Genomic DNA, 57671 nt, shown 5'->3' with positions numbered 1-57671 from the left:
CCATCTTCTTCATATAGACGCGATGTCCGAATCCCATAATCCGTTCTTTGTTTTTTAGCTTTTCAAAGAGTAACGTTTCCAAGCCATCAACGGTTTTACCTTCTAAAAGCAAATACATAACTGCTTCATTCGCACCGCCGTGCAAGCTTCCTTTAAGTGAAGCGACTGCACCCGTATACGCACCATAAATGTCGGCTTGTGTAGACGCAATGACACGTGCGGTAAATGTCGAGTTCGGCATTTCATGCTCGCTATACACCATTAATGATTGATCAAAGATTTCTGCTTCAAGTGCGGTTGGAACCTTACCTGTAATCATGTACAAGAAGTTGCTACTAAACGGCAAATCTTCTCGTGGCTCAACAGGCGTTGCCCCCGTCAGCTTATGATAACTATTCGCAACAATATTTGGTATTTTAGCTAAAAGGCGAAGAGACTTCTCTCGATTTGCGCTCGTCGAGCGGTCTTCTAAGAGTGGATCAAAACTTCCAAGTGCCGAGATTCCTGTTCGCAAAGCGTCCATTGCGTTCATGTCTTTTGGCAAGTTGTTGTAAATGGATAGAAATTCATCTGGTAATGCGTACTCTTTCTTTAAAGCGCTTTCAAACTTTGCCTCTTCTTCTTTATTCGGTAACGTTCCTTCAAAGAGTAAATGGGCGAGTTCGATGTACGTAATCTTTTCAGAAAGCTCAATTAAATCATACCCTTTAATGACAATTTCTTCTTGTTCTACGTCTAAATAAGACACGTCAGTTTCTGTCGCAATGACTCCATCTAAACCAGGGATTACTGTTTGATCTTTCATACTTACACCTCTTTTACGTTGAATATGAAGATGAGTGTTCAATCGTTTCTTCAATCGTCTTCAAGCTTCTTCGAATATGTGCACGCATGAGCTCTTCCACTTCTCCACTACTTTTCTCTTTTAGGTAGCGTAAAATTTTTACGTGTTCGTTTAGTGGGGTTTCTAAAGCATAATCAGGATTACTGTACCCACTAATTCTTCGGTACCGTTCTACTTTGTTCTCCAATTGTTGTAAGAAACGCTTGGCTGTTTGATTGGTACTCTTTGATTGGATAATTTCATGAAAGTCGCCACTATGTTTCATGAAATCTTGTGAACGGTTTAGCTCAGCTGCACGCTTCATTAAAGCAATCGTGTCTTCAAGTGCATAAACATCATCTTGAGTAAGTTCTGTCGCCGCTTCTTTTGCAATGAGACTTTCCATTAATTCTCGTACGACAAAAACCTCTCTTGCTTCTTCTAATGTTACAGGCGCAACATACATTCTTCCGTTTGATTGTTTGTTCACAAGGCCTTCAAGTTCTAATCGGTACAACGCTTGTCTAAGCGGTGTACGACTAATCTCTAAATCCTTTGACAACTGATCTTCTAGAAGATGTTCTGCCGGCTCATACTGTAACTCAATGATGCGTTCTTTTAACGTCTCATACGCGACGTCAGCTGCTGATAAACGCTTCGATAAATTGTTCACAACCATTCTCCTTTTAGTGCAAAATCACCTCAGTTCAGTTGGTGACGTATTATAATATAATTGTATACAAATTTAATTTTCTGTCAATACGCCTTTTCTTCAGTAAAGTACTACAAAAAGTGACACTTTTCAGCTAAAATAAAAGAACATTCGTGTTATAAGTGCCATTATTCGCGAAATTATAATTAGGTTTTACAGGAGAAGGGATTGTTTGGAAATGGAAAATAACAAAGATTTGCGCATCCGTTCTCACGTGATTAGTGAGAGCCCTAACCGCGCACCAAACCGTGCGATGCTTCGAGCTGTAGGGTTTGAAGACGAAGATTTCAAAAAACCAATGATCGGTGTCGCAAGCGCTTGGGCTGAAGTAACGCCTTGTAACATGCATTTGGACAAGCTTGCGATTGCCGCTAAAGAAGGCGCTTCTAAAGAAGGCGCGCCGTTAATTTTCAACACGATTACAGTCTCTGATGGAATCGGTATGGGACATGAAGGCATGTTCTTCTCCCTCCCTAGTCGTGAAATTATCGCTGACTCGATTGAAACCGTGATGAATGCTGAACGTTTAGATGCGCTCGTCGCAGTGGGTAGTTGTGATAAAAACACGCCTGCTTGTTTAATTGCAATGGGTCGCTTGAATGTTCCTTCTGTGTACGTGTACGGTGGAACGATTCAACCTGGAAAGTTAAACGGCAAAGACCTTGATATCGTCTCAGCATTTGAAGCGGTCGGTCAACACCAAGTCGGTCAAATTACAGATAAAGAATTGCATGAAGTTGAATGTCATGCATGTCCGGGCGCTGGTGCTTGTGGAGGAATGTACACAGCAAACACGATGGCATCAGCCGTTGAAGCGATGGGCATGTCACTTCCTGGTTCATCTTCAACTCCTGCCATTGCTGGAGCGAAAGAAGAAGAATGTACACGCGCAGGTGAAGCCGTCATAGAACTTCTCAAGAAGGATATCTATCCAAGTGACATTATGACGAAAGAAGCGTTCGAAAACGCGATCACAGTTGTCATGGCACTCGGTGGTTCAACAAACGCGTTCTTACACTTAACAGCGATGGCGCATGCGGTTGGTGTTGATTTATCCATTGATGACTTTGAAGTTGTTCGACGCCGTGTTCCTCACCTTGCAGACTTGAAGCCAAGCGGACGTTACGTTATGCAAGACTTGAACAACGTTGGTGGTGTACCTGCAGTGATGAAGATGCTTCTTAAAGAAGGACTTCTCCACGGTGACTGCCTAACCGTCACAGGTAAAACACTTGCTGAAAACCTTGAAGAAGCAGAAGATTTACACGAAGGTCAAGACGTCATCTTACCGATGGGTAATCCGAAGAAAAAAGACGGACCGCTCGTCGTTCTTCGTGGTAACCTCGCTCCAGAAGGTGCCGTTGCCAAAATGTCTGGTCTACAAGTAACGAAATTCCAAGGACCAGCGAAAGTGTTTGATAGTGAAGACGCTGCAACGAAAGCCATTATGAACAATGAAATTGAAGAAGGAGACGTTCTTGTCATCCGTTATGTCGGTCCTAAAGGTGGACCAGGAATGCCTGAAATGCTCTCAGTTACGGCCATGCTCGTCGGTAAAGGACTTGGCGGTAAAGTTGCCCTTCTCACAGACGGACGTTTCTCTGGAGGTTCCCACGGTTTTGTTATTGGACATACTGCTCCTGAAGCACAAGTCGGTGGACCGATTGGCCTCTTGCAACACGGAGACATCATTACGATTGATAGTGATGAGCAACTTCTTCAAATGGAAGTCGAAGAGTCAGAACTTAAGGCTCGACTTAACAACTGGACAGCACCTGAACTTCGCTACAAAAAAGGTGTCCTAGCAAAATACTCTGCCCTTGTATCATCTGCTGCCAAAGGTGCGATTACTGACGATTTCAACAACTAAACAAACCACATTACAAAAGTTGCCTTTTAAAGGCAGCTTTTTTTGTTTTTCATAGTTTGTACGGCTCGTCATATACATAAGCATCGATGTATGAAGGAGGAATCAAGATGAAAAAAACAATCATCTTAGGAAGTGTTTTGACTAGTTTTGCACTAGTGGCGGGTGCCTGTAGTGATTCTAGCGATGGGGAAGAAAGCAGCGAGGATTTATTTGTAACCATTGCAGCAGGAGGAACATCAGGTGTTTATTATCCCATTGCAGGGGCGATGGCGAATGTGTATGGTGATGCTGGTCATGACGTTTCCGTCCAAGCCACAGGAGCTTCCGTTGAAAATGTGAACCTCTTGCAGAGTGACCAGGCTGAACTTGCGATTGTTATGGCCGATACTGTAGAACAAGCGTACGAGGGATTTGGTGCATTTGAAGGGGAAGATCCACAAGACAACTTAGTTGCCATTGCTGGGTTATATCCAAACGTCGTTCAAGTCATTACAACGACTGATTCTGGAATTGAATCGTTTGAGGACTTAGAAGGCAAACGTGTCGCTGTCGGGGATGCAAATTCGGGTGTAGAGCTGAATGCCAGAATGATTTTTGAAGCACATGATATGACCTACGATGATATCTCTGCTGATTATTTACCTTACGGAGAAGCTATTGATCAGATGAGAAATGGCATGCTAGATGCGGCATTTGTTACGAGCGGTGTGCCTAACTCCGCGGCGATGGATCTTGCAAGTACCCATGATGTAACAGTCGTGCCAATCGATGATGACGCGATGAATTATTTAAACGATACGTACCCGTTCTTTATTGAAGACGAGGTTCCAGCTGGGACATACGACAATGAAGAAGACATTTCAACTCCATCCATTACGAATTTACTCGTCCCTAATCCTTCACTATCAGATGACGAAGTTTATGAATTAACGAGCCTTTTCTACGAGAATTTAGAAACCATCCAAAGTTCACATGAAGCAGCTACAGACATTGAGATTGAGCATTTTCAAGAAGGTGTGAACATCCCCCTTCATCCTGGAGCTGAGCGTTACTTTCAAGAGCAAGGACTTCTAGATGAGTAACTCATATGAAGCCGTTCTTGCTACTACTCTGCTGCATTCTCCTTGCCGGTTCTGCACAAACCACATTATTCATTGAGATCCGGCATGCGATAACAAAAGAAACGTTCACAATTCAACAACTAAGCGAAGACGATGAGTTAAAACTTTCTTGGATTCACTCAGTAGAAAAAACCCCTTGGGAAGAATACTTTACGATCAACAAACGAGGGAAACTGACACTAAACAAAACTCGATTTCAATCATTCGGTGCAGGCGTCTCTCCATATGGCCGCGGTACGACGAGTATTGAAGACGGTTACATCGTCTTATCCGAGCTGAATGAGTCGTTTGATTCGTACCGGTGGTTTCATTCCCACGATGCTTCTTTTACTTGGTACGTAAACGAAAACTTGTGGATTCATACACAACAGTTACCTCATCATGAATCGATTGAACTGCTCGTACACCATCGTTTATGAAAGGGGGCTATTATGAGCCAATCTAAAAACACAGAAGCACTTGATCAAGAACAACAAGAGCTTCTAGAAAAGTATGATAGTGAATCTCGATTTCGGGTCTTCTTAAACAATCGTATCACTTTACTCGTTACGATCATCGCGGTGACTTTTTCACTATATCATCTCATTACTGCATTTACAGGACCACCCGTTTACGTACTTGTGCACCGCGCTCTACACGTTTCATTCGTTCTCGTACTCGTCTTTCTATTGTTCCCAGCTACAAAAGGCGCAGCTCGCAATCGATTACCTTGGTATGACATGCTACTTGCCCTTTTATCTGTGCCCTCAACGATCTATCTATTTCTAAACTACACTGAAATTGTGACGCGTGGAGGGTTACCAAGTACTCTTGATGTCCTCTTTGGCACTTTGCTCATCATTCTTGTATTTGAGGCCGGCAGAAGGGTAACAGGTTGGGCTTTACCAATCCTTGCATTACTCTTTGTTGTGTATGCTCTATTTGGTCGAGATCTTCCTGGCATCTTTCGTCACCGTGGGTACGACTGGGATGCAATTTCTAATCAACTTTTCACAACAACTGAAGGGATTCTCGGTACAGCCATCGGAGTATCAGCGACGTATATTATTCTTTTCATCTTGTTCGGGGCTTTTCTAGCGAAATCTGGAATGGGTCAACTGTTCAATGATTTAGCGCTCGCTCTCACCGGTCATGCAAAAGGTGGACCTGCAAAAGTTTCCGTCGTCGCGAGTGGGTTTTTGGGAAGCATCAATGGTTCGGCTATAGCAAACGTCGTCACAACAGGCGCGTTTACAATCCCTCTCATGAAAAAGATTGGTTACAATCGTAATTTTGCAGGTGCTGTTGAATCTTCTGCTTCAGTCGGAGGACAAATCTTACCTCCAGTTATGGGAGCCGCCGCTTTTATTATGGCCGAAACGCTCGGTGTGCCTTATACCGACATTATCTTGATTGCGATTTTACCAGCATTGCTCTTTTATTTAGGAATTCTTGCTCAAGTTCATTTGCGAGCAACGAAGCTAGACTTGTCTGGCATTCCTAAAAGTGAATTGCCGAGTATAAAAGACGTATTAAAAGAACGAGGTCATTTGCTACTTCCAATTGTCTTTTTGATTTACATGCTCTTTTTCACCGGTACGACCGTAATCTTCTCTGCAGCATGGACCATTATCGTTACAATCCTGATTAGCTTTTTAAGAAAATCAACACGAATGAGTTTCAAAGACTTTATTGATGCGCTAGAAAACGGTGCGCGTACGACCGTTAGCGTCGCCATTGCCTGTGCGACTGTTGGAATTATCGTTGGGATCGCGAACATTACAGGCTTTGGCTTGAACTTAGCCAATGCAATCGTCTCCATCGGCGGAGAGAGCTTGTTCTTAACTCTATTGTTTACGATGGTCGCCTGTATCGTCCTCGGAATGGGAATGCCTAGTATTCCAGCGTACATTATTACAGCAACGATGGCCGCACCTGCGCTCGTCCAACTTGGCATTGAACCGATTGTTGCACATATGTTTGTGTTCTACTTCGGGATCTTTGCAAACATCACGCCACCGGTCGCTCTAGCCGCCTTCGCTGCTGCCGGCTTATCAGGTGGCAGTCCGATGCGAACAGGTTTTATGGCGATGAAACTCGCAATCGCAGGCTTTATCGTGCCATTTATGTTCGTCTACAACAATGAGTTGTTGTTAATGGATACAACATTTACAGAGTCCATCGGCGTCATCATAACCGCTGCGATTGGTGTCTTAATGCTCGGCATCGCCGCTGAAGGCTATTTGTTACATTCGATGAATGTCATCTCCCGCTTGTTTATGGCTGGAGGCGCTTTACTCTTCTTACACCCTGCACTATTAACTGATGCAGTAGGAGTCATCATTCTCGTAACGATCTTCCTAATCCAATGGATCCGAAAACGAAAACAACCAGCAACCCCAGCAGAAGCATAGTTGTAGGTACGGTACGGGTGAGCCCGCTCCAAAGTGAATGCTTTGGAGCGGGTTTTTTGGCTACGTTACCTTTGTCTTGCAACGCGCGCTACCGTGCTCTCACACCGCACTGTACTGCTCTTGCACCACGCTTCCTTGCTCTTGCACCACGCTGCCTCGCTCTTGCTACACGCTACCTTGCTCTTGCTACACACTACCGTCCTCTTGCTACACACTACCGCTCTCTTGCTACACACTACCTTGCTCTTGCTACACGCTACCGTCCTCTTGCTACACACTACCGTCCTCTTGCTACACGCTACCGCTCTCTTGCTACACACCACCGCTCTCTTGCACCACACTACCGTCCTCTTGCTACACGCTACCTTGCTCTTGCTACACACTACCGTCCTCTTGCTACACACTACCGCTCTCTTACACCATGTCGAATGCTACAATCTCGCCAAAAAAGGCATAACTCATCATGAGTTATGCCTTCATCGTACGTACTTCGAATCAAGGGGGGCGGTCTTACTTCTAATTATGCTGCGTCTTCTGCTGCTTCAATGTCTTCTTGAGAAATAAGATCTGTTACAGCGACATCAATGAGATCTCCTACCCATTGCAAGCGCTCCGGGCTGATTCGGTCAATTGTATCTTCTGGTGTGTGATACCAAGGCTCAGGTCTTGCGGCTCCTGGAGGTGTGCCTGGTTCCATCCAGATGTAAAGTGCAGCATCAATTCCAGCGTCATGGAACGGTACATGATCTGAGCGTCCAAGTTGATGAAGTGTATAATCATTGTGATTATAGCCTAAAACTTCAGCTGCATGAACAGAAGAATCCCAAACTGCATTCTCTTCACCGTCTACGGTCGTAATGTGCATTTGTGACGTTGTTTCATAGTTTGTCGCAATCATATCAAGATTATAGTTTGCAGCACTGCGATCAATCTCTTCTTCAGATAATTGTGCGACGTACTCACGGGCTCCTACTAATCCAATTTCTTCTGCTCCAAAGGCAATAAAGCGTACTTCTTTTTCACTTGGCACATCCTCTAAAATACGTGCCAATTCAATAATAGCTGCTGTTCCTGAAGCGTTGTCGTTTGCTCCCGGGGAGACGCTTACGCTGTCATAGTGCGCCGTTACGTAAACAATTTCAGGGTTTTCAACACCGTCTGCTTCTTTCACTGCTATAACGTTTTGAGACTCAGCTTGTCCATTACGAATATCAAAGAGATGTTGTTCTGTCTCATAACCTAGACGTTCAAACTCTCTTTCGATGTATGCCGCTGCTTCACGCTCTGAATCTGCGCCTGCTACTCTCGGCCCAATTGTTTCACTTAAGTGCGAAATGTGACCCATCGCACGGTCCACATCAAATACGAGTTCATAATAGTCCATCAAATCATATGCAAACGTATAAAGCATGGAGTACGCTTCGTCAGTCATTTGATCTTGATAACGGTTTAACAACGCTTGGAATCCTCGCGTATGTTCTAAAAGACGATCTTCTTGTCCACGATTTTCAAAGTGTGCGAGAGTTGTTGTATGAAGATCAAGCGCACGATGAATTGCCGTCGTTGAGAAGGCTCCTTCTTCATCTAAAATGTCTACAAAATCATTTAAATGACTTGCCGTTACTCGCGGTTGCTCACAAGATGAAAGAGGCAATGCGTTCACTTCGTTATACAACGCATCCGAGTCCATAAGCTTTGGAATGACCGTCATCATCGGTTGTCCCATTGAAACGAACGTGCCGTACGTACTTACCTTTTCAGTCTCAAGAGAAAAGGCGTCCACGATATGTCCAAGTTCATCTACTTGTTGTTCATGCAATAGGTATCCACAGTAGTGAGGGTCTTGCACAATGGTTGGATCCCAGTTGTCCGCTCCGTCGAAGTAAAAAGGAGTGGCACCTGTCGCTCCATCTTGTGCTCGTTTTTCTGGCGCAGCTTGAACAGCTTCACCAATCTCTTCAAACTGTTCTGTGTAAAAATCAAACGTTGCTTCAATGGTTGCCATTTGTGCATCGACTCGTTTTACTGGTTCTTGCATTCCTGCCGTTTCCGTTAACAAGCCTAATCCATGACGTAAGCCGAGCATGTTTCTAGAAATTCGCTCGTCACCATTTCCAGCTCCACCAGGCGTTCCATAAATTCCAGTTGTGAAGCCTTGTTCTGCAATATCATCAATAAGTACGTCTTCAACGAGCGATTCACTTAAAGCCCGAATGTCTTCATCAATGTTCAAGTTTCTTGGCCATAAAAATTCAATGTCTGGGTTACCGTATGCTCTTGGTCGCTCATGGGCATCGACCGTCAAGTCTGGTTGATACGTATCTAGCACTTCTGCAAGTGCTCTCGTTTCAGGTTGTTGAAGCACGAGATGGTCTCGGTTCATATCGACATTGTTGGCGTTTGCCCGTTGGTCACGAATAAATCCGTCTGGATTTGCTGTTGGCACGAAGAGTACAGTGGATTCTTCCAGTTGCTCAAGAATTCCCTCATCGTCAGTAAACGCGAGATCTCTCATAAATTGCAATGCCATCTCACGTCCTGCTGGTTCGTTTCCGTGCTGTGTAGCAACAACGAGCATATTGCGACCTTCTGCTACTTCTTCATCCGTTAACGTTTGATCGCCAATTCGTACGAGATGAATAGGTCTTCCTTCAACCGTTTGTCCAACTTCTGAATAAGAAGCAAGATCTGATTCAGACAACTCATTTAGAAAATTAATTTCTTCATCAAACGTAGACCAATGCTCTTGGTTACGATCTTCAAAGCCCGTCGTTGGGGGTGCCAAAGTAGCAGAGCCTTCATCAGCTGAGGCGACTTGAATAGAGCTCGTTGCAAACAGCAGAGCGCCTAATGCAAGCCAGGAACGTTTTTGAATATATTTGCTTCGACTCATAAAAACCTCCCGATAGATTGTTTTATTTAAAAAATTAAAAAGAATAAGATTAAATCAAAATTTTAGCTATTCGATATCTTGTGTTGCAATGAACGTCCAATCCAGTTGCAGAGAATCACCTTGGAATTGGTTCAAATCAGCATCCACATCACCTTTAAAGTTAAACTGTACAACGAGGTCGTGACTTTCACCTACAGGTAATCCACGATCACCAAGCTCTGGATAAAAGATGTTCTGGTTGACAGCTTCTGGAGACATATCTTGAAGCTCACTTAACGTCGTCTCATAGATGACTTCATCAAAATTATTGACGTTATAGAGAAATTCAACTTCAATGAAATCTCCGAAATCATCGGTGTTATCACCTTTTACATCAATGACACGGTAATTTGTATCAATCGTCACAGAACCGATGTCTAAACTACCATCATTCACAAGCTCAAAATCTTCAATAAAGGAGTCGCCAGGCTTGATGTTGTCTACTTCAATAATCTGGTTTGGACTAGCACTTAAATCCAACGTACCAGCTGCAAACGTATTATTCGTCGTCACGCTGTCGCTAAAGTAGGCATACGTTCCCCCTCCAATTAGCGTAAGTCCTAGTGCCGCAGTTGCAACACCTAACCCGAGTTGCTTTTTTACATTGTTGTTACTCATGACCATTCCTCCTAAAGTGAGTTATATTATGCAACGCCCAACAACTATTCTTGGTGGGACGATGACACCGTTTGTTGTTGTTCTTTACTCAATCGATCAACTTCACGTAACGCTCGTACGATCGTATACAGCGAGTAAAGAACGAGTAGAAAGCCAGGAATTATGAACAAGAAAATTACACCAACATCGGATGACACAAATGAAAACACATGCCCTAAGTATGGAATCGTCATGCCAGTATATTCACCAACAACCATCGACGGCTCGAGTACTTGTGTATCCGGAAGAGGGTTGTTATCCCCTTTTGTTATGTAACTTTGACCACCGTCAGTGACTTCGTGAATACGGTGAGTGACGAGCGGACCTTCATACGTTTGAAACGTTACAACATCGCCAACTTGGTATACTCCTGATTCATCGACCGCCCGAACGAGAATGACGGAACCTGTATCAATACCTGGCTCCATTGAGCCTGACAATACCGTTTTTATTTGATATCCGAATAGACTCGGCTCACCATCAGAGACTTGGGTCGTTACGACCGCCGCAACAGTGACGAGTAAGATGATGGTGAGCAATGTGGTTAACGCTCCACTAAGAATCGAGGTTACTTTTTTCATCGCTTTCACTCCAATTTTCGACTGTGACCGTTCCATTTACTTGCTCAACGTCGACAAACATCGCTTCTGTAGGTGTAGAATGTAGTGCGATGAATATCAATAGGAAGTAGCTGAAACCTATGTAGACGAGAAGCTTCACTCTTTTCATCTGCTCACTCCTGAAATACAAAAAATAATCATATTAATACAAAATGTTCTTTCTTTTTACAAAAATCTTAACATTGTGTTGTTAATCCGAATAGTCAATGACTACCGCTCTTATACAACACGTCTTCGAAATTAGTGTAAAAACGAGTATAAGAACCTAGATTTATGAATGATGATCAAATGTCATATACCGACTATCGAAGTTATTAAAACCCAAATATATCCATTTATACTGAGGCTATACTTTCGATATTAACGATGAAACCATTTTCATTTTTACAACCATTGATACATTAACGTTTATGCACCGTAATGACTAACTCTCGAGAAGTTCATCCATAAGTCCTGTAGTCACAAACAGCAAAAAAACTACGAAATTGGTCGATTAAGCACAACCGATTTCGTAGTTTTATTCTTGAATATACACATTGATTGTCTATGACATCCCTCAACCCGACTTCCACTGAATTGGTCTATGTAAGTCGAGTCGTTAAGGTGCATTTACTAACGTCCAACGGACAGATCCTTCAAATGATCCAACTCTTTGATGAGGGGCTGTTTGTAGAAGTACGCCTTCATCGATCTGCCATTGAATTGGATGCTCCACCCCATTATGCGTTGGTTTGTAAACGAGTATGGAGCTATTTGATAAGACCGTTTTTTCCTTGTTCTTATTAACGAACACAATCGCTTCTGGTAGCACCACTTCTGAATGAAGCATCGAGGTAAGAGGCTTTTCGAGTGCCGCATGAACGCGCCAACTAGGTGAATGTTCACCGGTTTCATCTACAACGTTTAAATGACCATGTCCTTGTTGACGAGTGTGAATGGCCGATTGATCGTTTACAGGAACGTCCCCAAAGTTGAATGCCATTGGTACATTCTCAAAATAGACATTGCCTGGTTTTACACGTATGATTGCTTCTTTTACACGTAAAGATGTCCCACTTTGATCCTTACCACCTACTTTTAAACCATAATCGCCTGGCCTTTGCAGGTGATCTTGCTCTACAACTTCATTATGCGTTGCGACAAATTGAGCATTGTTACTTAACTCACCTGTAAACACATTCCTCACCGAAACATAATCAAGAAATTGAAAAGGTTCACCGTCATTATTAAACGGTAGTTCAATTACTGGTAGCCCATTTTCTAATGGCAATAAACTGCCATCATGATCATGAAACTCAATTTCAGAGTTCCACGTTTGCAATGTTCGGTGGGAAACACCAGGAGCTCCCCCACGGTCTAATGTAAACGTACTCGAGAATGGCAATGCTTTATTTGGATGGGGCGGCAATAAATCATCTTCAAAGTTCATCGCTTTAAGGTCTGCATCGATCCTTAATGTTACTTCTCGATCCCTTCCAATTAGTCCAATAATGTTCAAAAGCCATTCAAAAATGTTTGAGCTATACTGCGTATTGAGTGTGATTTTATTTTGACCTTGTACGACAATAAAATCATTTTTGTTAATCTGACGAGACCTTGACCCCATTTGGATGCTAGCACTCGTTATCGATTGGGCAAATTGTTCAACTGGAATCTCAGCTGGCAATTGGATGTCGATTTTAAATTCATTGCTAGCTACTAAGTTGAGGAGCCCATAAAAATAAGCCGTGTTCCTCGTTTCTAAACGCAAGGTTCCTGCTGAAAAAGTATGATCTCCCATCGGTGTATGCGCCAATGAAAGTGATGAGTTTCTCACATTCATCGTTTCATACATGACTTCTTGCTCTATGACTTCTCGTTCTATTGATGGTTCATCGTCCTCTTCCGGTGCATTCTCTTCTTGTTCGACCTCATCTTCAGCTGGTGCTTCATCTTCTTTTTCAATGGTTTCTTCTGGATTCTCCGTGTGATCAATTGACTCTTCACCTTCATCATGCTCACGATTCTCAGGAAGTAACGACTCATCAATCTGATCGACTATGTCTTCTTGTTCTTCGTTTTCTTCGTATTCTTCAATGTCTTCGAGAATCTCTTCTTCATCAAGTTCCTCACAAACGTAGTCTTCGTCGTCCACTTCACAATCTTCGAGTTCAGTTCCCTCTACGTAAGGTTGAATGGACAACAATAGAATAAGACTTAAACTTTGAATGAATACTTTCATGAACGACCACGTCGTCCTGAAATGAATGCAATTGGCACGAAAAGAATCGCGACGACCATCATGATCATCATCCAATAAGGGAAAGGTCCTGTCGATTCTTCTTCAATCATTTCCGCTTCAGCAAAATCTTCCTCTTCAATTGTTAATTCCTCTTCCCATACCCACTCGTCGACGTCGTTTGTCGCCGTAACGTTTGCAGTATAGGTGCCTGGCTTTAAAACTTCAGACAGTTCTACCCCATACGTGACCGCTGAACTCGGTGCCATTCGACCATCTACTTTTTCATGTGATGCAATCCGTTCACCTTCATCTGTAAATATTTCAGTTACAACCGTTAAGTCATCTATAATAATCGCAGTATCATTTTGAAATGATACGTTAATACGTGGTCTATTCTCATACGTAATCGGTTCAACATTGATAAAACTTAATTCTGGTTCAATTGCTCCATGTTGTTCATGATCATTCGTCAGTTGTAAACCAATGAGATACGCGTATTCATTTGAAATGCCACCATTTGTTATGTTTTCATCGTAGGCTTCTTCAAAATACAAACCTCCGAGTAAAAACCCGTCAAAAGCCTGATCGGGAACTTGTACGGCGACATCGATTGTCTTCACTTCGTGAGGACCAAGGGTGACACTCGGCTCTACATCGATGAGATCTGCAATTTCACTCTCCGCCTCAATATAATCAATCACAAAGTGCTCATTTGTCACAGCAGGAAACAGCGAAGCGTTTACTGTAACTTCTTTTGAACTCAGATTGTGTAGAACAACTTCAAACTCCGTTGACTCAGTAGGATCTAGTTGCAGTTCATAATAAGACTCGTTTCCATCGATTTGTTCTTCTGGAAATAGTGGTGTAACCGTAAATGATGGCTCATTTGCATACGTCGTGTCAGAATAAACCACAAACATGAATACGCTAACAATCACAGCATAACAATACTTCACTTCATACACCTCACACTGTTCATCATTCTATTCATCGTGACAATAAGGGCTGCTCATGCAGCCCCATCGTTAAGGTGTACTTAAAAGCATCCACGTAATTGTCGTCGAATAGTCATCCACTCGAGCCGTTCCTGGTGGTACAACAAGCTCCAGGTTTGTAGGTAAGAAGTTTGTTTCCCAAGTTCCTAACCCTTCATTTACTTCTGCACTTATAATTGATTGTGCAGCATCCGTCACCCGAATTGTTCCAGAAAGTGAAGGAGGGTTAGAGACGTTTGATGAATCAGATGAAATTGATGAAGGCGTTAGCAAAAGCTCGGCACCTGTTAATTCAGCATTTTCTGATGCTAATTGTGGAGCACGTACTTGCACGTCCCATCCTGCACCAGTTCCTCGGTTATCTGTCACTTCTACGAAACGTTCTATACCGTCTGTTACCGTATATGTTTGAGAAGATGAAGAGATGGACTGCTCACCGAAGCTAAAATCTTCTATTACTTGTTCAAAGCGAAGCGCCCCATCAGGATCCCCGGGATCCCCATCACGTACAAAGTTTACTTGAACTTCAGTCGTCCCCTCTCTCCCTTCTGCCCCTACATCCGAAACAATAAATCCACTTGAGATCACACCAATACCCACCAAGCTAAGCCACAATTTCTTTGACACTTCAACGCCTCCTCAATGAAAATACTAGACTTTACTCACTGAGTATATTAACGGTCGCAATTAAAAATGCCAGAAACCAAGCTAACTAACAAAACCTTTTTCCTATGGATTACAGTTCAATTAGTATCGTAAAAAGAAAACATCACCCGAATTGAGTGATGCTTTTTTTTTGCGTCTTATTTTTACATTAGGCTGTATTGTTAAACACCTCTTCTAACAACACTCTTTCGGTAAACCCTCCTCTTTCTTCTCCTTTTTTTATGCGAGCCTTCTCAATGTCGGAAAACGTTACCCCGTGCATCTTTGCTAATGAATAGACAACTTCTAACACATCACTTAACTCTTCCACAGCTTGATCTTTACTAGTTGTGTCTAGATATTCCTTAACTTCTTCTTGTAATTTTTCTCGTAATTTATTTTTGAAATCTTCTAATGACAAAATTCGAGTTGAACATGATTTTCCTTGTTCTTTAATAATTTCAGGAATACGATCACGAACTAACTTATTATAAATTGTCACGTAGCACCCTCCAATAAAGAATAGTAACAAAAAAAGCCCGGTACTAAGTACCGAGCTCAACCTCAATCTGTATAATACGTAAAACCAATGGCTCCTTCACCTGTGTGTGTACTGATGACAGGTGTTGTTGATTGAATCGAAACTTTGTGTTCGCTTAACTTCTCACGGAGCTTATGAGCAAGCTCCAAACCGTTTGCGTGAGAAATACTAACACCTTTAACTTCTTTACCTTCGGTGTCTTGCTTGAAGTGATTCATTAATGTTTGAATGACTTGGTTTTGAGTTCGGACTTTCGTGACTGGTGTGTAGACACCGTCTTCTAATGCTGCAATCGGTTTCAGTTTGAGTAGCGAGCCAATAAATGCTTTCCCTCGACCGATGCGTCCACCCTTTAATAAGTTCTCAAGTGTACTCACAACGACGAATAGTTTTGAGTTTTTGCGTATGTGATCTAAACGTTCTAAGATCTCGTCCATACTCTTGCCTTCACTTGCCATCGTTGCTGCCTCAATCACTTGAAACCCTAAGGCATTGGCAATAAACGTAGAGTCTATAACTGTTACGTCTGCATCCGCTTGTTCTGCAGCAATGCTTGCTGCTTTATACGTCCCACTCATTCCTGCAGTCATATGAATAGATAAAATTCGGCTACCGTCTTTGCCTAATTCCTCATACGCTTCAATAAGCTCTCCAAGAGAGGGTTGAGACGTTTTAGGTAATTCTTCTGATTCTCTCATCATTTCTAAAAAACGATCTGGATTCAAGTCAACGCCATCTTTATAACTATTGTTATCTATTAAAATCGTCAAGGGGACGACCGTGACTTGATGATGTTCAAGAACCTCCTCGGGAAGGTCTGTCGTCGAGTCGGTCACAATCTTAATCTTGTCCATCCTACGTTCACCTCTTTATGATGTACCTGCTATCCTTAGTGTACCAGTCCGTCGGTGATTTCGGAACTATAAATAGAAAAAAGCCCGAGAAATCTCGGGCTCTTCCAACATTAGGAAGCCTGGACGACAATTTGATCGTTAATTACCGTCACTTGCATTGAATTTGCGTGTTCATTTTCAAGCATGACGTCGCTAATTCCATCTTCAACGTGCTCTTCAATAATTCTGCGTAGTGGGCGTGCACCAAAGGTAGGGTCATAACCTAATTCTACGATTTTTTCTTTTGCTTTTTGATCAACCGAAAGCATAACTTTCCGCTCGTTAGCCACCTCCGTTAAATCGTTAAGCATAAGATCAACAATCGATAGCAAATGTTCCTTCGTCAACGCATTGAATTGAACAATTGCATCAAAGCGGTTAAGAAATTCCGGTCTAAAATAATCTTGCAAGCCTTGTGTAACTTGCTTTTTATCGTCTTCACTAGCTCCAAATCCGACCGTTGCTTTCTTAACTGAGCTGCCGGCATTTGACGTCATAATAATGACGGTATCTTTAAAGCTTACTGTACGACCTTGAGAATCTGTTAAACGACCGTCTTCCATAATTTGCAAGAACATATGCTGAATGTCTGGGTGTGCTTTTTCAATTTCGTCTAGCAAAATAATACTATATGGTTTTCTTCGTACTTGCTCTGTTAACTGACCTGCATCTTCGTGACCGACGTATCCAGGCGGTGAACCAATCAATTTAGACGCGGAATGTTTCTCCATATACTCACTCATATCAAAGCGAATCATCACGTCTTTGTCACCGAACAATTCTACAGCGAGCTGCTTCGTCAATTCTGTTTTACCGACACCGGTCGGTCCAACGAATAAGAATGAACCAATCGGTCGGTTGCCCCGACGTAATCCCGTACGGTTTCGACGAATCGCTTTCGTAACTTTATTGACTGCTTCCGCTTGCCCGATCACTGATTGATCTAATCGCTCTGGCAAGTTGCGCATTTTTTGTTGTTCATCTTCTTGTAATCGACGTACTGGAATGCCTGTCTTTGCTTCAACAAGCGCCTCGATCGCTGCAACGTGGATGACATTATCTTTATTGTCTTGTTTCGTTGCTTGTTGTTTTTCTCGTAATTGCAGTTCTTCAGTACGAAGTTGTGCTGCTCGTTCGTACTCTTCTTTACTTGCTGCGTCAGCTTTTTCTTGTTGAATGACATCAAGTCGTTCTTGAATTTCGTCGATCGTACTCTCAGAAATATGCAAGTTCATTTTTGCGCCCGCTTCGTCCATTAAGTCAATCGCTTTATCTGGTAAGAAACGATCCTGAATGTAGCGACTCGATAATTGCACCGCAGCTTCTATCGCTTCATCGCTATATTCAACTTCATGATACTTCTCATAGTATGGTTTTAAACCGAGCAAGATCTTTTGCGCATCTTCAGTTGAAGGTTCATCGACCATCACTGGTTGGAAGCGTCGTTCAAGAGCTGCGTCCTTTTCGATTTTGCGGTATTCGTTTAATGTTGTTGCACCAATAAGTTGAAGCTCACCACGTGCGAGCGCTGGTTTCATGATATTGCCTGCATCTGATGACCCTTCGGCAGAGCCAGCACCGACAATTTGATGAATCTCATCGATAAATAAAATGACATCGTCGCGCTGCTTCATTTCCTCGATTAGTTGCTTCATTCTCTCTTCAAACTGACCTCTAACACCCGTTCCAGCTACAAGAGAAGTAACGTCCAACAAGTAAATTTGCTTGTTCTTTAATTTCTTTGGCACTTCTCCTTGGACAATTTTACGTGCAAGTCCTTCAGCAATAGCCGTCTTACCAACACCAGGTTCACCGATTAAGACTGGGTTGTTTTTGTTACGGCGGTTTAATGTCTCAATGACACGTTCAACTTCTGCATCTCGACCGATCACCGGATCAATTGTTCCGTTATTCGCATCCGCGGTTAAGTTCTTCCCTAATTCATCTAGTATTCCACCTGAATTCATTTCATCGGTTGTCATCGTGTGTTGCTGTTTCGAGCTTTGACCATTCATTGCATTGTATGGAGAACTTGCAGCAAAACCTGATGGTTGGTGCATTTGATTTTGGATCTCTTTGTAACACGTCTCACATAAGTGCATCTGGTGTTGATGTCCGTTCATTCGAAAGCGTATTTGAATACGAGCTTGGTTCGTTTGACAATGAGTACAGTTCATCATGGTTTTCCTCCTCGTTCTTTCTTAACGGTTTTTATTGTTGTCATTTTGACTTTGACTATATTTAACCTTTTCTTAACTCCATTATAGTTTGACTATCTTTGACTTTCAAGTGTTTCGTTAAATTTTTTTTGAGGATCGTTTTTCCAGTTTGGGAACACTATGCCATATGGGAGGTGTGACTTTGTTGCTTCACTTGCTTTTTTACGGTCTTTGTTTCATTTGGATTGCGGAGTTTTTTATAAAAAAAGAGCAACAAACCGCCAAGAAGGACAGTAGTTTTTATTTTATCTTGTTTGCCGTCATCGTCATCGTTGCGACCGCAAGCTTTACCGCCAACAGCTTTGGCTTTGACTTTTACTTTATTCAACTACTCGGTGTCGTATTGTTTGGTTTTGGTATTTTTTTACGCTATTGGTCCATAAAAAGTCTAGGAAATGCTTTCACACGAGGGATCGATGCAAAGCAAGATATGGTTCTGTCATCCAAAGGACCGTATCAGTTACTGCGGCACCCTTTATACGTTGGTCTAGCATTAATCGTGTTCGGCTTCGCTCTGTTTATGCAATCACCCATTGCAATGATGATGTCAGTTAGTCTATTTCCATTTGCTTTATGGGTAAGAATTCGAAAAGAAGAATCTGCGCTTCAGCTTACATTAAAAGGAAGGTACGACCAGTGGAAGAAAAAACGCTGGGTAGTGATCCCTTGGATTTATTAAAAATTAGGAGTGATATCGATGACTAGCGTAACGATTGTTGGAGGGGGATTAGGCGGTCTCTCCGCTGCAATTAGCCTCGCTTCTGAAGGCTTTGATGTAACTGTTCTTGAGCAAAACGAGCGCATTGGTGGGAAGTGCAATGTACGCGAAGGAGAAGGGTTTTCGTTTGATACAGGGCCTTCAATTTTGACAATGCCTTGGGTTTTAGAACAACTATTTGAACGGGCTGGCGAAAACTTGCACGATTATGTATCCCTTACGCGTGTAGAACCTCAATGGCGAACGTTTTTCGAAGACGGAGAAACGATTGATTTACATGGTGATTTACCGACGATGTTAAAAGAAATTGAGCGTATTTCAAAAGCAGATGCGCAAGGATTTTTGCAATATATGAATTACAGCTCAAAGATGTACGAGCTATGTATGAAAAGTTTTTATAAGCGAAGCTTGACCGGGTTAACGGAATTACGAAGTTATCATACACTGCCAGAGCTGTTAAAGCTCGACCCATTAAAAAGTATGGCATCTGGAACGAAGCGCTACATTGAAGATCCTCACCTTCAACAATTGTTAAACTTTCTCGTCATGTATGTAGGATCCTCCCCCTATCAAGCACCAGCCGTGATGTCTCAACTTGCTCACGTTCAATTTGGACTTGGCATTTATTACGTTGAGGGGGGATTATACAACATCGTAAAAGCGATGGAAAAAGTATTAATAAAATTAGGGGTTACGATTAAGACGAAGACAAAGGTTACGAAAATCGTAAACGAAAAAGACCTTGTTTCCGGTGTTGAGTTAGCAACTGGTCAAACGATCAAAAGTGATTATGTCGTCTCAAACCGTGAGGTTGTTTCTACTTATGCTGATTTGCTGCCCGAACATACGAACAAACCACTCGTTCATAAATATGAACCGACCGTCTCTGGACTCGTCATGCTGCTCGGCATAAATCGAGATTATGAACAGCTCGCACACCACAATTTCTTTTTCTCAAAAGATCCTGAACTTGAGTTCAAACAGATCTATGAAGAAAAACGCCCAGCAGATGATCCGACAGTGTACATTGGCATCTCTTCAAAAAGTGACCCAACACAAGCACCAGAAGGAAAAGCGAACTTTTTCATTCTCACACATGTACCTCCATTAAACGATAATGAAAATTGGCAAGAACAATACGGATCGTACCGCGATGTCGTGCTTTCCAAATTAGAGCGAAACGGCTTAAACGGACTTCGAGATTGTATTGAATTCGACTACACATTTACACCGAATGACCTCCACGATCTCTACGGTTCGGTCGGTGGTTCCATATACGGGGTAACGGCAAACCGTAAGACGAACGGCGGTTTTAAAATTCCAAGTCAAAGTAGCGCTTATCACAACTTGTATTTTGTTGGCGGTTCCACACACCCTGGCGGTGGCGTACCGATGGTCACATTGTCCGGTCAACTTACCGCTGACCTCATCGTTGAATCACAACAAACAACGAATAAAAGCTCAAAACACATCATCTAAACGTTCGGGGTCAGTCCCCCACCGCTTTAAAGTGGTGGGGGACTGACCCTGAAGTTATTTGAGGATGCGCCCCATGATGATGAGATCCATATACTGTCCGTCATCTAGTTTAATAGCATGCACTTTGCGACCTTCTTGAACGAACCCTTGTTTAATGTAAAGGTGAATGGCGCCAATGTTCTGGGAAAACACTTCTAAACTTACCTTCTCAACCGTTTTATGTCGTTCCACCCAGTCAAACAAAGCACGAAGAAGCAAATCACCGATTCCTTGATTTCGCCAATGCTCACGTACACTCATTCCGAGAGTACCGTCATGTTGATTTCGCCTGCGACCTCCTCCATGAAAATCGAGGAAACCGACAACCTTACCATCAAGCTCTGCAACAATTGCCAATTTGTTTTTGTGATCATACATATCCGACAGAAACTTCTCTTCTTCTTTTAACGTTAAAGTAAACTCTTCACGGGTTGTTAGTAAGTAAGGGGCTTCTGCTAACACCTCTTCATTAAATTCAAGAATTGCTTTTGCATCTTTTACGGTCGCTGTTCGAATGACGATATTGTGGCTATTCTTCGCTTGGGTCGTTTGAGTTAGAATTGCACCCATACCTAATCCCCCTTCGTATGCTCTTCAATAACGAATTCGACAATCACCTACACTTTCCTGCTCGGCTTTTGTGTCGAAAAACAAAAAAAAAAAAACGCTTGCTAGGATAGCAAGCGTTTCTTAACTCATTCTTAACGAGGTTGACGTCGACGATCTTGGCGTCTTCCACCAGACGATTGTGGTCCGCGACTTCCTCCACCGCCACCACCGCTAGAGCGACGACGATTACGGTTTCTACCGTCACGATCTTCGTAGAAACGGCGTCCACCTTTTTTATGCTTAGAACTTGGCGCTTTTGAGCGCTTTTTGTTAACGACAGGACGTTCACCAGTTAATGTCTTCATTGGTTCTTTCGTGTCGTTTTGAATTGATGCAAGCGCTGCAGCTACAACGTCTTTTGCGTCATACGATTGTAGTAATTTCTCAGCAGTTGCTTCGAAATTCGCTTGGCCGTTGCTCTGAATTACTTTTACAAGCTCATCAGCTAAACGAGATTGACGTACATCGCTTGCTTCTTCTTTCGTAGGAAGATCAATCGTTTTGATTTTCCCTTTTGTTTCACGCTCAATCATACTTAAATGATCCATCTCAATCGGTGCTGCAAATGTGTATGCTTTACCAGATTGACCCGCACGTCCTGTTCGTCCAATTCGGTGAACATAGCTTTCGGATTCTTGAGGAATGTCAAAGTTAAAGACGTGACTAACGCCTGATACGTCAATTCCACGAGCTGCAACGTCTGTTGCAACGAGGAATTTCACTGATCCTTGCTTAAAACGACGCAAAACGTTCGTACGCTGTGCTTGCTTTAAGTCACCGTGGATCCCCGCAGCTGCATAGCCTTGATGCTCAAGAGCTTCTGATAATTCATCAACACGACGCTTTGTACGCCCGAAAATGATCGCAAGCTCTGGATCTTCAAGCTCAATAATACGAGTAAGAGCAAGTAATTTGTGCTTTTCTGGTACTTTCACCGCAAATTGCTCGATGTTATCAACCGTTAACGTCTTCGCTTTAACCGAAACCGTTTTAGGATCCTTCATAAAGCGATCAGAGACTTTCTTAAGACGAGTTGGCATTGTCGCTGAGAATAACAACGTTTGACGCTCATCTGGAACCTCTTCAAGAATCGCTTCAATGTCTTCCACGAATCCCATGCTAAGCATTTCATCCGCCTCATCTAGAACAACTGTCTCAATTGAAGCAGGACGAATTGTACGACGACGTGTGTGGTCCATGTAACGTCCAGGCGTCGCAACAACAATTTGTGGGCGTGATTTTAATTCACGGATTTGGCGGCTGATGTCCGCTCCACCGTAAACCGCAACAGTTTTAACCTTTTTGTTACGTCCTAAACGTGTCAATTCATCAGCAACTTGTACTGCTAATTCACGAGTCGGTGCTAAGACAAGTGCTTGGACGTTCGGGTTATCCATGTCAATCTTCTCTAACATTGGAAGACCGAATGCCGTTGTCTTTCCTGTTCCTGTTTGTGCTTGACCAATAACGTCATGACCTTCACGTGCTACTGGTAGTACCTGTTCTTGGATTGGGGTCGCTTCTTCGAAACCCATTTTTTCAATGCTCTCGAGTAACTCAAGAGGTAGATCTAATTCATTAAACTTCATTCAAAAAATGCTCCTTTACATCTCTTTTCTCTATTTCTTCTAAGGAATGCATGATGCAAAAGCGCTCGAAGACTTCCAATCCCAAAAACGGAACGAACCTAATCACGATAATTCCACTAAACCTAAGTCTAGCTCACTTTTGCACAATAGAAAGGAGTATATTCCATATGGAATATACCCCTCTATTCCTGAGTATTCAGCTCTTCTTAAAGACCTACTACGTTAGCAGCTTGTGGTCCGCGGTCGCCTTCAACGATTTCAAATTCAACGTCTTGACCTTCTTCAAGAGTCTTGAAACCTTCTGCTTGGATCGCAGAGAAGTGTACGAATACGTCGTCTCCGTCTTCACGCTCGATAAAACCGAAACCTTTTTCAGCGTTAAACCATTTTACTTTACCAGTCATGCTTGTGGCCTCCTTTGAATAGGCGGTTCAAAAAGGTACGTTCCTTCTTGAACAAAAAAATTAGTGTAAAATAATTGAAAAGATGGTGAACCTTTTTGCGTCCTAAACTGTATAGCAGAGGCCGAAAAAAATAATACACCGTACATTCAATCACTTTCGACAAACTGAGTATAGCACGGTAAAATCTTAATAGCAAGAGGGTGTATAAAAAGATTTTGTGCCAAAAACTAGATAACGACTGGATTTATCGTTTCAATAACATCGTTCTCGCTGTCCATAATCGCTTCTGCACCTATTGGAATTGTCGTCTTATATTGCCCATGTCCTGAGGCGATATTCGCAAGCGTCGGTTTTCCAATTGATGAGAAGAATTCTTCTAATAACTGTTCATAATTCACACCATATGACGTTTGACAGTTCGTACATCGTCCGATTAACACACCAGCACAATCGTCGAACTTTCCAGCTTCCTCTAAGTGAAGCAATTGTCGATATACACGATGGACTGGTTCATTCACTTCTTCAATAAAGAATAGCTTTTCAGCTGTATCAATTTCATAGGGTGTAGCAAGCGTACCAATGAGTGACGTAAGATTCCCTCCAACAATTTCCCCTTCAGCAACACCAGGAACAATTGAATACCGAAGCATACGTCTAGGATTTTCAATTGTGTAAGGAACTTGAGTGTTTGAAATTGCTCGGAACAATTGATTGAAATTAAACGCCGGTGTCGACAATTTAAAATCAATTAACATGAGGGAATGAAGCGTTTCTAAGTCAGCAAACTGATAAAGCGCGTTAAGCAGAACGGTAATGTCGCTATAGCCCGTTACGATTTTAGGGTTCTGACGAATCAAATCCCAATCTAAGTATCGCAAGATCCCCGCTACCCCGACTCCACCTCGAACTGGCAAAATCCACTTTACTTGCTCATTAACAATCATACGCATGAAATCATTCGCACGTTCTTCATCACTGCCAGATAAAAACCCAGTATAACGAAAAACACTTTCTCCAACAAGAACATTGAAGCCAAGACTTTCTAAATAGAGAATACGTTCATTTATAATATTCGGATCGAGTGGACTTCCTAAGCTGACAATACCAACCGTATCATTCGCTTGTAAACTTGCAGGTCTTACAACCATCCCTTCACCTACGTTCCGTTTGGCTTGGGTACACTATATGAAATAGACGTCAGACCTATGCAAATTCTTTTCCATAAAGAGAGAAAGACGCTACACTAAATTAAGAGAAAGGATGAGACGATGATTGAGATAAACAAAGAAGAACTTCAAGAAAACTTATCACAGTACTTTAATCATGAAATCTACGTACATTTTGAAATGACGAACGGCGCTTATGCTGCATATCGTCATGGTAAAGCCGCTTCTGGCTTTGTTCGAAATGCGAAAGCGAAGTTAATTGAAGGGAAAGTAACTGGAGATTCTCCATTTCGCGTCGGCTTAAAAACGAGCGATGGATGGCTTTATGCGGATGGCTTGACGCATAGTGATCATACTTTTACTGAAGCACTTTTAATGTATGGATTTGACGATGATGGCAAAATGCAAATCGCTTTACAACTTAGCACAACACCATTTGAGTAAGGACGTGAAAAAACGATGACCGAAAACGTAATGCTAATTTTTCCGCACCCTGATGATGAAACTTTTTCAGCTGCCGGAACGGTTCAACACTATAAACGTACAAAAGACGCGTATGTTAGCGCAGTCTCTTTAACACTCGGTGAAATGGGCAGAAACTTCGGAATGCCCCCGATTGCAAATCGTGAGACGTTGCCACACATCCGAAAAAAAGAACTGGAAGATGCCTTAAGTATCATGGGTGTTGACCAATTTATTCACCTTGGCTATCGTGACAAAACGTTAGAATTTGAACTAACGAGTACAGTGGCTAACCACTTGCTTAACGTCATTGTAGAACATCAACCAACAACGGTAATCACTTTCTATCCCGGCCATAGTATTCACCCCGACCATGATGCAACCGGCGAAGCTGTCGTCGAAGCAATCAAAATGATGGATCATTCTAAAAGACCAACACTCCTAACAAAAGCCATTACGGCAGATGCTGAGCAACATATCGGTGAACCTGACGTAGTCTTCGACATCTCTCCATATCTAGAGATGAAGAAAGAAGCCATTCGCGCGCACCGATCGCAAGCACTCGAAGTTGACGCCATTACGAAACAAAAACTTAAAGAAGGTGCAACTGACCCTGAAGCATGGATTCGTTACGAAACGTTTTGGACTTACAAGCAGAGCGAGGAAGTATAACTCGCTCTGTTTTTTTATCGCAATGTTGACTGAATGCTATGATAGACGTCCGACCAAATTTGCTCGTCTTCTCGATACATCGTCGTCATTGACTTGATTGCTTTTTTGAATTCTTCATCATAGTTTGGAGCTGTTTTTTCTGGTAAGTTGCTCATAAGAGCACTGACGCGCTCTTGTACTTCTGGTGCTCTTGGTCCCCACTTGGCAACTTCATGTCCTTCATCATCGATAAAGATAAAGATCGGAATCGAGCGAGCTGTACCGTTCGTTAAGTATTGATCCATTAACTCCAAATTCTTATCACGCAATAACACACGTAATTCGATGTTGTGATGCTCTGCAATATGCATAAGAATCGGCACGTTTACCATCGCATCTCCGCACCAATCTTCAGTTAAAATAATTGCTCTAAGGTTACGCTCAAGCTGATCTTTACCCTTTGGTAGCTGAAACTGCTCGTAAATATAATGTAGATGTTCTCTATTCTTCTCCATTTCACTTACGTATTGCTCGATTGACATTCCCTTTTCAAACCATTGCTCTAAGGTCATTTGTCTTCTTTTCACTTCCTTCTTATGAAAATAAAACTGGTAGTTCATCAAGAACCTCATATCCATCTATTGTTGGTCTCGTTTTCAAACCAACGATCGTTACATTTTCGTGTGCATCAGTCAATGCTTTTGCAAATTGCGGATCAATGTGTTCAGCAGGTCGAATACACGATAGATCGTCTCGCTGAGCAATGAATAATACAATACTTTTATAGTTTGTTGACTTGGCAATTCGGTGCAATTCTTGAACATGCTTTGTGCCCCGCTTTGTCACTGCGTCCGGAAAGTAACCCGTTCCGTCAATACCATACGTAACACTTTTGACTTCTAACAAAGCTTGTTCTTTTCCGTTTTCTAAAAGAAAATCCCATCTTGAGTCGCCATACGTATATTCTTGACGAACAATCGACCACGGCTCAAGTGATGGGATCCTATGATTTTCGATAGCAAGCTTTGCAAGGGCATTCGCGTTTATCGTCTCAAGTGCGACAAAGCCACGTTGATCTTCTCGCTCCGCTAAAACGGCCGACCAGTTCGTTTTGCGGTTTGGATTATCATGAAAACGCAAGTACAGCACTCTGCCCGGTTCTAAAATCTCCTGAAGCCTACCAGGATCAGGAAGATGTACACGTACGTGTTCCCCATTTGAACGACTCGCCATAATTATAAATCTGTTTGGACGTTCTACAAATATCGCTCGCTCCAATTGACCTTTCATAGGCTGTAACACAATAACACCCTCCAGAACTCTCCATCACGATTGCTAACTTTCACACCGATTTTTAACTAAACGTTAAGAAACAGTACAAAAGAATTATTCCCCGGGAAATGGTATTTCATCAAAACGAATCCACGAACTGCTTTGGTGCAAGTGTATCACTTCTTCATGAGTGATAGAACGGAAACGACTTACGGCAACATTTCAAACAACTTTTCATACGCTTCTTTTGTACGCATTTGCTGCATAGTAAGATCACAAGCAACAATTGCACCAGCAATAGGTTGGTACTTCGGGCGAGTAACTTTTACTAAATCAAGGCTTTTTTCGAAGAATGGTTTCCATAAATGCAGCTCTTGATAGACACTACCTGCAAGGACAACCACACACGCCTCGTCTTGTTGGAACAACTGTGATTTCACCTGTTTAATTGCGTCAGCTTGTTTCACACGAGCGTGTGAAATGATCTCATTAGCTTCAAGATCGCCTGCACTCGCTAATTGTGATAACACTGGGCTAAATGAAGCAATTCGCTCCCGTTCTTTACCGTTCTCATAAATGATCGGAATCAACGCTTGCATATTTTCCACGTCGTAATGCTGAAGCACTGCTTGATCGAGATGAGTAAGCGTACGATTTTGATCGTCATTGTGCATGCTTCGAAGAATTGCTTGACGCCCGAGTTCAAACCCACTGCCTGCATCTTCAAACAAATAACCCCATCCACCCACTCGCGCATACTCGCCACGAGCATTTATGCCGTAAACGACAGCACCTGTTCCAGCAATGGATACGATCCCTCGTTCGCCGAATGTTCCACTATACAATGCTGATAATACATCGCTATCGACGATGATTTTGGCATTTGCACTTACGTATGGTTGTAATGACCGTTTCACCTTCAGCTGTTCAGTCGCCCTTCCACCACCAGACATTCCGGCAAACACGGCGGAAACACTTGCAAATGCTCGTTCCGCCTGTGTTTCTAAGTCGTTCATCGCTTGCTTTAATAGCGCTTGGATTTTGTTTGTATCAACGCTCGCAAGATTTGTTCCCCCGACTTTCGTGTAAGCAACAACCCTTTGGTCGTGCACGAGCACCGCAATCGTTTTTGTCCCGCCACCATCAATTGCAATCACAGTCTTCATCACCGAGATCTCCCCTTCAATCAAACTGTTGGGCTGTGTGAAGTTCATAATACACCCCACGTTGATCCATCAGTTCTTCATGACTTCCATGCTCAACAATTGTACCGTCATCAAAGATGAACAATTGGTCAGCATTTTTGACAGTGTTGAGTCGATGGGCAATAACAAAGCTCGTTCTTCCTTGCATCAACGTATCCAATGCCCGTTGCAAATGCATTTCTGTTACTGAATCGATACTGCTTGTGGCTTCATCAAGCAACAATAACTTAGGGTTACGTAATATTGCTCTCGCGATGGACAGCAATTGTTTTTGGCCTTGGCTAATTCCTTTTCCATCTTCAAGCATCGTGTCATATCCTTGAGACAACTCTCGGATAAACGGATGGGCATTGGCTAATTTACATGCTTCAATGACCTCATCCCTTGTTGCTTCTGGCACACTGTAGCGAACATTTTCCAATACCGTCTCATGAAATAAAAATGGATCTTGTAAAACGACTGCCATATTCTCTCGTAAACTGTCTCTCGTTAGTGTCGATATGGAAATGCCATCAAGAAGGATCTCCCCTTCATCAAGTTCATAAAATCGGGTCAACAAATTCATCATCGTCGTTTTTCCTGCTCCCGTCTTACCGACAAGAGCCACTGTTTGTCCTGCATTTACATGGTACGTAACATCTTGAATAGTCGGCGTTGTATCATAAGAAAACGATACATTTTGAAATTGAACATTCCCTTGGACTTTCCAATCGATGACTTTTGCATCCTGTTCGTCTGCTTGTTCCTTCTCTTCTTCAAGCACACTAAATACCCGCTCAGCTCCTGCAATCGCTGACAATACAAGGTTAAATTGGTTTGCAAGATCGTTTAATGGACGTGTAAACTGCCTTGAATATTCTACAAAAATAACAATTACACCAACAGTGACGAGGCCATTAACAGCTAACACACCACCTGCTAAGGCGATAATCGCAAAACTAAAGCTGTTTAACGCATTCATAAACTTAGGAATCAACCCTGAATACACTTGCGCCCAAAATCCAGTTTCCCTAAGTGTTGCATTTTTCTCTTGAAACCGCTCAATCATTTGATCTTCTTGTGAGAACATTTTCGTAATTGAATGAGCGGAAATCGCCTCTTCACTATAACCATTCAGCTCGCCAAGATGAGACTGTTGTTCTTTAAATAACACTCGCGTTCGTTTCGTAATCCATCGAATACCAAAGAACATCATCGGAACGACTAGCATGGCAACGAGCGTTAAAATTGGACTTAAGTAAAGCATGACAATGACTATTCCAATAAGTGTAATCACACTCGTAAACACTTGAATTACCGATGAGTTCAACGTATTGCTAACGTTCTCGATGTCATTGTTCACTCGACTAATGAGATCACCTTGTTCAGAGCGATCAAAAAATCGAATCGGCAACTGCAATAGATGGTCAAATAGTTGAGAGCGCAACCGATAAACGGTTCGTTGTGAAATGCCAATCATGACAAATTGTTGCAGCCATACGGTGAGTGAATGAAATAGATAGACGATTAGTAACAACCCGAGCATCCATACGAATCCATTAACTTCCCCGGTCGCGATGAAACGATCAATGCTCATTCCTACGATAAATGGTCCCGCTAACGCAAGTAGTGCACTCATTGCAACGAGTAAAAACACGATAACGAGCTTAAGTCGTTCTTTGCGCATTGTTTCCCAAAGTTGCCATAACGTCTGACCGATGTTTTTTGGCTTCTTTCCTTTCGGTTGATCCGCAGCAGAATGTTTTTTTAGCATGTCTTCTAAATGGGAAACGTCATGCTGAAATGGTGCTTTTAATTGTGTTTTCATAGACGATCACCATCTTGTTGCGACTTCGTAATCTCTCGGTACAACGTACTCGATTTTAACAATTCTTTGTGAGTACCTGTGGCGATTAATTCACCATCGTCTAACAACATAATTCGATCCATTTTCTTCGTCGTTGCGACCTTTTGTGTTACGAGTAATGTCGTACACCGTAAATCTTCAAGTGCACGCAAGAAAGCATGCTCCGTTTTCATATCCAATGCACTCGTACTATCATCTAACAGCAAAATCGCTGGATTCCGAAGCAACGCCCGAGCAATTGTGAGTCGTTGTTTCTGTCCTCCTGATAAGTTGATCCCCTTTTGACCAATTCTAGTTTTTATTCCTTCTGGTAGCTTTTCAATCGTTTCAGATAATTGAGCCCGTTCTAAAGCATCTATGATCTCAGATTCAGTCGCATTTTGTTTGCCAAAGGCCACAACTTCTTTTAACTGCCCAGAAAATAAATGCACATGTTGTGCAACGTATCCGACTTGAGCTCGGATTGAAGAAGTTGCATAGGTTGAACCTGGCTGATCGTCGTATAGTATACTTCCTTCATTCGGTTCATAAAGCCTTGAAACGAGCTGCATTAACGTCGTTTTTCCTGAACCTGTTGCACCGAGTATGGCGACCTTTTCACCAGGATTAATCGTAAACGATATCTTTTTTAAAACACGGGGCTGATTAGGATCGTAGGCGAAACTCACATTCCTAAATTCAAGCTTTCCGCTTAGTTTTGTAGTTTCTCCTTGATGGACATTGCTCTCTAAATCATCAACTGGAGATTCCATCACTTCAAACAGACGTGCACTGGACGCTTTTGTTCTCGATAAGTTCATAATAATCATCGAGAAAATTCCTAAAGCCATCGCTGTACGAGTGCTATAGTTAATAATGGCGACAATTTCACCTGTCGTTGCTTGACCTACCTGAATATACGCTTGACCAAACCAAAGAATTGCCAAGATGCTCACATTCATCAATAAAAGAATGATTGGCATCGTCACTTCAACGTAGCGAAAGGCAGAAATTGTCTGATCACGTAACTTGCTTGCTCCTTGAACAAAGCGCTTTTGTTCTGAGCGTTCTTTCACATAGGCTTTAATTAAACGGATGGCTTGAATGTTTTCATGGACGATTGTATTTAATTCATCTAAATGATGCTGGACTTTACGGAAACGTGAACTGGCAGCGATAAATAGCCAAAGTAGTAAAACGAAGAGTAGTGGAACGGTAACAAGTAATATGATCGCAATGCGCCAATTCACAACAAGAGCCATGATGACACCACCGACAACTAAAGCCGGCGCTCTGGCCATAATGCGCATTGACATAAGTAGCGTATTCTGAATTTGAGTGACGTCATTCGTTAACCTTGTCGTTAATTTCGCATTGTTGAAACGAGTGACATTATGTAGAGAAAATCGTTGAATCTTCGTAAAGAGATCTTGTCGCAACTGCCAACCGACTTGTTGACTAATATGTGCGGCTAAAAAAGAATTCAGTACTCCTGCAACAAGTGACACGAACGATAAAACGACCATGAACAACCCTAATCGCAAGACAACGCTAAGTTCTCCAACGACAATCCCTTCATCAATCATTCTGGCAATAAGCAACGGCTGAGCAAGTTCAACCGTCAATTCTATAACCATCATGAATAGCGCTAAAGCTATAATTAATGTATAGGGCTTTAAATACGTAATTAATTTCCTCATGATGTCCCCCGGTAAATCCATTGGCACGATGTTACAGCCGATCACCAATTATTACTACAACGAAGCGCTAACGTGTCTTTTGGAACAAGTATAGCACGCTGAAAAAAACTGTCAATTCTGTAATTTGATGACGATGTGCGCCCTAATGATCATTACATCTTAGAAAGGGCATCGATCACTTTTTGATAATAAGCTTTTGGATGCGGAACGAAACGAGGGTCAATCTCGTTGTCACATAAGAGTTGTTCACATTCTTTTAAAGAGAACCATGAAACCGACTCAACTTCCTTAGTATCTAACTTAAGTTGATTAAACAACTGGTCATCAACTAATTTGCTATACGTGTAACAATACTCTCGATCGAACTTTCCGATCCCCATCGAAGCTTCAACAGGAATCACACCTAGAAAATCTAGTTCTTCTATTGCGAACGACAAACCTAATTCTTCTTCAACTTCTCGTACCCCATCATTCGGCGTTTCCCCTGCTTCAAGATGACCAGCTGCGCTAATATCAAACAAATCCGGATAGTCTTCTTTTGTGTTCGAACGTTTTTGAAAAAGAACGTACGTCTCATCGTGTTCTTTCTTAATCAACCAACAGTGAAACGTATGGTGCCAGAGCCCTTTTTGATGAACTTTCGTTCGTTCTTCAACTCCGATATGCTTGTAATTCTTATCAAATACATCAAGATATTCCATCACATTCTCCCCTTAATCATCGTTGTGATTTAGTGTACTACATGCAGACAAAAAGGGAATAAAAAATGCCCTTTCTTATGAAAGAGCGTTGTTTAACGTAAAAGGGACAACAGGCTTCATCGCTTCAAATGGATTCCGACAACTGCGACAGTATAAAATTGAACGACATGCAGTCGGACCAAATACGTTATCCATCGAAACATACGGGGAATCACAGTAAGGACAATCCACGTGCCATTCTTCGCCTTCCACATAATCCGTTGGAGGAGGCGCAATCCCATTTTTCTTCAAGTTTTCTTTTCCTTCATCTGTTAATTGTTCGGTTGACCACATCGTTTCGAACGAAAATGATACGTCACACGATGTGAGCCAGGGTAATGTGCATAACGCTTCTTTGACGTTCTTCTCAATAATCGTGAGCGCTGGGCATCCGACAAATGTTGGCACGAGAATGACGCGTACATCTCCACCGCAAACAGCAACTTCACGAACCATGCCCAAATCTCGAATTCGTACTCCTGCAAGCTCCGGATCATCAACCGTACCTAAAACCTTCATCACTTCTTCTTCACGAGTAGAACTCACAATGATTGCACCACCTTACAATATCATGATTTCAAAACGGCCCCTTCTATTATGTTATATAATTAAGAAGTACGCTGTCAATAAAAAGTCATAACATTCTAAAGCTTGCGCCATCGATAACTTCCACATCATCTCTTAGTTTGAGACGATTCATTAACGTAAACAAGGCACTGTCTTTTTGTTTCGCTTCAATCATGCAGTCAATTTGGTTTACAGTTCCTTTAATTGTATGTAAAAACTCGAAAAATAGGTCAGGTTGCACAAAATCATGATGTACTCGAAATTGTTCATCACTCTTTGGACTTGATATGTGCATTTTCACTGGTAAAGGCGACATCTCCCACGTCGAAAGAACACGCTCCCAATGATCTTCCCAACGCTCATCATTATGATTAGCAAGATGGTGATGGTAATCAAATACGAGTGGTATTTGTAGCTTTTCACAGAGATATAGCGTATCAGTTAACGTAAACGATTTATCATCATTTTCTAGCATAATCATCTGCTGTAACGAAGACGGCACATCGCCCCAATTATCAATAAACCGTTCTAATGCACGATCCTTTTCTTTGTATTGACCACCCACATGCATCACACATCGATGAGTAGGGTCAATGTTCATCCCTCTTAGTAACTTATAATGCATTCCGAGCGTTTTAAGGGAAGCTTTAAAGATCTCCTTCTTTTGAGAATTTAAAAGGACGAAATGATCAGGGTGAAAGTCAACGCGCATTTGATGTTCATGAATGTATTTACCAACTTCTCTAAGTTTGTCACGAAGAGGACGCATGTATTTCCAATCGAGCAACTCTTCATGATTCGCGAGTGGAATAAGCCTAGACGTTAATCGGTAAAATGAAATATCAGAAGCTCTATTGTGCTTTAAAATGCGCAACGTATTGTCCAAATTCGATAACGCAATTCGCTCTAACTTTCGAATTGCTGCATCACGGTGATCAATTGATTGAAACTGCTTAAACGTCATCGTTTGAGAAGGTGACGCGTTCGTGAGTTCTTGACTCATCGCTACATACCCTAGGCGTACGAGTGTCATGACATGAACCTCCTTGTCTATGAATAGCTTGCCCGAAGAAATAACTGCCATTCAATTGAACATAAAACGATCCAAACTCTAACGAGTCTGGATCGTTTTATTAGCGTAGATCGTCGATGTCATCGTGCTCGGCAAAACAATAATTGGCCACCAAAATGGCGTGCCACTCCATCCGTGTTCTTCCTTTCCATTTTGACGCAAGAAAATAATCGCTGGTGTTGTTTTCGCTAACTGACGAGCAACCCTTAATTCACTGCTCTTTGTGCTCGCTGTGTCCGGTGATGTCTCGTATACTCCCGTTTTTGTGAGTCGCCGGATGTTACGATTCGTTTTTACGACGATGTGAGCAAAGTCTTTCTTTGCCGCATACGCAATCATCGCCTTTACATCATCAACGTGAAAAGAATAGCCTTCATCCATGACGAGCGTTTCACTGATCAAATCAAAAATGTTAGAGACCGCAGAAAGCGAAAGCTTTCCAACCTGCTTATCCTCAAAAGGAAGCAACAACCGATCGATTCGTTTTATATGCGGAATAATCCTCGTACGATAATCCGTTTGAAAGCCTGTCGGCAAAATCCGCTTATGAGGTGCCAACGTCTGTAATTCAGAAAGCAATAACTTGTTCGGACTGCAAGGAATCAGTTCTTCGTTCTCAGCTTTTTCTATAAAGACGACTTTCTGGTCTTCCCCTTCTTTAGAAAGTGACCTGCGTAACTCAGAATCAAATTCGTGCATCCGCTTCATCACGTTGTAGATTTTTTGCGTCGTATAAAACCTTGTTACAACAACGTCGTCGATGGCTCTTGCACCGTACATTCTTGAATGCTGCATCACCGTATCTTGTTGAAAATTCCTCGGATTTCGACCGTAATAAAACCCAATGACGTTTTGAACGGTGATTCCACGATCAAGAATTTGACCACCTATGAAAATATTAAGTGGCGCATGCAACCGCAATTCACCTTGCTGATTGAGCAAATTCTCCACATCTTGTTCTGAGTTCACGACCTCCGTTACGACATGCTCATCATTTAAAGCTTTTTTCACACACTCGTACACGTGCTCAAAGGTAGGCTGAAAACGTGTCGTCGATTGAATCACATGTTCATATGACTCTTCCACGATTTTCTGAAATGCCAGCTCATCACCGTGCATGAGCTGGCGAAATTGTTCTTCCATCTTTATAACAACGTCCGCCTGCCACTCATGCGCTTTTTTCCCACGGTCTGTGTGAATCAAAAACGAATACTTCTTCCAACGCTCATTGGCGTGGCGCTGTTGTTCCCACCGAACTGCAGCTGCGGTGACGAAATTAATAAACGCATGACGCAGTCCTTTCACATTACCCGTCGTTAACAGCGTCGTTTCCTTCACGCGCCTACGATCTTGTTTTTTTAGGACTTCTATTTCTTGTTCATTCACTGGCCAGAATAACGTGTTGGATAATTCGCTATCAAAATACGTTTTACTGCCAATATACTGATCATGAATCGGTACAATCTCAGTAAACGCTGGACGAATAGGGAGGTAACTCTTTTGTTCATGAACCGTACGGTCCTCAGGCTGCAAGTACAACGAGTACGGCGTGGCAGTTACTTGTAAATAAGAAGAATACGATAGACCCTTTCGAAGTTGATCAAGTTTCGAAGAGATGACTCGTAATTCCGTAATGTTAGAAGCTTGATTATGATGATATGAAACACTTGCATAATCTGCCTCATCATCAATAAATAAAATACGTTTATCTTTGAGTTCTGGATGCGTCTCAAAAAACAGCTCATGTAATCGGTCTAAATTCTTCGTTTCCTTCTTTACGACGAGCATGAGTTTTTGATTACGTTCATACTTTCGAATGCGATTTGGTAGCTTCATAATGTCGTACACTCTCGCTTGGTCGTTTTCAATTGAATCATGAAATTCGCTCATTAAGCGTTGACACGTCTGTTTTAGCAAAGCATTTGATGACTTTGTTAATACAATTGCTATGTCGTAATCCCGATCAAATGCTACACCCATTACACCGATAAATGCTCTTGTTTTCCCAGATTGAATGTTTCCAAGTAGCATACCTGGTCGATTTGAAGATGTCGCTTCTGAAGCTAATTTATGATACGTACGAAAGATGACTTGTTCAAGTTCGTTATGGTAATGTTGATTCGCTTGTAATTGCGAGTAAAAGTTCATAGTCAAATCCCCTGTTCACTTAACATATACAGACGAACATCATAACACGCATCACAAAACAGGGGTAGATGAGTCCACTCATCTACCCCTGCTCAAATTCACGTCCCACAGTACGTTGTATACGGCTGATGACCTTCTGGCGGTTTTGTGTACGAATCATGATCACTTGAATAAGAGTACGGATCCTTTAGCGCCTCAACAAATTGAATGAGGTGTGATGAATCCCCTTGATTTGCATGACGTAACACATCTTCTACAATATGGTTTCTCGGAATAATCGCTGGGTTAACTCGTTTCATTTGTGACATGACTTCTTCTTTAGTCGCTTCTTGACGCGAGAGACGCGCTTCATAATTCTCAAGCCAATCATCAAAACGTTTCGTCCCATATAACCCTGTTTCAGCCCACTCTCGTAGTGTTAACGCACGGAACGTATTCGTAAAGTCCGTCTTACGTTGTTCCATTTGCGACAGCAGTTCTCCAATAAGCTCACCGTCTCCACTTTCCTCACTCATTAGCCCAAGCTTCGAACGCATACCTTGAATCATTTCAATCTGATACAAGTCTTTGAAACGGCCGATAGCTTCTTGTGCGATCTCAACACCTTCTTGCTGTGAATCACTTAGAAGGGGAACTAACGCCTCTGCAAGACGAGCCAAATTCCAATTTGCCATGTACGGTTGATTGCTATAAGCATAGCGTGCGTCTTGATCAATTGAACTAAACACCGTTCTCGGGTCGTACGTATCCATGAATGCACATGGTCCGTAATCAATTGTTTCTCCACTAATCGTCATATTATCTGTGTTCATAACACCGTGAATAAAGCCGACGAGTTGCCACTGGCTAACGAGCTTCGCCTGACGCTTGATCACTTCATCAAGAAAATAAGCATAACGGTTGTCTGCGCTTTGAAATTGCGGGGTATGACGTTGAATCGCATAGTCTGCAAGATCTTTTAGCATTGAATCGTCTTTTAGCGCTCGGGCGTACTCAAACGTACCGACACGCAAATGACTGCTCGCAACGCGGGTTAAAATTGCACCTTGTAACGCGGTCTCTCGATGGACAAGCTCACCTGTTGTAACAACAGCCAAACTTCTAGTCGTTGGGACTCCTAGGCCGTGCATCGCCTCGCTGATCACATATTCTCGAAGCATTGGTTTTAAAGCGGCACGACCATCGCCACTTCTAGAATATGGCGTACGTCCGGAACCTTTTAGTTGAATGTCAACGCGCTCGCCATTCGGTTTTTGTTGTTCACCGATGAGCAGCGCACGACCATCTCCGAGCATAGTGAAATTGCCAAATTGGTGACCTGCGTATGCTTGAGCAATCTTTGCTGATGACTCTGGTAGCTCGCTTCCTGAAAAAACATCGACCTTTTCTTGTTCATGAAGGTCATCGAGACCGATTTCTTTCGCTAATTCATCATTCCACATAAACATCTTAGGGGACTGGACTGGTGTTTCCTCTACCTTAGAATAGAACGTTTCTGGTAACTGCAAATAACTATGGTCGAACTTCCACATCGCATAGATCCCTCTTTCGTTACGAATCGTTTCCCGTATCGTATCACAAATCAAGGGATTGCGTTTATCGGTTGAATCCAAAGGGAATCGATGAGTAAAAGCGTAGAAAAGAGGGAAGATTTTGAACAAGAAAATTATGGCCTTTGTTCCAACTTTACCTTTCCTTCTAACGATGGCTTGTGATACACAAGAAGGCGAAAACACAACAAATGAACCCGTTGAGACGACTGAAGCAAGCGATGAAGATTTAGAGCCTGATGAAGATCCCCAGCCTGTCGAAGAAGATACTGTCAATGCAACTCCTGATGAAGACAACACAGAAACGCCAGGTCATGAAGTTGATGAAGCGAATGAAGAGGAGTCTGTCGAACATGATGAACACTATTTTACAGAGAATATCGTATTGAATCATGATCAGTTCTTTGATGAAGAATATGGATTAATACCCTTGATGACAATTACTGCATCCGCATCGGATCTAGACCATCGACTTCTAGCTTCATTTACGTCGAGCGATCGAACTCAAGATAACATTACAGAGTACATGACAAACATAGAAATTGATGAAGATAATGTCATTCATTTCACATTTTCTGATGATCTTTCTACAGCCCCTATAAGCATGGCTTCTACCGAGAGCCGAGGGTTTATGGAAATGTTGCACGCCGTAAGTGACGGCTTTGGCGCAGAACAAATGAACTTCTACACCGGAGACGAGCCTGGCGTACTGATAGATCCTCTTGCTGAAATGGAAGAAGTACCTGTAGAGCTTGAAGAAGGAATCGGTTATTATCGACCAACTATTTCCTCAGAAGATAGTGAATATGAGAATGTATATATACCTTCAAGAGTAACGGACGATCCGATTGTAAGTGAAGACTTCGGAGAAGTCCTTCTTGAGTTGCAGACATTTGAAGGCGGAGCTTATTATGAATCACCAATTTCAGACGTTGTTGAATTGCATGACGCTTGGATCGAAGACGACGGTAAAGCACAACTTCATTATTCAATTACCGATGAGAGTGAGTGGGATGAGGAACAACAACAAGCATTTGAATATGCCGTATTTCTAACCGCACTCGACTTTAATGCGACCAATGTAAGGCTTGTTGATGAAGGCAATCAAGAAATTCTCGATTTCCCGTTGCTTGAAGATCGTGATCCCCATGCAAATCAACCTGAACATTAATGAAAAATAGCCATTCCAATTGTGGAATGGCTATTTCTGTGCAAGGGTTAGGATCTGTATGATATCTTTATCATGTAATTGTTCTAGGTCACCGATCGGACCATATAAAGTAGCGTTTTTCGCCATTTCTTCGAATCCTTCTGCAGGAAGATTAGCAGCTTGTAAATTCGTTGGCATTCCAATCGTCGTAAGAAACGCCTCTACTTGCTTAATTCCTTCGTAGGCATCGACGGTAACATCTGAAGTTGGTATAACCGAGAACACGTTATGAGCAAACGCCGCGAATCGTTCCGGGTGTGTTTTGTACACGTATTTCATCCATGCAGGCATCACGATTGCAAGTCCTGTACCGTGAGGAAGATCCGCGTATTTGCCGCTGAGTTCATGTTCAATCGCATGACTTGACCAATCCCCTTCAATACCACCTAAACTTAACCAATCATTGTGGGCCACCGTAGCAAGTAGCATCATTTCCGTACGCGTCCTCTCGCCGTCTGTACCTTCAACTAAATCTTTCGCTACAGAAACAATAGATCGCAATGTCGCTTCTTGCCATTCTCGCACAAAGGGTAAGGGCTCAAGCTGTGAAAAATACCGTTCAAATACGTGTGAAAAAATATCAGTGCAGGCGATCGCAAGTTGTTTCTTACTCAAACTGTTCGTAAAATCAGGGTTTAAAAGTGCAAACTGTGGGCGAATGTAGTCATTGCTTTCCATATCTCGCTTCAACGCGAACGTATCGTGAGTGAGAACACAATCCGCACTCGCTTCAGAACCCGATGCAGGTAACGTGACCAAGGCACCGATCGGAAGTGCCTTCGTCACAGAAGCTTGATCACTAAAGAAGTCCCAGACGTCACCTTCATGCTCCACGCCCACTGCAATTGCTTTAGCTGAATCCATGACACTTCCACCGCCGACAGCAAGAATGAAATCTACGTTTTCCTCTCGACAAAGCTCAATACCATCGAGAACAAGCGAGCGGGTCGGATTTGGTTTCACACCACCAAGTACAACATAGGAAATTCCCTCTCGTTGTAACCACTGGGTGATTTGATCATACACTCCATTTTGTTTAATGCGATCGCTTCCGTAATGAAGCAGAACTCGCGTACCACCAACTTGACGAATTTCTTTTCCTACTCGTTCAACTGAGTCGGTCCCAACGATTAGTTTCGTCGAGCTTTGATGAGAAAATGAAAGCATCGTACCTACCCCTTATTGTTTCTTCCGTGACCTTCCTGATAGTAAAAGACCAAGCCACAAAGCAAAACCAGCGATCAAGAACACCATAAGTGAAGAAATGGCAATGAACATTTCTCCAGTTGCAGCACCAGCAGAGAAACCAACAAACACCGCGAACAACATCGTACCAACTGCTAAAGCATAGAGCGCTGCACGACCTTGATGCATGGCATATCTTTTTGTAGTCTCAATCGTTAGTATGCTATAGACAAGAAGCGCGCCACCTGAAACTGTAAAGATGTTCGGTCCAACGACAGAAACAGACTCAAGATCCATAAACACGAGCATTAACGACGTAAGAGTACCGAATAGAATGAGGACTGCAGAAGCGACAATGCCTACTTTTGAAATGCGCGCAGACTTTGATGAATACATGTTGTGTTTCGCTTCTTCTTGTGAAGATCGTTGCAAATCTTCAATTAGACCACTTAAATCTCCAAGTGATGCTTTCGCTTCCTTAAACGCTTGATCTTCTTCTAGGCCACGTGACTTGTAGTCACTTATCTTCTCCTTCATGTTGGAAAACAATTCTTCTTTCATTTCATAGGCTTCTTGACTACTTCCAACATTTTTAAATAGATGATTGATGTACGTCTCAATCTTTCTATCCAACGCATCAGTCATGTAGAATCTCTCCTTTAATAAGTTGATTGATGACTTCTTTTGCAAAATCCCAATCTTGTCGATTTTGTTCATATCGCTCTTCTCCTTCTGGTGTTAAACGATAATACTTCCTTCGCCCACCTTGCGTTTCATCGCCCCAGTAAGACGTGATCAACTCTTCTTTCTCAAGTCGACGAAAGGCCGTGTAAAGTGTAGCTTCTTTGAGTTCGTATTGATCGTCACTCAATTGAATGATCTTCTTATAAATGTCATAGCCATAGCTATCTCCTTGACGAAGTATATTTAGAATAATTGTGACCGTATGTCCTCGGATCAAATCAGTAGAAATTCCAGACATAACCTCACCTCCTAAAATACATTATATGCAACATTACTATTTGTGTCAAAGTAATATTGCACAAAAAAATCACACGAAAGGTATAAGCCCTTCGTGTGACCCGTAAAAACCATGTGTTTATACCGTTGCAAATGGCTCGTACTTACTGCCGTGCGCTGCGGCAACCGCTTCGTATGTGATTTGGCCTCGGTACGTATTTAAACCTTTACGTAAATTCACATTGTGAAGTAATGCTCCATCTAAATCATTAGCGATTTGAACAGCATAAGGAATTGTCACATTACTTAATCCAATCGTAGACGTTCTCGGCACAGCCCCTGGCATATTCCCAACAGCGTAATGAACGACATCGTGCTTCGTATACGTTGGATCATCGTGTGTAGATACACGGTCAACCGTTTCAAAAATTCCACCTTGATCAATTGCCACATCAACAATGACAGAATGAGCTTTCATTAACTGTACTGTTGATTCACGGACGAGACGAGGTGCTTTTGCACCTGGAATTAATACGGCTCCGATGACAAGGTCTGAATCAATGACGTTTTCGTGAATGCTGACGGGGTTACTCATCACAGTCGTTACTTGGTTACCAAACAACTCATCTAATTCACGCAAACGAACAGGGTTCGTATCTAGAATTGTCACACTTGCTCCAAGACCAATTGCAATCTTGGCTGCATTAGTCCCAACAACGCCGCCACCAATGACGGTTACTTTGCCACGAGGCACACCAGGAATTCCGCTTAATAAAATTCCCTTTCCGCCTTTAGGCTTCTCAAGAAACTGAGCGCCAATTTGAGATGCCATCCGTCCAGCCACTTCACTCATCGGTGTAAGAAGCGGAAGCGTTCCTTTATCACTTTCAACCGTTTCAAATGCAATTGCTGTCACTTTCTTTGAAACGAGTGCTGATGTAAGCTCAGGCTCTGCTGCTAAATGTAGATAGGCAAACAAAATCAGCCCTTCATAGAAATACTCATACTCACTTGCAACTGGTTCCTTAACTTTCATCACCATTTCCATCTTCCAAACATCAGCTGCAGTTGGCTCAATAACAGCACCAGCTACGTGATACTCTTGGTCCGAAAAACCAGAAGCAACTCCTGCCTCCGTCTCAATATGTACGTCGTGTCCTGCTGCCTTCAATTGACTAACACCCGCTGGTGTAATAGCCACACGATTTTCGTTGTTCTTTATTTCTTTTGGAATTCCTATACGCATAAACTTAATCCTCCTTAAGGATGAACGACTTCAAGATCAGATGCCTTATACAAACTCTGGCGTCGCTGACTCCAACTACCATTGATTCTCTCACGGCGAAGCACTTCTTTATCTGTTGTTGCAACGAGTACATCTCCAGTTGAAACGTTTGATTCAATTAGCACACCGGTAGTTGAAAGTTGCGATACAAGTGGCGAGTAGATGCCTGTTACTCCATGATACATTTTGCTATGACTCACAGTTGGCACTCTGCCAACGAGTGACGATGTGACAACAAAAATTTGGTTTTCGATTGCGCGTGCTTTGGCAATTCGCTCCACTTCTAGTGCCGAGGCTTGGGTTGAGCCTGCGAAAGGTACGACTACCCAGTGTGCACCACGTCCGACTGCCAACCTTACAATTTCTGGGAACTGCAAATCATACCCTAACATGAGCGACACCTTGCCAAAGTCCGTTTCAAAGATGTTTAGTTCATCTCCAGGAGCTACACCATACTTTCGTTCTTCTTCGATAGTTATATGCAGTTTGTCTTGAACATCAACCGTCCCATTACGGTGAAAAAGGTGTGCTCGATTTTTAAGCGTTCCTTCGTCTTTTACAAAGGTTGAACCTGCAAAAATGTTCATGTTATAACGAACTGCAAGGGTATGAAACAATGAACGGTAGTTCTCATAATCTTCAGCAATCGCTCTCGCTTGCTTGCTTGGAATGGTTTCTTCTTTGAACGATAACCATTGCAAGGTGATCAATTCTGGAAATACGATCACTTGCGCATGGTGTTCCAATGCGATTTGCACGTCATTCTCCACATGAATCGCAAAATCTTCAAAAGATGAAATTGGAGATAGTTCATATTGGCTTGCTGCAAATGTCACAGGCAATGAACGTTGATACAACGCCTCATCAGGCTGTACATAATGAGGATTTTTCCATTCCATGAGTGACGCGTATTCTAACGATTCCCGGTCATGTTTCAAGTAGCTTGCTAAAACTTTTCGCAATTTGAATCCGTGCGATAATTGAAACGTTAATACTGGATCGTAAATATTCTTCTTAATCACTTCTTCAGCATACTCTTTAGCGCTAAATTGATCCGCATACTTATGATAGTTCGGCAATCGTCCGCCAAACAAAATGCTTTCAAGATTAAATAATTGGCAAATCCGTTGTCTTGCTTCGTATAGGCGACGGCCAATTTTCATATGGCGATAGTCTGGATGTACGACGACTTCGATGCCATACAAATGTCGACCATTCGGATTGTGGTTACGAATATATCCGTCATCGGCGATGTCTTCAAAACGATGGTCTTCTCCATAATCTTCAAAATCGATAATTAAACTTGAACAAGAACCGATAATCTTACCGTCGTATTCGACACAGACTTGGCCTTCAGGGAATGTTCGCAGCTGGCTTTCAAAGTGTTTTCTCTTAAAAGCGATTTCAGGAATACCAAACCCAATCGCATTTACAGTAATGATCTGATCGATATCAGCAAACGTCGTCTGCCTAACGATGATTTTGAGTTCACGACTCATAAAGCAACCTCCATCACGAGTTAGTTGGTTTTTATGGACACAAATTTCTCGATAAGATAGTCGTCAAGCCCATATTTGCCGCCTTCTTTGCCTGTTCCACTTTCTTTTATTCCACCAAATGGGGCTTGAACGGTAATTGGAGTCGGGTCGTTAATGCCAACAATGCCGTATTCAAGTTCATTCATCACTTCATATGCACGACTAAGATCATTCGTAAAGCAATACCCTGCTAATCCGTAACGGCTGTTATTTGCCCGTTCAATGACTTCTTCCGTCGTTTCAAATGAGAAGATCGGCGCGACCGGTCCGAACGTTTCTTCAGTCGCAATCCGCATGGTGTCGGTTGCACCTTGAATGACTGTCGGTTCAAAGAAATTCCCATCACTTTCAATGATGTTCCCTCCACTTAAGACTTTGCCACCTTTAGAACAAGCATCTTGAACATGTTCATTTACTTTCTGAACCGCACCATCGTTAATTAGAGGACCGACATCTACACCTTCTTTCGTCCCATCACCAACCGTTAACTCTGATACTTTACGCGCTAAAAGATCTCCAAACTCTGAAGCAACCGATTGTTGAACGTAAACACGGTTTGTGCTAATACACGTCTGACCTGCATTTCTAAACTTGGACATGAGCACACCGTTTGCCGCTGCTTCAAGATCGGCATCTTCAAAGATGATAAAAGGGGCATGACCACCAAGCTCCATACTCATGCGTTTCATCGTTGCAGCTGAATCACGCATAAGCATTTTACCGACAGCCGTTGAACCTGTAAACGTCAGCTTACTCACATCTGTGCTACTCGTCATCTCTTTACCAATCGCTTCTGCATCTCCAATGACTAAATTCACAACTCCTGCAGGCACTCCCGCTTCATGGAAACATTCAAATACGTTAATCGCAGAAAGTGGTGTAGCCGGTGCAGGCTTCAATACGACCGTACACCCCGCAGCCAATGCTGGGGCAATTTTTCTCGTAATCATTGAAAAAGGAAAGTTCCATGGCGTAATTGCCGCTGCGACTCCGACAGGTTGGCGAAGAACCATAAGGTGCTTGTCTTCATGAGATGCTGGTACAACATCGCCATACACACGCTTCGCCTCTTCTGCATACCACTCTAAGTAGTTAATACCACTCGTGACTTCCCCTTTTGCATCAGCAAGTGGCTTACCATTTTCTTTTGTAATCGTATTAGCCAATTCGTCTGCACGAGAGCGCATAATTTCAACTGCTTTTGCCATATAGGCACCTCTTGTTGCACCTGGTAGCTTACGCCACGTTTTGAAGCTTTCACTGGCAGCTTGAATCGCTTCTTTCGTTTCGTTTGCGCCAACGATAGAGACAGAGCCGATGACCTCTCCTGTTGCTGGATTATACACATTCTCTTGATCAGTCGTTTCCAACCATTCTCCATTAATGTACGCCATAATGCCCCTCCTGAGTAATCGATACAAATTCATTTTCGCTAGGTTTGCCGACACAAAGATCCATCGTCCGCTTTGATAAGTTCATCACAACAGAAAAGACCGTTTCCATCTGACGATGTGTGGGTGCCGCTTCGTTTTTGAAATGATTGATAGCATTCGGTGCGTTGTACGTATCACCTAGCCATGATTTAAAAGTGTCTTCATCAATACGCTCATTATTAACGAGCGCGCCGAGCATAAGCTGTTCTGCACGTTTTTTACGAAGCATTGAATCTTCAAAACGTAACTCATTCATATCGATTAAATCTTGCAATACTTTCTGTGATAGTACATGGTTCGTATGAACGAGCCTGCCGTCTTCACCACTCACGTAATCCATTCCAAAAGGTGATACTTCAACGTTGACACTCATTCCAGCGTCTTTGCCATTGTCATAACCAATAAGAAAACTTGCTGCTGCCGCGATTTGTTTTTGCTTAATCTTCGCAATGGCTTCGCTCATACTATAAGAATTGAGCACTGCCCGTAATCCGAGATGAATTGGCAACTGATCAGACTTTTTGTCTGTAATGAGAGCGTTAAAACAAATCCCAACCCCCGCTTCATTAAAGCCAATTTTGCCGATCATGCCACCTTCAGTTACCATCGTAATTTTTGGCGCATTAACCGCTTCGATATCAAGGAGTAACAAGCTTTTCTCTTGTTCCCCTTTCCAGTCCCAATTTTGTGCAATGATCGTGTCATTGGTTAACGGCGGATACACAGACACCGCTGTACAACCATCCGAAAAACTCGGTCCACTACCCGCTAGAGCAATTTCACTTCGCGCATTTAACGCTAAAATGTCTTCAAAATCAACTCCAGCACCTGACGCAATACCTTCAATTTCTTCTAACATCGATGGATCGTGCTTTTCAATCGCTTTTACGTGAACGAGCGCCCGCTCACGCGCTTCTTGCCACGTGATATTTTGGTATCCATGGAAAAGACGCTCGTATAAATCCAAACTTTGAACAACTTGCTCTTTTCCAAGCTCACCGTGTTTCTTACCGATTTCTTTTGCAGAACCTGCTAACGTTAAACGTTTAATCATCCGCTCACTTCCTTTTCATGGATTAAAAGGAGGCTGTTAATGCCTCATCGATGATCGAAATCATTTCCGCAATCTCTTCTTTGGTAATCGTTAACGGCGGTGCAATGGCAATTACATCTCGATTGGGACCTAATGCTCGTAAAATGAGTTGGCGTTCAAAGCATTCATCAACGACTTTGACTGCAGGTGCAACATCTTCAGCGAAGCGTTCTCCCGTTTCAGCATTCTTTACGACTTCAAATGCCGCTAACATACCGATCGAACGACTATTGGCAACGTGAGCATGTTTTTCTTCAAGTTTCTTTAATTGTGCAAGTAACTCTTTTTCCATCTGAGCAGTATGTTCTACGATTTTCTCATTTTCTAAGATCTCAATATTCTTCAATGCAACCGCACAAGCCGTCGGATGTCCACTGTACGTAAACCCGTGAGCCAATACACCGTCATATTCGTTAATAACCGTATGAATTGCATCGTTAACCATGACGCCACCTAATTGGGCATAGCCACTCGAGATTCCTTTTGCGATGCTCATCATGTCTGGCGTAACTCCCCAATGCTCTACACTAAACATCTTGCCTGTACGTCCAAACCCACAAATGACTTCATCTGCAATGAACAAAATTTCATGCTCATCACACAATGCTCGTACTGCTTCCAAATATCCTGCAGGTGGAATGTACACACCGCCAGAACCTTGAACAGGCTCCAATATAACAGCAGCAATGGAATCAGCACCTTCACGCTCAATCGTCGCGCGAATTGATGATTCATAATCCGGGTCATTTTTGTCACCGTTTTCACAAGCAGTAATATGAGCTTTCGCATGGAGAACATCTGCAATCCCTGACTCTGAGAAGTTATGGAACAACGGGATTGCCGTTGCCGTTTGTGCACCAATTGTTACACCGTGGTACGCATTTTCTAATGCAATAATCTTGCGCTTTTTTGGTTTGTTCTTTTGCGCCCAATAAAACCGTGCCAATTTAAACGCCGTATCATTTGACTCTGAACCACCCGACGTGTAGAACACTGCGTTTAAATCGCCTGGTGAGATGCTTGCTAATTTCTCTGCTAATTTAATCGCCGGTTCATTTGAGTAACCTTTAAAGGAAGAAGCATAAGCCATTTGAGTCATTTGTTCATAAGCCGCTGTCGCAAGTTCTTTACGACCATGGCCGATATTTACGTTCCAAAGCATGGATAACCCATCAAAATATCGCTTTCCGTCTTTACTGTTGGCGTAAACACCTTCGCCACTCGTGAAAATAAGCGGCGTTCCTTCTTCTTGTTGCAGCTTCGGTGATGATGTCGGATGAATATAATGCTTTTTATCTTGCTCAATTAATGTATGAACATCGTTTGCTACCGTTTTAACCATGAAAAACGCCTCCTAAGTATGCAATCTATACCTAGTTAAAATGCAATTCTTATGCCAACACAAAACCTTACTCAATCACGCATAAATCCACTTCATTTTATGCATAATTGCATAATTAATGATTCAGTGCATACATGTAAAGCGAAACACCTGCATGACTTACTCTCTTGCAGATGTTTCGCTTTGTAGCTTTGCCCATTTTCGACTAACAGCCGATTGACTAATCCCTAATGCTCTCGCAGCTTTTGTCGTTGTCTTAAATTGTTCCATCGCAAGACGCAATAATTGGTTCTCAACGAGTTGCTTTGCGTCATTTAAAGGCATAACAGAAGCCAAAACCGGTGATGTTGCTGACGGTTTCATTACTTTTTCGACACGTAAAAATTGACTAGCTGCTTCTGCAGAAATTAAATCATCGTCTGCAGTCACGAACAATCGCTCAACGACATTTTGAAGTTCGCGAATATTCCCAGGCCATGCGTACGTCTCAAGTAAGCTAAGTGCATCGGGCGAGAACGAATGGCGCATCTGATAACGCTCATTTAGCTTTCTTATAAAGTGGTACGCTAACAGTGGTATATCATCAGGTCGCTCTCGTAATGGTGGCACATGGATGGGCACGACATTAATGCGGTAGAACAAATCTTCACGGAAACTACCTTCTTGTACCATTTCATCCAAATTCCTATGCGTGGCTGCAATAATCTGCACATCAACAGGAATTGGCGTTTGTGAACCAATTGGCACGACTTCCCCTTCTTGCAAGACACGAAGCAACTTCACTTGTAATGACATTGGAATATCACCAATTTCATCTAGAAAAAGCACACCGCGATCTGCCTGCTGAAAATAGCCCGGCTTTCCCTTTGAATCAGCACCAGTGAATGATCCCTTCGTGTAACCGAACAGCTCACTTTCGAGGAGTGATTCAGGAATAGAGCCACAATTTAGAGCTAAAAACGGTTCACTACTTCTTGCACTTTTCTCATGAATGGATTTCGCAATCAGTTCTTTTCCAACACCCGTTTCCCCGTGAATGAGGACAGTTGATGAGAACATCGATAATTTTTCGATGTTCTTCATGATTCTCTCCATTCTCTCACTAGCGTAAATAAGCGTATGCTTTGGGGTTTGTTGATTCTTTAGACTTTCTAGTTCTTCCTTATAACGATTCGAGATGGCCTTCGTTTGCCTCAATTCTGATTTCAACTGAATATTCTCTGTTATGTCCCTTGAGGCAATAATAATTCGTTCAAGTTCTCCTCTTGCATTAAATACGGGGTTTCCAATCGCAAGCACTTTGTCACCCGAAGGAATCTCTTGAACGACAGACACTTTCTTTTGTTGTTTTAAGACGAGCTTTGTCACCGATGGAGGTAACCCTTGTAAATCAACTTCTAATAAATTCTTACCAACGAGCGCATCGATCCCATCAGGCCATAATCCTTCAATATACTTGTCGCTATGGCGTAGCAATGTGCCATCTTTATCAACAATTAACACTTCATCATACATCGTGGACAAAACCGCATTTAAGTCCCGGTTCAAGTCTTTCACAAATTCTATTTCCATTGCCATCTGTTCAACCATTGGCAGATCTTGAACGATGATTATTGCCCCTTCTACTTCTCCGGTTCCATTCTTAATCGGGCTATAGTCGACGAGGATGCCCATTTCATCTGTAATGAGAATTTGATTTAGAAGTGTTTCACCGTATGTAAACACACGATGTACGTGATCTTGTTGAAACACTTCACCAGCTGATTTACCGACGACTTGTTTATGTGTCGACCGAATCATCTGCAGCGCCTTATCATTACTATTCATAATTCGTTCGTTTTTATCAACGATGAACATGCCCATTGGAATCGAAGACAACAGAATTTTTAGTAGGTTCGCGTTATGATGTTCTCGTTGAAACAGCTCAATTAACACATCTTCTCGTTCAATGAATCCAATTGGTGACTCTGATTCATCATGAACAATCACAATCGGCTCACCCATTAAATGAAATATCAATGGAAGCGTAAACGATTGATCCGGTTGAATCACCCCGACATTGTGCATGGATGTAGAAACTAACTCTAAGTCTTTGCGCGACTGAATGCCGTCACTATCTTTCAACTCGACGTAGGCTTGCAGTTGATTATCCTTTTCCAAGAAAAGGAACGGCTCTTTGCACTCTTGCAAGTATTCTGTTATTTCATCGGAATGTTCAGGAATGGTGTAAATTGGTCGCAGTTGTTCCATTAACATAACAAAACTCTCCCTTTTTATCAGTATACTAAAAAAGTAGAGAGATTGTTAGAATTGTTGATAAATTATCTAACTAGCTTGCTTACTTTCTGTCGTCGGTTCATCCTCTTCATACTCAATTGTAAAGCCAATATAGCCATAAATAATCGCTACAATCGGACTTAACAACGCCAAGAATGCGTACGGCGCATAACTAAACGCGCTTACACCAAGCGTTGCGAACATAAACGCTCCACACGTGTTCCAAGGAATTAATGGTGATGTCATCGTCCCTGCATCTTCAACCGTCCGTGATAAGTTCTTTAATTTCAAGCGACGTTTTCTGTATTCACCTTCATACATTCGCGCCGGTAAAATAATACTCAAATATTGATCACACCCAACGACATTCGATGCAAACGCAGTGGCAACTGTCGTTGCAATTAGACTTCCTGTAGATTTCGCAAGACGCATCAGACTTTCAACGATCGCCTTGAAAAACCCTGCGGATTCCAATATCCCCCCGAAACTCATCGCAATGATAATTAACGAAACGGTCCACATCATCGCTTCAACGCCACCGTTCGTTAATAAGTTATCGACAGCCTCATCACCCGTTTCGACGACATAACCTTCAACAAGCATGCCGATTGTATCTTCAAACGCTACCCCTTGAACAAAAATAGCACAGATTAGCCCGAGCACTGAACCGATGACGAGTGCCGGAATTGCAGGGGTTTTCATGATCATGAGAATTATAACGATCAGAGGAACGAGAAGTAACCACGGTGTGACCGTAAACAATTCTGTTAAATTTTGTTGCAGATAAGCAATTTGAGACGTATCCGATCCAGATTGATGTAAGAAAAAGCCCATGATCGTATAAATAATCAACGAAATAATCAGTGCGGGAATCGTCGTATAAAGGAGATGACGAATGTGCTCAAACAAATTCACCCCGAGCACCCCTGGCGCTAAGTTCGTCGTCTCAGAGAGCGGTGATATTTTATCTCCAAAGTAAACACCTGAAATAATTGCACCTGCAACCATCGCTGGATTCATTCCGAGTCCTTCACCAACACCCATTAAAGCAATACCAATCGTACCCGCAGCCGTCCAAGCATTACCGCCAGCTAACGAAACGACACAACAGATAATACAAGCAGCAACAAGAAAATAGCCAGGAGATAGAATACTCAACCCGTAATAAATCATCGTTGGTACGATTCCCCCAGCAATCCAATACGCGATAATCGTTCCGATAATAATTAAAATGATGATCGCTTGCATGGCAAGTCCAATAGCTTTTAACATCCCCGATTCTAATGCTTTCCACGTGTGACCTAGAGCCATCGCAATGATGACAGCAACTACTGCACTAATAAACAGTGGAAAGTGTGGGTCTGCACCGTACCCCCCAATCGCAACGACCAATGCAACAATCATAAAAGCAATTGGCAATAACGCTATGAGCAATGTCGGTTGCTTTGCTTCTTTCATTCCCTTCTCTCCTTTTGCGTGTATCTTTTTAAGAGAATTGAACCTGCAAAAAACTTGCCAACTTACTTTTACAGTCCCATCAAGAAAAAACGCAGTTCTGATTATGCATTTTTGCATAATCAGAACTGCGTGCATAATTCTTAACTTTCATTTACGACTACTCAATCTTTGAGGCATTTTTCATCAACACGTTCTAGTACTCTAAGTAAATTGCGAGCTTAATGTATGCACATAAACATGAATGAAATCCCTATCTCTAATAAGCCAGTCCGATTCTAGCTCCTATGTACTTATCACATTCGACTTGCTTCCAAGTACATTCCGCTGTGTCAGGCACGGATATTTTCGCTCCACCTTCTGGCAAGAAGTCACGTTCTACTCGATACTGTCCAGTGTACTCCCCATCTGGCAAATAGGTTGGGCAAACGATCGTCCAATCAAGACCTGATGCCTTCAAAAAATCATATGCTCGGTGATGGTCTTCTGCTGCTCGAGTTAGCTTACGCTTTGATTCACTGGATTGATATCGAAGCAATTCAGGTGATGTTCTACTTTGTAAAATGCCAGCTGTACCTACCGTAATGATTCGCCTTATCCCTTGCCCTTTCATGGCGTCTATGATGAGTGGCATGCTCTCCGACAGCGTCGTTGATCCATCTGTATTAAGTGCACTAATGACAATGTCTACACCTTCAATTGCACGAATAATATCATTTGTATTTAAGACATTTCCTTTTATAATCGTTAGGTTTTCATGCTCTGTCTTGGCATTCTCTGGTGTTCGTACTAAGACCGTCACGCGGTAATTTTCTTGAAGTGCATGATTTACAACATGACTTCCTACCCTTCCTGTAGCGCCTAAAATTAAACAGTTCATGCGCATTATTCCTCCTCTATATCTCTACGACGCGATTAAACTGTGCTTCTTTCTTAGTTTAGAACGAACGCATTACGTGAATCAACAATGAAGCTTTAAACAGTGTTTATTGCAATTCTTTTAAATCAGCAACCAATTCAGGCAAGCCGTCTTGAAACAGGTGATCATTTCCTGAAAGCAGTCTCGTATTTAAGCTTCGGATTTTCTCTGAATAATACACCATATGTGTATCCGGCACGTGTTCATCATGTTTGCTTTGATATAAATACATGTGAGGAATGGTTGGCAACCTCGAACCGAAGTCCTCAAATAACACAAAATCCTCTCGTCTCCAATCTTCCACACCCCAAAATGGCGATGCGATTAAACACAAAGTAGAAATGGATACATGACACTTTTCTTCAGAGAGGTATTTCAACAAAACCGATCCACCTAACGAATGCCCGATTAAAACTACACCATCATGTATAGATGCAAAGGATTCATCTAGAACGGCTTTCCATTGAGCATACTTAGGATCTTCTGGGAACGGCATTGGCGGGGCCACCCATTCATAGTCATTGCTTAATTGTTTAACGAGTGAGGCTTTCAAAGCGTCACTTCCTTCGTGAACACTTTGCGGGCCCGCACTATGAATAAATAACACGTGTTTACTCACCTTGATTCCCCTCTTTCATGTTAGAGATTCAAAAAAACGATAAAAATTATCACACAGACTACAAGACGAAAACCATCTTTAATCACCTCTCCCGAGGTTTGTGATAGCGATATACTAGGATTGATAAAAGAAGAATAGTAGATGCAACGAGCGAGGATAAAATAGTTGCTGTATACAATACCGCTATCAAATCTGTAAAATAGCCAATGGTGAACACAATTGCAACGAAACAGGGCACTCCAAGCCACTTTTGCCATCGATAAACTCTGCCATCAAATGCAATTTCACTCAGAGAATGCTTCATCGCACTACCTCCTTCGTTAAGTAGCGTTTAGTTCGCCCTATTATTCCTCATTATGAACGTTTACTTCGTTAGACAAAATTCATCATCCATTTAAATTACGACATCGTTCAGTCTCGTTTTAGACAACCGCTGTCGAATCCTATCTAATATTCCTTAAACTACCAGAATATATTTTATTCGAGAGATTTTTGTTGTATTATGCTAGTTAAATATATAGAAAGTGCGATTATTCATGGAGTTACACAGGAAAGGAGCATTTAAACTTGACTGAAGAATATGAAATCATAAAAGACTTAGGTTCTTGGCTACATTGTTTATCTCTAAATGATCTTGAAAAAGCCGCTCAGATCCGAGATCAGCTTACTGAAAATCTACCATTCCTACATTTAGATCCACAAACAAAATCCTATTACAACTTGCTTTATTCTAAACACCAAATGATGCTCTCAAAAAGCGAAAAACAAAACAACCATCCAAATGAACCTTTTCAAGAGCAGCCTTCTTCAGATAAAGATTCAGAACAAACACTGATGTACCTTTATCATTATATGGAAGGTACGCTACTTAATCACTCCAAAAACTATTATAAAGCGTTAAAGCATTACACTGCCGCTGAAAAACAGCTTGGTGTGTTATGCGATATTGATCAAGCCAACTTTTATCTTCGACAAGCGAACACGTTCAATCATTTAGGAGAAAGCATAACAGCCTTAAACTATGCCATAAAAGCCTACGACACATATAAGAAAAGTCATGCATCTACGAAAAAAACCGTTCGTGCGCTAGTGCTGATCGGGAACATCTATTCAAAAACTGGCTATTACAAAAAAGCAAAATCCACATTCGAAGATGCACTTACCATTCAAGGACTTAAAGACCGCCAACGTGCAGTTTTATATCAAAGCATCGCTAAAAATGACTACCTTTTTCATTACAACAATGATGCGGAACATGGATTTAAGATGGCGTTGAACGTTGATGAAGAATTACGACTAGAATTCCAAGCGGACACCCTCTATCGGCTTGCAAATTCGTGCTTTCGACAAGGTAAACAAAAAGAAGGAGATCAGTTATTACATAAAATTGAAGAAGCGCTTACAAAAAATCACAAACGGTTTGAAGAGTTTCGTGCAAAAAGTATGATCTCTAGAGGTGTGTTCTTATATAAACCTTTTCATGATGGGATGATTCGGGAAGGGTTTCAACTATTAAAGAAATTCGGAATCCAAATCGAGCTCATTGAGTTAGCTCACGAGGTATCTGACTATTATTATGTCAATAGCAATTACGAGAAAGCCTATGATTATTTGTCACTGGCAAAGCGGCAGAAGAAAAACATTGTAGAATAACAATTATAAAGTGCCTTCATCGTCTTTTTCATCGGCTTCTTGGATGACTTCTTCACTGGATGGTTCTACGTGACTTGCAATGACAACTGACAACATACTAACTACCATAAGTAGCGCAATTTTCATCGTTGCACCTCACATTTTCTCAATTAGTTAGAATTACGATACCAGTTTCTACTAGATAAATACAATGATTTTGCTTACTTTTGAATACAAAAACAACAAAAAAAGACTTGGAAATACATCCAAGTCATTCGTTTTCTATTCATGATCAAAAGCAGGGATTGCTGTTTCGTCGTAATTTTCTTCTAGAAAGTCACGAACGATTTCACTAGTCATCACCTCTGCGAGTGTTTGAATTGCCTCTTCGTCTACGTTATCTTCACGAGCGACAAGTGTAATTGCGAATTCATTTTCTGTGCCTTCAGTGAGAAGTGCGTCATTTGCAGGAGTTAATCCTAACGGCTCAGCATAAGCCGGAGTTATGACAACCGCATCTGCATCGTCATACATTCTGGCGAGCATAAGTAAATCGACTTCTTCAAAGTTGTAATCATTCGGGTTCTCGCTAATATGAGACTGTGTATAATAACGCTCATCTGTTTCTTCTAGCTCAATAACTTCATGCTGCGCGAGTAGCTGTAGCGAACGGTCAATATTAGAGATGTCATTTGCAATTGCAATCGTTGCACCTTCTGGAAGTTCGTCCATTGATTCATAATCAGCAGCATACACACCGTAGTTAGCGAAATAAATCGGCTCCACAGGTACTAGTGATGCATCGTTATTAATGTTGTACTCTTCCATAAACGGAACGTGTTGGAAAAAGTTCGCATCTACTTCTTCATGATGTAAGGCATCATTCGGTTGAATATTGTCACCAAGTACAACAACGTTTAGATCAATGCCCTCTTCAGCCAGTTCTGGTTCAACTAATTCGAGAATTTCAGTCATTGGAGGAATTAAGGAAGCAACGTCTAGAGTAACTTCTTCACTTTCCTCAGTTGCTTCTTCTGTACTTTCCGCCGTTTCTTCAGTTGAATCGGTTTCTTGTTGATCTTCAGATGTGCCACATGCAGCTAATAATAGAGCAGGTATTGCAACTAGTGTAGTAAGCTTTTTCATGGTGAATCAATCTCTCCTAACGTTTGTCGATCTTTCTTGCAATGGTCATTCCGATAAATTGAATCATCTGAACGAGTATAACCATAATGACAATGACATATAGCATTAAATCAGTTTGAAACTGTTGATAACCATAACGAATGGCAAAGTCACCAACGCCTCCGCCCCCAACGACCCCCATAATCGTTGAATAGCTAATAAAGCTAATCGTCGACATCGTAAGTCCAACGACTAATCCCGACCTTGATTCTACAAGTAGAAATTTAAAGACGACTTCTTTCACCGAAGCTCCCATGGAAACCGCTGCGTCGATCACACCTTTAGGAATTTCTAACAAGGATTGTTCCACGAGCCTAGAATAATGAGCAAATGCAATGATTGATAAAGGGACCGTTGCAGCCGCAGTACCGATCGCTGTCCCCATAATAAGACGAGTAAAAGGAATTAAGAAGACGACTAGAAGCAAAAACGGGAACGAGCGAATAATGTTAACGAGCAGGTTCAGCGAAGAAAAAACAAAACGATTTTCTAATAAATTGCCTTTTCGACACAAATACAGAAGTGTTCCAACAGGCAGCCCTACTAGAATAGCAGCAAGAATTGAAACGCCTACCATAATAAACGTTTCTCCGATTGCCTGCCAAATTTCCGCTTGATAACGCAAAAGAATGTCAGGCATCATTTTTTAACTCCTTTATAAACCTTTCAGGACTTCGATCACTTTTAGGTATTCCCGACGATTCAATCGGTACCGTTTCATAAATCGTTCCTTGATCCATGACAGTGACTCGTTGACAAATGCTTTTGATGACGTTCATTTCATGGCTTACGATAATCACTGTCACACCGAGACGTTCATGTATATCACGGATAACGGTTAGAATCTCTGAAGTCGTATGAGGATCAAGTGACGACGTTGGTTCGTCGCAAAGAAGAACTTCAGGCTCATTTGCTAATGCGCGTGCAATAGCAACACGTTGCTTTTGTCCTCCGCTTAACTGAGCAGGGTACTTATCCATTTGATCTTCTAATCCAACAAAGCGTAAACATTCCCGCACACGATCTATTTGCTGATGCTTAGGCACTTGTGCAAGCTGTAAGGAAACCGCTACATTTTGTTCGACAGTTTTATTTAAGACAAGGTTAAAATGTTGAAAGATCATGCCTATTCGTTTGCGAGCTTCTCGCAGTTCGCGTTTTGAACGTGTCGTTAACTCACGATCACCGACATAAATCGATCCCGAATCTGGAATTTCAAGTAAATTCATTACCCGTAGCATCGTTGACTTTCCAGCCCCACTTGCACCGATCAAACCATGAATTTCGCCCTTATGTACTGTTAAGGAAACGTTTTGAATAGCCGTATGGGTACCGAACTTTTTCGTTACGTTTTGCAATTCAATCACAAATAAACCCCATTCCATCATACAAAGGCTAAAGTAACAACTTTTTTATTATAGTACATGTTAGGGTTGATGTCATAATCTACATCAACAACTTTCCAAAAATAACGATATGCAGAGAATTTGATCATTGAACTATTCAGAATTACTTGTATACTTAAAGGACTGATTGGTAGTAACGCGTTACATTTCTAAAGGAAGTAGACACCTAAGAGAATAAGGAGATTGATAATGATGAGAAAAAGAAACGCACTTGCCCTTGGACTTAGTAGTGCACTGCTACTCACAGCTTGTTCAAGTGATCCAGAAGAGAGCGAGACGAGTTCCGATGCTAAT

The 57671-nt window shown here is 42.1% G+C and carries 55 protein-coding genes (2 of these 55 cut by a window edge); 12 read left to right on the top strand and 43 right to left on the bottom strand.

The annotated features are described in order from the left end of the window. Both mmgD and JOD17_RS07535 read right to left on the bottom strand, forming a co-directional pair. Positions 1–805 carry the 5' portion of a citrate synthase gene (mmgD, locus tag JOD17_RS07540; protein WP_204696688.1) on the bottom strand. It extends 308 nt beyond the left edge of the window, so only the first 805 of its 1113 coding nucleotides appear in the window; the start codon lies at positions 803–805; the stop codon falls past the left edge of the window. Positions 806–818: 13 nt separating this feature from the next. Continuing rightward, positions 819–1496: a GntR family transcriptional regulator gene (locus JOD17_RS07535; RefSeq protein ID WP_420827931.1), complete on the bottom strand. Its 678-nt coding sequence runs from the start codon at positions 1494–1496 to the stop codon at positions 819–821. Positions 1497–1713: 217 nt separating this feature from the next. On the opposite strand from JOD17_RS07535, the gene ilvD reads away from it, so the two are divergent. The 5 genes from ilvD (at position 1714) to JOD17_RS07510 (ending at position 7386) form a co-directional block, all read left to right on the top strand. Beyond that, a complete protein-coding gene (ilvD, locus tag JOD17_RS07530) occupies positions 1714–3405 on the top strand; it encodes a dihydroxy-acid dehydratase (protein WP_204696754.1) in 1692 nt (563 codons plus the stop codon). A 107-nt stretch (positions 3406–3512) separates the two neighbouring features. After that, positions 3513–4487 (top strand): TAXI family TRAP transporter solute-binding subunit, encoded by a 975-nt coding sequence (locus tag JOD17_RS07525; RefSeq protein WP_204696684.1) that lies wholly within the window; start codon positions 3513–3515, stop codon positions 4485–4487. Between the two features lie 5 nt (positions 4488–4492). Next, positions 4493–4945: a DUF1850 domain-containing protein gene (locus JOD17_RS07520; RefSeq protein ID WP_204696682.1), complete on the top strand. Its 453-nt coding sequence runs from the start codon at positions 4493–4495 to the stop codon at positions 4943–4945. Between the two features lie 12 nt (positions 4946–4957). Then, a complete protein-coding gene (locus JOD17_RS07515) occupies positions 4958–6919 on the top strand; it encodes a TRAP transporter permease (protein WP_204696680.1) in 1962 nt (653 codons plus the stop codon). 56 nt (positions 6920–6975) lie between these two features. Further along, a complete protein-coding gene (locus JOD17_RS07510; RefSeq protein ID WP_204696679.1) occupies positions 6976–7386 on the top strand; it encodes a hypothetical protein in 411 nt (136 codons plus the stop codon). Positions 7387–7439: 53 nt separating this feature from the next. On the opposite strand, the gene JOD17_RS07505 is transcribed toward JOD17_RS07510, so the two are convergent. The 10 genes from JOD17_RS07505 to JOD17_RS07460 all read right to left on the bottom strand — a co-directional run bounded on the left by JOD17_RS07505 (position 7440) and on the right by JOD17_RS07460 (position 18600). Beyond that, on the bottom strand, positions 7440–9812 hold the full coding sequence (locus tag JOD17_RS07505; RefSeq protein WP_204696678.1) for a DUF2817 domain-containing protein: 2373 nt from the start codon (positions 9810–9812) through the stop codon (positions 7440–7442). A 66-nt stretch (positions 9813–9878) separates the two neighbouring features. Then, on the bottom strand, positions 9879–10469 hold the full coding sequence (locus JOD17_RS07500; RefSeq protein ID WP_204696676.1) for a TasA family protein: 591 nt from the start codon (positions 10467–10469) through the stop codon (positions 9879–9881). Between the two features lie 44 nt (positions 10470–10513). Further along, entirely contained in the window at positions 10514–11089 is a 576-nt protein-coding gene (gene sipW / locus JOD17_RS07495; RefSeq protein WP_204696674.1) for a signal peptidase I SipW, read from the bottom strand. Then, entirely contained in the window at positions 11064–11237 is a 174-nt protein-coding gene (locus JOD17_RS07490) for a hypothetical protein (protein WP_204696672.1), read from the bottom strand. The genes sipW and JOD17_RS07490 overlap by 26 nt, the downstream gene beginning before the upstream one ends. Before the next feature lie 489 nt (positions 11238–11726). Further along, positions 11727–13349 (bottom strand): hypothetical protein, encoded by a 1623-nt coding sequence (locus JOD17_RS07485; protein ID WP_204696670.1) that lies wholly within the window; start codon positions 13347–13349, stop codon positions 11727–11729. Then, the gene (locus JOD17_RS07480) at positions 13346–14305 is read right to left on the bottom strand and encodes a WxL protein host-binding domain-containing protein (RefSeq protein WP_204696668.1); all 960 of its coding nucleotides are present in this window, start codon (positions 14303–14305) and stop codon (positions 13346–13348) included. Before JOD17_RS07480 ends, JOD17_RS07485 begins: the two co-directional genes overlap by 4 nt. Positions 14306–14374: 69 nt before the next feature. Continuing rightward, on the bottom strand, positions 14375–14971 hold the full coding sequence (locus JOD17_RS07475) for a WxL domain-containing protein (protein ID WP_204696666.1): 597 nt from the start codon (positions 14969–14971) through the stop codon (positions 14375–14377). Positions 14972–15158: 187 nt separating this feature from the next. After that, positions 15159–15491 (bottom strand): MazG-like family protein, encoded by a 333-nt coding sequence (locus JOD17_RS07470; protein ID WP_204696664.1) that lies wholly within the window; start codon positions 15489–15491, stop codon positions 15159–15161. 62 nt (positions 15492–15553) lie between these two features. Continuing rightward, on the bottom strand, positions 15554–16384 hold the full coding sequence (locus JOD17_RS07465) for a DegV family protein (protein ID WP_204696662.1): 831 nt from the start codon (positions 16382–16384) through the stop codon (positions 15554–15556). A 110-nt stretch (positions 16385–16494) separates the two neighbouring features. Beyond that, entirely contained in the window at positions 16495–18600 is a 2106-nt protein-coding gene (locus tag JOD17_RS07460; protein WP_204696746.1) for an ATP-dependent Clp protease ATP-binding subunit, read from the bottom strand. A gap of 187 nt (positions 18601–18787) precedes the next feature. On the opposite strand from JOD17_RS07460, the gene JOD17_RS07455 reads away from it, so the two are divergent. Beyond that, positions 18788–19321, top strand: a complete 534-nt coding sequence (locus JOD17_RS07455) for a methyltransferase family protein (protein ID WP_204696661.1) — start codon at positions 18788–18790, stop codon at positions 19319–19321. Positions 19322–19339: 18 nt separating this feature from the next. Further along, complete coding sequence (locus tag JOD17_RS07450; protein ID WP_204696660.1) at positions 19340–20839, top strand: phytoene desaturase family protein; 1500 nt, start codon at positions 19340–19342, stop codon at positions 20837–20839. Between the two features lie 54 nt (positions 20840–20893). Here JOD17_RS07450 and JOD17_RS07445 read toward each other — a convergent pair whose 3' ends face one another. The 4 genes from JOD17_RS07445 to JOD17_RS07430 all read right to left on the bottom strand — a co-directional run bounded on the left by JOD17_RS07445 (position 20894) and on the right by JOD17_RS07430 (position 24628). Then, positions 20894–21448 carry a GNAT family N-acetyltransferase gene (locus JOD17_RS07445; RefSeq protein ID WP_204696658.1) on the bottom strand — a complete coding sequence of 185 codons (555 nt, stop codon included), beginning with the start codon at positions 21446–21448 and terminating at the stop codon, positions 20894–20896. Positions 21449–21579: 131 nt separating this feature from the next. Further along, positions 21580–23076, bottom strand: a complete 1497-nt coding sequence (gene cshA, locus JOD17_RS07440; RefSeq protein WP_204696656.1) for a degradosome RNA helicase CshA — start codon at positions 23074–23076, stop codon at positions 21580–21582. A gap of 206 nt (positions 23077–23282) precedes the next feature. Next, a complete protein-coding gene (locus JOD17_RS07435; protein WP_042360841.1) occupies positions 23283–23480 on the bottom strand; it encodes a cold shock domain-containing protein in 198 nt (65 codons plus the stop codon). Positions 23481–23707: 227 nt separating this feature from the next. Beyond that, the gene (locus JOD17_RS07430) at positions 23708–24628 is read right to left on the bottom strand and encodes a S66 peptidase family protein (protein WP_204696655.1); all 921 of its coding nucleotides are present in this window, start codon (positions 24626–24628) and stop codon (positions 23708–23710) included. A 120-nt stretch (positions 24629–24748) separates the two neighbouring features. Here JOD17_RS07430 and JOD17_RS07425 point away from each other — a divergent pair, with 120 nt between their 5' ends. Further along, complete coding sequence (locus JOD17_RS07425; protein WP_204696654.1) at positions 24749–25090, top strand: DUF1806 family protein; 342 nt, start codon at positions 24749–24751, stop codon at positions 25088–25090. A gap of 15 nt (positions 25091–25105) precedes the next feature. Next, positions 25106–25780, top strand: coding sequence for a bacillithiol biosynthesis deacetylase BshB2 (gene bshB2 / locus JOD17_RS07420; protein ID WP_204696653.1), 675 nt, complete (start codon positions 25106–25108; stop codon positions 25778–25780). A gap of 14 nt (positions 25781–25794) precedes the next feature. On the opposite strand, the gene JOD17_RS07415 is transcribed toward bshB2, so the two are convergent. The 10 genes from JOD17_RS07415 to JOD17_RS07370 all read right to left on the bottom strand — a co-directional run bounded on the left by JOD17_RS07415 (position 25795) and on the right by JOD17_RS07370 (position 37820). Beyond that, the gene (locus JOD17_RS07415; protein ID WP_239575297.1) at positions 25795–26379 is read right to left on the bottom strand and encodes a thioredoxin family protein; all 585 of its coding nucleotides are present in this window, start codon (positions 26377–26379) and stop codon (positions 25795–25797) included. Continuing rightward, the gene (gene sfsA / locus JOD17_RS07410) at positions 26354–27061 is read right to left on the bottom strand and encodes a DNA/RNA nuclease SfsA (RefSeq protein ID WP_204696650.1); all 708 of its coding nucleotides are present in this window, start codon (positions 27059–27061) and stop codon (positions 26354–26356) included. The genes JOD17_RS07415 and sfsA overlap by 26 nt, the downstream gene beginning before the upstream one ends. Positions 27062–27240: 179 nt before the next feature. Next, complete coding sequence (locus JOD17_RS07405; RefSeq protein WP_204696646.1) at positions 27241–28197, bottom strand: BadF/BadG/BcrA/BcrD ATPase family protein; 957 nt, start codon at positions 28195–28197, stop codon at positions 27241–27243. Between the two features lie 16 nt (positions 28198–28213). After that, entirely contained in the window at positions 28214–30043 is a 1830-nt protein-coding gene (locus JOD17_RS07400) for an ABC transporter ATP-binding protein (RefSeq protein WP_204696645.1), read from the bottom strand. Continuing rightward, positions 30040–31761 (bottom strand): ABC transporter ATP-binding protein, encoded by a 1722-nt coding sequence (locus JOD17_RS07395; RefSeq protein ID WP_204696643.1) that lies wholly within the window; start codon positions 31759–31761, stop codon positions 30040–30042. The genes JOD17_RS07400 and JOD17_RS07395 overlap by 4 nt, the downstream gene beginning before the upstream one ends. 152 nt (positions 31762–31913) lie before the next feature. Continuing rightward, positions 31914–32462 carry an NUDIX hydrolase gene (locus tag JOD17_RS07390; RefSeq protein WP_204696642.1) on the bottom strand — a complete coding sequence of 183 codons (549 nt, stop codon included), beginning with the start codon at positions 32460–32462 and terminating at the stop codon, positions 31914–31916. A 75-nt stretch (positions 32463–32537) separates the two neighbouring features. Further along, positions 32538–33047, bottom strand: a complete 510-nt coding sequence (gene paaD, locus JOD17_RS07385; protein ID WP_338028767.1) for a 1,2-phenylacetyl-CoA epoxidase subunit PaaD — start codon at positions 33045–33047, stop codon at positions 32538–32540. A gap of 88 nt (positions 33048–33135) precedes the next feature. Then, positions 33136–34101, bottom strand: coding sequence for a UV DNA damage repair endonuclease UvsE (uvsE, locus tag JOD17_RS07380; protein WP_204696640.1), 966 nt, complete (start codon positions 34099–34101; stop codon positions 33136–33138). 78 nt (positions 34102–34179) lie between these two features. Beyond that, positions 34180–36288: a Z1 domain-containing protein gene (locus tag JOD17_RS07375; protein ID WP_204696638.1), complete on the bottom strand. Its 2109-nt coding sequence runs from the start codon at positions 36286–36288 to the stop codon at positions 34180–34182. Between the two features lie 98 nt (positions 36289–36386). Continuing rightward, positions 36387–37820, bottom strand: coding sequence for a protein adenylyltransferase SelO (locus JOD17_RS07370; protein WP_204696636.1), 1434 nt, complete (start codon positions 37818–37820; stop codon positions 36387–36389). Positions 37821–37941: 121 nt separating this feature from the next. On the opposite strand from JOD17_RS07370, the gene JOD17_RS07365 reads away from it, so the two are divergent. Then, entirely contained in the window at positions 37942–39009 is a 1068-nt protein-coding gene (locus JOD17_RS07365) for a hypothetical protein (protein WP_204696634.1), read from the top strand. Positions 39010–39039: 30 nt separating this feature from the next. Here the strand turns inward: JOD17_RS07365 and JOD17_RS07360 are convergent, their stop codons facing one another. The 13 genes from JOD17_RS07360 to JOD17_RS07300 form a co-directional block, all read right to left on the bottom strand. Beyond that, positions 39040–40215: an iron-containing alcohol dehydrogenase gene (locus tag JOD17_RS07360; RefSeq protein WP_204696632.1), complete on the bottom strand. Its 1176-nt coding sequence runs from the start codon at positions 40213–40215 to the stop codon at positions 39040–39042. 12 nt (positions 40216–40227) lie between these two features. Next, positions 40228–40878 carry a permease prefix domain 1-containing protein gene (locus JOD17_RS07355; protein WP_042360835.1) on the bottom strand — a complete coding sequence of 217 codons (651 nt, stop codon included), beginning with the start codon at positions 40876–40878 and terminating at the stop codon, positions 40228–40230. Further along, positions 40871–41215, bottom strand: coding sequence for a PadR family transcriptional regulator (locus tag JOD17_RS07350; protein WP_042360834.1), 345 nt, complete (start codon positions 41213–41215; stop codon positions 40871–40873). Before JOD17_RS07350 ends, JOD17_RS07355 begins: the two co-directional genes overlap by 8 nt. 117 nt (positions 41216–41332) lie before the next feature. Beyond that, entirely contained in the window at positions 41333–42439 is a 1107-nt protein-coding gene (gene ald, locus JOD17_RS07345; protein ID WP_204696630.1) for an alanine dehydrogenase, read from the bottom strand. Positions 42440–42453: 14 nt separating this feature from the next. Beyond that, positions 42454–43977 (bottom strand): GNAT family N-acetyltransferase, encoded by a 1524-nt coding sequence (locus JOD17_RS07340; protein ID WP_204696628.1) that lies wholly within the window; start codon positions 43975–43977, stop codon positions 42454–42456. Between the two features lie 20 nt (positions 43978–43997). Beyond that, positions 43998–45410 (bottom strand): NAD-dependent succinate-semialdehyde dehydrogenase, encoded by a 1413-nt coding sequence (locus JOD17_RS07335; RefSeq protein WP_204696627.1) that lies wholly within the window; start codon positions 45408–45410, stop codon positions 43998–44000. Continuing rightward, positions 45397–46503, bottom strand: a complete 1107-nt coding sequence (locus JOD17_RS07330; RefSeq protein ID WP_204696626.1) for a C45 family autoproteolytic acyltransferase/hydrolase — start codon at positions 46501–46503, stop codon at positions 45397–45399. The genes JOD17_RS07335 and JOD17_RS07330 overlap by 14 nt, the downstream gene beginning before the upstream one ends. A gap of 22 nt (positions 46504–46525) precedes the next feature. After that, a complete protein-coding gene (locus JOD17_RS07325; RefSeq protein WP_204696625.1) occupies positions 46526–47884 on the bottom strand; it encodes an aminotransferase family protein in 1359 nt (452 codons plus the stop codon). Between the two features lie 159 nt (positions 47885–48043). After that, the gene (locus JOD17_RS07320) at positions 48044–50140 is read right to left on the bottom strand and encodes a sigma-54 interaction domain-containing protein (RefSeq protein WP_204696624.1); all 2097 of its coding nucleotides are present in this window, start codon (positions 50138–50140) and stop codon (positions 48044–48046) included. A gap of 69 nt (positions 50141–50209) precedes the next feature. Then, positions 50210–51619 (bottom strand): Na+/H+ antiporter NhaC, encoded by a 1410-nt coding sequence (gene nhaC / locus JOD17_RS07315; protein ID WP_204696623.1) that lies wholly within the window; start codon positions 51617–51619, stop codon positions 50210–50212. A 256-nt stretch (positions 51620–51875) separates the two neighbouring features. Continuing rightward, positions 51876–52496, bottom strand: coding sequence for an NAD(P)-dependent oxidoreductase (locus tag JOD17_RS07310; protein ID WP_204696622.1), 621 nt, complete (start codon positions 52494–52496; stop codon positions 51876–51878). A gap of 106 nt (positions 52497–52602) precedes the next feature. Then, positions 52603–53154 carry an alpha/beta fold hydrolase gene (locus tag JOD17_RS07305; protein WP_204696621.1) on the bottom strand — a complete coding sequence of 184 codons (552 nt, stop codon included), beginning with the start codon at positions 53152–53154 and terminating at the stop codon, positions 52603–52605. 82 nt (positions 53155–53236) lie between these two features. Beyond that, positions 53237–53458 carry a hypothetical protein gene (locus JOD17_RS07300; RefSeq protein WP_204696615.1) on the bottom strand — a complete coding sequence of 74 codons (222 nt, stop codon included), beginning with the start codon at positions 53456–53458 and terminating at the stop codon, positions 53237–53239. A gap of 263 nt (positions 53459–53721) precedes the next feature. Here JOD17_RS07300 and JOD17_RS07295 point away from each other — a divergent pair, with 263 nt between their 5' ends. After that, positions 53722–54807, top strand: coding sequence for a tetratricopeptide repeat protein (locus JOD17_RS07295; protein ID WP_204696613.1), 1086 nt, complete (start codon positions 53722–53724; stop codon positions 54805–54807). A gap of 3 nt (positions 54808–54810) precedes the next feature. On the opposite strand, the gene JOD17_RS21530 is transcribed toward JOD17_RS07295, so the two are convergent. The 4 genes from JOD17_RS21530 to JOD17_RS07280 form a co-directional block, all read right to left on the bottom strand. Beyond that, positions 54811–54933, bottom strand: a complete 123-nt coding sequence (locus tag JOD17_RS21530) for a hypothetical protein (protein WP_275581705.1) — start codon at positions 54931–54933, stop codon at positions 54811–54813. Between the two features lie 135 nt (positions 54934–55068). Further along, positions 55069–55932, bottom strand: coding sequence for a MetQ/NlpA family ABC transporter substrate-binding protein (locus JOD17_RS07290; RefSeq protein ID WP_204696612.1), 864 nt, complete (start codon positions 55930–55932; stop codon positions 55069–55071). 16 nt (positions 55933–55948) lie between these two features. Next, positions 55949–56611, bottom strand: coding sequence for a methionine ABC transporter permease (locus JOD17_RS07285; protein ID WP_042419310.1), 663 nt, complete (start codon positions 56609–56611; stop codon positions 55949–55951). Next, complete coding sequence (locus tag JOD17_RS07280) at positions 56604–57338, bottom strand: ATP-binding cassette domain-containing protein (protein ID WP_204696611.1); 735 nt, start codon at positions 57336–57338, stop codon at positions 56604–56606. Before JOD17_RS07280 ends, JOD17_RS07285 begins: the two co-directional genes overlap by 8 nt. Before the next feature lie 231 nt (positions 57339–57569). Between JOD17_RS07280 and JOD17_RS07275 the strand changes: the two genes are divergently transcribed. Continuing rightward, a protein-coding gene (locus JOD17_RS07275) for a glutathione ABC transporter substrate-binding protein (RefSeq protein WP_204696607.1) crosses the window boundary here: on the top strand, positions 57570–57671 show its 5' portion. 1491 nt of this gene lie beyond the right edge of the window; only the first 102 of its 1593 coding nucleotides appear in the window; the start codon lies at positions 57570–57572; its stop codon lies beyond the right edge, outside the window.

Source organism: Geomicrobium sediminis, from assembly GCF_016908595.1.
GTDB lineage: Bacteria > Bacillota > Bacilli > Bacillales > Marinococcaceae > Geomicrobium_A > Geomicrobium_A sediminis.
Note: the sequence above shows the minus strand (reverse complement) of the source record. Positions and strands in the feature narration are given on the sequence as shown.

Bases quoted from the DNA above. Each gene is read 5' to 3' on its own strand.
- ilvD (WP_204696754.1), top strand. From the start codon at position 1,714: ATGGAAAATAACAAAGATTTGCGCATCCGTTCTCACGTGATTAGTGAG.
- JOD17_RS07525 (WP_204696684.1), top strand. From the start codon at position 3,513: ATGAAAAAAACAATCATCTTAGGAAGTGTTTTGACTAGTTTTGCACTA.
- JOD17_RS07520 (WP_204696682.1), top strand. From the start codon at position 4,493: ATGAAGCCGTTCTTGCTACTACTCTGCTGCATTCTCCTTGCCGGTTCT.
- JOD17_RS07515 (WP_204696680.1), top strand. From the start codon at position 4,958: ATGAGCCAATCTAAAAACACAGAAGCACTTGATCAAGAACAACAAGAG.
- JOD17_RS07505 (WP_204696678.1), bottom strand. From the start codon at position 9,812: ATGAGTCGAAGCAAATATATTCAAAAACGTTCCTGGCTTGCATTAGGC.
- JOD17_RS07500 (WP_204696676.1), bottom strand. From the start codon at position 10,469: ATGAGTAACAACAATGTAAAAAAGCAACTCGGGTTAGGTGTTGCAACT.
- sipW (WP_204696674.1), bottom strand. From the start codon at position 11,089: ATGAAAAAAGTAACCTCGATTCTTAGTGGAGCGTTAACCACATTGCTC.
- JOD17_RS07490 (WP_204696672.1), bottom strand. From the start codon at position 11,237: ATGAAAAGAGTGAAGCTTCTCGTCTACATAGGTTTCAGCTACTTCCTA.
- JOD17_RS07485 (WP_204696670.1), bottom strand. From the start codon at position 13,349: ATGAAAGTATTCATTCAAAGTTTAAGTCTTATTCTATTGTTGTCCATT.
- JOD17_RS07465 (WP_204696662.1), bottom strand. From the start codon at position 16,384: ATGGACAAGATTAAGATTGTGACCGACTCGACGACAGACCTTCCCGAG.
- JOD17_RS07460 (WP_204696746.1), bottom strand. From the start codon at position 18,600: ATGAACTGTACTCATTGTCAAACGAACCAAGCTCGTATTCAAATACGC.
- JOD17_RS07450 (WP_204696660.1), top strand. From the start codon at position 19,340: ATGACTAGCGTAACGATTGTTGGAGGGGGATTAGGCGGTCTCTCCGCT.
- JOD17_RS07445 (WP_204696658.1), bottom strand. From the start codon at position 21,448: ATGGGTGCAATTCTAACTCAAACGACCCAAGCGAAGAATAGCCACAAT.
- cshA (WP_204696656.1), bottom strand. From the start codon at position 23,076: ATGAAGTTTAATGAATTAGATCTACCTCTTGAGTTACTCGAGAGCATT.
- JOD17_RS07435 (WP_042360841.1), bottom strand. From the start codon at position 23,480: ATGACTGGTAAAGTAAAATGGTTTAACGCTGAAAAAGGTTTCGGTTTT.
- JOD17_RS07430 (WP_204696655.1), bottom strand. From the start codon at position 24,628: ATGGTTGTAAGACCTGCAAGTTTACAAGCGAATGATACGGTTGGTATT.
- JOD17_RS07425 (WP_204696654.1), top strand. From the start codon at position 24,749: ATGATTGAGATAAACAAAGAAGAACTTCAAGAAAACTTATCACAGTAC.
- bshB2 (WP_204696653.1), top strand. From the start codon at position 25,106: ATGACCGAAAACGTAATGCTAATTTTTCCGCACCCTGATGATGAAACT.
- JOD17_RS07415 (WP_239575297.1), bottom strand. From the start codon at position 26,379: ATGAACTACCAGTTTTATTTTCATAAGAAGGAAGTGAAAAGAAGACAA.
- JOD17_RS07405 (WP_204696646.1), bottom strand. From the start codon at position 28,197: ATGAAGACTGTGATTGCAATTGATGGTGGCGGGACAAAAACGATTGCG.
- JOD17_RS07400 (WP_204696645.1), bottom strand. From the start codon at position 30,043: ATGAAAACACAATTAAAAGCACCATTTCAGCATGACGTTTCCCATTTA.
- JOD17_RS07395 (WP_204696643.1), bottom strand. From the start codon at position 31,761: ATGAGGAAATTAATTACGTATTTAAAGCCCTATACATTAATTATAGCT.
- JOD17_RS07390 (WP_204696642.1), bottom strand. From the start codon at position 32,462: ATGGAATATCTTGATGTATTTGATAAGAATTACAAGCATATCGGAGTT.
- uvsE (WP_204696640.1), bottom strand. From the start codon at position 34,101: ATGACACTCGTACGCCTAGGGTATGTAGCGATGAGTCAAGAACTCACG.
- JOD17_RS07375 (WP_204696638.1), bottom strand. From the start codon at position 36,288: ATGAACTTTTACTCGCAATTACAAGCGAATCAACATTACCATAACGAA.
- JOD17_RS07370 (WP_204696636.1), bottom strand. From the start codon at position 37,820: ATGTGGAAGTTCGACCATAGTTATTTGCAGTTACCAGAAACGTTCTAT.
- JOD17_RS07360 (WP_204696632.1), bottom strand. From the start codon at position 40,215: ATGCTTTCATTTTCTCATCAAAGCTCGACGAAACTAATCGTTGGGACC.
- JOD17_RS07355 (WP_042360835.1), bottom strand. From the start codon at position 40,878: ATGACTGATGCGTTGGATAGAAAGATTGAGACGTACATCAATCATCTA.
- JOD17_RS07350 (WP_042360834.1), bottom strand. From the start codon at position 41,215: ATGTCTGGAATTTCTACTGATTTGATCCGAGGACATACGGTCACAATT.
- ald (WP_204696630.1), bottom strand. From the start codon at position 42,439: ATGCGTATAGGAATTCCAAAAGAAATAAAGAACAACGAAAATCGTGTG.
- JOD17_RS07340 (WP_204696628.1), bottom strand. From the start codon at position 43,977: ATGAGTCGTGAACTCAAAATCATCGTTAGGCAGACGACGTTTGCTGAT.
- JOD17_RS07335 (WP_204696627.1), bottom strand. From the start codon at position 45,410: ATGGCGTACATTAATGGAGAATGGTTGGAAACGACTGATCAAGAGAAT.
- JOD17_RS07330 (WP_204696626.1), bottom strand. From the start codon at position 46,503: ATGATTAAACGTTTAACGTTAGCAGGTTCTGCAAAAGAAATCGGTAAG.
- JOD17_RS07325 (WP_204696625.1), bottom strand. From the start codon at position 47,884: ATGGTTAAAACGGTAGCAAACGATGTTCATACATTAATTGAGCAAGAT.
- JOD17_RS07320 (WP_204696624.1), bottom strand. From the start codon at position 50,140: ATGTTAATGGAACAACTGCGACCAATTTACACCATTCCTGAACATTCC.
- nhaC (WP_204696623.1), bottom strand. From the start codon at position 51,619: ATGAAAGAAGCAAAGCAACCGACATTGCTCATAGCGTTATTGCCAATT.
- JOD17_RS07310 (WP_204696622.1), bottom strand. From the start codon at position 52,496: ATGAACTGTTTAATTTTAGGCGCTACAGGAAGGGTAGGAAGTCATGTT.
- JOD17_RS07300 (WP_204696615.1), bottom strand. From the start codon at position 53,458: ATGAAGCATTCTCTGAGTGAAATTGCATTTGATGGCAGAGTTTATCGA.
- JOD17_RS21530 (WP_275581705.1), bottom strand. From the start codon at position 54,933: ATGAAAATTGCGCTACTTATGGTAGTTAGTATGTTGTCAGTTGTCATT.
- JOD17_RS07290 (WP_204696612.1), bottom strand. From the start codon at position 55,932: ATGAAAAAGCTTACTACACTAGTTGCAATACCTGCTCTATTATTAGCT.
- JOD17_RS07285 (WP_042419310.1), bottom strand. From the start codon at position 56,611: ATGCCTGACATTCTTTTGCGTTATCAAGCGGAAATTTGGCAGGCAATC.